The sequence below is a fragment of the Paenibacillus plantarum genome, assembly GCF_013141695.1.
GTDB lineage: Bacteria > Bacillota > Bacilli > Paenibacillales > NBRC-103111 > Paenibacillus_E > Paenibacillus_E plantarum.
Genome location: NZ_WHNY01000089.1, coordinates 1 through 47,265, shown reverse-complemented (window position 1 = coordinate 47,265; position 47,265 = coordinate 1). Strand labels below are relative to the sequence as shown.

Genomic DNA, 47,265 nt, shown 5'->3' with positions numbered 1-47,265 from the left:
AGAAGCCCGAGATGTGTTTTCCCAATTTGCAGCACATTTTCCTGCCCACGTGCAACAAGTGTCACTGAATCTCGAATCAGATGATGATAGGAATCCGTGAACAGCAGGATCCAGTAGAGCAAGATAATCGGGCTCAAAATAGCAACAGTACGAATAATGGTTCTTCGACTTATCCCTATGAAGGACATGATAACGCCCAATATCATCACTGGAGAGTAGTAGAGGGGAATCTGCTGGACATTGCGCCACATCAATTTGTCCTCGAGCGTAACTCCAAGGATCTCATAAATGCTAAATATGCATTGCATAGACATTAGGGCCATCGTGACCGTGAAGTAGATAGACTCAGGTGTTTTGCGAAAGCGGAGACCACAGACGAATAAAATCATAAAAACAATGCAGCTAAGAAGAATAGGGAATGGATATCCGCCTTGTAAAATCATAATAAAAGTCCCCTTTGTGATTCTATCTATCTGACTTTCTTTTCATCCTAGCATATCCCTAAAAAGATAGTAACAACTCTTTTTCAGAAAAGGAAAGAGACACCCTCTCGGGTGCCCCTCGCTCACATCTATTACTAACTACTATTTCTTCGCAGCCGCATACAAATCGTTCATTTCCTTCACCAAATCATCTCCACCCGATTTCTTCCAAGTTTCAAAAGCAGCCTTCAGAGCCGCTTCGTCACTTTGACCGACGATGAATTTAATACGCGCATCGTTGATGATATTATCCAGCTGTTGACCTTTTTGCGAGTACACGCTGGAGATGAATGGCTCAACTGGGTTGGCCACAATGTTTGCTTCTGCATCTTTTTGAATCTTCGTCGTTTGCAAACGAAGCGGTGTTTGCTTCACTTTCAAACCGCGATCTTCCGGAATAAATGGCAGCATTTGGTTCAATCCTTCGACTTCGGACTCGAGAAGTGCTGTATCTTTACTCACCACAAGCGCGTCTCCATCTTTCGTATAATGCTTGCCTTCGATACCGTAGCCAGCTAACGTTTGAAGATCAGGCTCATTCATTTGATCTAAGAATTTCAGTACACGTTTCAGTTCCTCTTCCGTCTTCACTGTCGATTTCGAAACAGCTAGAATACCTGCAAATCCGGAGGTAGGCAATGCTTTCAAGCCATTTTTACCTGTAACACCAATCATATTATCTACATAATGAATGTTAGGATTATCTTTGCCATCCTTGGCAAGCGCTGCATGAATTTTATCATCCATACGTGCGGCATTGTCGGTTACGTCTACGATGACCCCTGCTTGATTGTTGGCAATTGGATCGTTCCACTTCGCTGAATCAAACACAGCAAAATCCTGATTAATTAACTTCTCGTCATATAGTTTCTTCATAAATTTAAGGGCTTCCAGATATTCGGCGGTTTGATGTTCAGGTACGAGCTTACCGTCTACAACGCCCCATTTGTTCGGTGCACCGAACCAGAGTTTCATAATATCAAAGCCGCTTGCCCATTGCCCCGTCCATTTGACCAATACCATGCCGTATGTGTCGTCTTTGCCGTTTTTGTCAGGATCTTTTTCTTTAAACGCTTTGAGCATGTTGTAGAAATCATCAATCGTTTTTGGAGGTTGCATACCAACCGCTTCCAACCAATCTTTACGATAGTTAATCCCATTCCGACCCAAAGCACGTCCACGGTAAATACCGTAGTTTTTGCCATCAACCGACGAGTTGTTCATAATGACTTCGTTCGCTTTGCTGAGGTTCGGGTAATCCTTTAAATATTTCCCGATTTCCCAGAACGCCCCCGATTTGGCTGCGTTTACAAAGCTTGGATTTTTCACATCACCAACATAAATGATCTGAGGCAGCTTGCCTGAAGCCAATGTAATATTAAATTTATCTGTGTAGGAAGCGTTCGGGACCCACTCCAGATGAATATTGGTGTTCGTTTTCTTTTCAATTTCTGTTGTAACAGGACCATCGTCTTTCGGGAAATTCGTTTTGAAGATCGGAAGCATGATGCTTAGATCCAGTGGGGCAAGATTCTCTGGCGCTTTGGTCGGTGTAGCTGCTTGTGTGGTTGAGGCGGATGCTGCAGGTGTTGCTGTTCCCTCTTTGTCACTGCTGCAACCAACGATTGTTGTCATGACAGCTGTGCCTACGGTTGCTGCGGCAACCCATTTCTTCGCATTTCTCTTCATCTAAACATGCCTCCTCTAGGTTATGGACTTGCCTTTATCGTAATCCGTTACCCCTTGACCGAGCCGATCAAGACCCCTTTGGCAAAATGTTTTTGCAGGAACGGATAGACAAGCAAAATTGGAATGGTGCCCACGACGATAACGGCCATCTTGATGGATTGCTCGGGCGGTTTCACGAAATTCGGATCCATGGCATTGATATCCCCTGCTGCCGCTTGAGATAGTAAAACAATCTGTCTGAGCATGACTTGCAGCGGCCATTTGGAGGGATCGTTGATGTACAGTAATGCTGAGAAGAAGTTATTCCAATGACCTACGGCATAAAATAAAGTGAAAGTGGCCAATACGGGCATTGATAGCGGCAGCACGATCCGCCACAGAAGCCCAAGCTCTGTACAGCCATCAATCTTCGCGGCTTCCTCCAATTCGGGAGGGATCTCTTGGAAGAAATTTTTGACAATAATCAAGTTAAAAGCGCTAATCGCGCCAGGAATCATTAAAGCCCAGTAGGTGTCCAGCATGTGCAGCTGACGTACAACCAAGAAGGTTGGAATTAATCCGCCGCCAAACAGCATGGAGAAAATAATTAGATTTAGTACCGTATTTCGTCCCATTAGCCCACGCTTCGATAAGGCATAAGCCATTGTAACAGTGAAGAACAAGTTCACAAAGGTACCAAGAACCATGACGTACAGCGATACCCCAATACTTTTCAAAATCGTATCTGTTGAGAAAATAAAGCGATAAGCAGATAAAGTAAACGTCTCTGGTATGAGAAACACGGAACGTTGTGTCAATTCTGCATCCGAAGCGAACGACCCTGCTATGACATATAGAAATGGTAGAATGGCAACGATCCCTATAACGCCAAGTACAACATAATTCGTTACATCGAAGATGGTTCCGGGAACGCTCTTATATTGCTTTGCCAAAACCCCTCTCCTCCTTTACCTATCATATTCGTATTAATAAATGCCGGATTGTCCGAACCTCTTCGCTGTCCAGTTCGCGCCGAGTACCAAGATGACGCCAATGACCGCTTTAAACAATCCAACAGCTGTACTGTAACTAAATGCTCCTTGCGTAATCCCCATCATATAGACGTAGGTATCAAATACTTCAGCTACTTCCCTGTTCAATGGATTCAGCATGAGGAAAATTTGTTCAAATCCGTTGTCCAACACATCCCCCATCCGCAAAATAAGCAGAATGACGATCGTACTGCGAATCGACGGCAGTGTAATGTGCCACAGCTGTCTCCAGCGGTTAGCGCCATCCACGATGGATGCTTCGTATTGTTCCACATCGACTCCCGCAAGCGCTGCAAGGAAGATAATCGTACCAAACCCGCATTCCTTCCAAATCGTTTGCATAATAATCATCGGCCGGAACCATTCCGGACTAGCTAAGAAGTCAATTTTGTGCCCCACATATTTCTGCAAAAGCTCATTAACCAATCCGTCTTGTGTCGTTAGGAAAACATAAGTTAAGCTGGCCACGATGACTAATGATATGAAATGCGGCACATAAATTAATGTTTGAATGGTTCGTTTATACATATTGACTTTGATTTCATTTAATAGGAGTGCAAGCACAATCGGTGCCGGAAAGTAAAACACCAAATTATATAACGAAAGCAACAACGTATTGCGGAGGAGCATGACAAACTCTGGATTTTGAAAAAACACACGAAAATGTTCCAAGCCAACCCAGTCACTCTTCCAAAAACCAAGAAAAGGCTGATAATTCTTAAAGGCAAGCAGCACGCCCCACATGGGCACATATTTAAAAATAATGAAATACAATAAGCCTGGTGTTAACAATGCATAGATCCATTTATCCTTGCGCAACCTAGCCCACACCTGTGATCTGCGAAGCCCTTTCGCCTCGGTCACCTGAATCAGCTCTCTGTTGTTAGGAGCAGCTGCCTGCTTCATCCTTTTCACCTCCATGTCATGATCGCCTTGTGAGCGTTTGTAGCCCTATTATGCATCGCCTGTGATTTACCGCCTATCAGACATTCTTGTAAGCCCTTCCAAATGGTTGATTTCGTGTTGCATCAAGAAAGTGCAAACCCTTCAAAACAGTTGAAACTTCCTATTTTACCCAGCAAGAATGTGTTATTGCCCCTGAGTAAAATAGCACTTATAGTAGAAACTATCTTTCTAAAGAAAAGGATGGATGATGGTAATGGGTAAAAAGTTATATCATGGCGCGGCCTGGTATCCTGAGCTTTGGGATCAATCGGTCATTGAACAAGATATCGTTCTTATGAAGCAAGCAGGCATGAATGTTGTGCGCATCGGCGAATTCGCCTGGTCTAATATGGAGCCAACGGAGGGGAATATTGACCTTGGATTTTTTGTGCAAATGGTTAACCTTCTCCATCAAAATGGGATAGATACGGTTATGTGTACGCCGACTCCAACACCGCCAATTTGGTTCACGCACGGTCATCCGGAACGGATGTATGTGAATGAGCAACTGCAAGTGATGGGACATGGGTCGCGTCAGCATGCATGTACGAATCATCCTTATTTTCGTGAAAAAGCGTCCATTATTACCGAGCATATTGCGCGGGCTATTGGACGCTTGCCAGGTCTGATCGGTTGGCAGATCGATAATGAGTTCAAAGCGCATGTATCCGAATGTATGTGTGGAACCTGTCTTGTACAATGGCATGAATGGCTGGAAGCGCGTTACGAAACCGTTGAAAAGTTGAATGAGGCATGGGGCACACAAATTTGGAGCGAATACTATCATAGCTTCGAGCAAGTACCGCAGCCTGGTCCTGCGCCGTTCTTGCACAACTCTTCCCTCAGTACGATGTACCAACTATTTTCGATGGAGAAAATTGCGGAGTTCTCCGATGAACAAGCGGCGATGATCCGCCAATTTTCGGATGCACCGATCACACATAACAGCAGCGTCGCTTTCAGCGTAGATAATGAGCGTTTATTCCGCGAATTGGATTTTGCGTCGTTCGATACGTATGCAACCTACGATCATCCAGCGAACTACTTATTAAATAACGACCTGTGGCGCAACTTTAAGCGCGGTCGAGATTACTGGATCATGGAAACGAGTCCCTCCCATGCGGCCTCACTTGCAAGCTACGCAAAGCCGCATCCTAATGGCTATCTCAAAGCGGAAGCTGTTGCTGCTTATGCACTCGGAGCAGAAGCCTTCTGTTATTGGCTCTGGAGACAGCAGCGAGCAGGCTGCGAGCAGCCACACGGCTCTGTGATCAGCACATGGGGCAAGCCTACGGTTGGTTTCCCTAATGTGTTGGAAGTCGAACAGGCTAGACAAGAAATTGAAGCCACTATCTTAGCGACTCGACCTACGCAAGCCGAAGTTGCCATGACTTATTCGGATCGCTCCAAAGCGTTTCTGAAAACCGAACCGCATCAAAAGCTCAATCATCGCGGACTTGTAACCAGCTTCTACGAGCGGATACTCCATCTAGGACTTCACCGGGACATCGTGCCAGAGGGTGCCGAGCTAGCCGGGTACAAGCTGCTGTTTACACCATTCCTCCCTTATATCTCATCGGATCTGATGAAGCGTGCTTCTGCGTTCGTTGCCGAAGGCGGTGTTTGGGTGGTTGGCCCTCTCTCTGGCGGACGCACCGAAGAACACACCATGCATACGAATGCTGCACTCGGTGAGTTGGAGCACCTAGCCGGGGTGGAAACGGTCTACACGTTCCCCATGGACGGCAGCGGATCCATCGGCAGCGCCTTTGGCGTCGCTGCACCGCTTTCGCTTTGGAGCTCCGTCTTCGAGCCGAAGGAAGCTGTCGCCGTTGGAACCGTCGAATCGGGACTGACACCGGGGCTGGCCTTCATTACTGAGCGCGCCTATGGCAAAGGCAAGATCGTCATGCTTGGCTCTATGCCGACCGGCGAGGAAGGCGAGCAATTGTTGAACAAGCTCATCCTGCGGTATGCGGATGATGCTGGGGTGCAACTGCGAACTGATGTAACAGCAGGTACCATTGTTGCACCGAGACATGGAGATGGCCGCGATGTATGGGTCGTGGTTAATATGGACGGTGCGGGCGGCAGCGTAACTCTTCCACGTGATGGCGTCGACCCGATCACAGGAACAATCTACCTGAAGGGGCAGCTAACAATTGGCCGATATGAACACAAAGTAATTCAATTCACAGCTAGGTAACAACTTCACTTTACTGGATAAGTAAATGCAAATTCGCTAGCTCCAATGGGTATAAGCACTGACAAGCAGCGTCCACCTCACATACGCTGTCTAAAAAGAGGTGTACTCCTATGCCCACGTATAAAAGCAGTTCAATCAAGAGCAAATGGCGTAAAACCAAATGGTTGCTTCAACAACCTCAATTACGCCACTATGTCCCTCGAACGTTGCTTTTTACGAAAACTAATTTGCATATGATGCTGGATGATTATAAAACAGTCTTTTTCAAACCTACGGATGGTTCCGGCGGTTCCAATATTATCCGCATCAAGCGGAAGACGAAAGGCTTCCAAACGCAATTGAATCATACAAAAAACTTCTATACCACGCGGAAGATACTGCTTAGCAAATTGTCCAAACATGCGGGTAAGCGTTCCTATTTACTCCAGAAAGGGATTAAGCTCGCCAAGACGAAAGGCAGACCTTTCGATATTCGCGTCATGGTGCAAAAAACGAATAAAGGTGAATGGGTCAGCACTGGCCTTTTCGCCAAAATCGGCAGACAAGGAAAAGTAGCTACGAATTATAATCAAGGCGGATCCATTGGCTATTTCAAGCCCACTATGCGGGGAGCAGGCTATTCTACACCTGATATTCAAGAACGTGAAGCGCAATTGAAGCAGCTAGGCGTGGAAGTTGGGTATGCTTTTGAAGATCATAATCGAGGATTCCGAGAACTGGGTCTCGACGTCGCGATTGATTCCAAAGGGAGACCGTGGATTCTAGAAGTGAATACCCGACCTCAGTTCTATCCGCTGAAGAACATGTCTAATCGTAAGCTGTATCGACGCATGGTGGACATTGGGAAACAGTATGGACGATCCAAATAATGTGAGGACATACGCGAAAATTAAGCGGTATCGATGGACTGAAAATAGGTCCTGGATACCGCTTTTTATTTTCAAACAGCTTTCGTGATAAAATTGAATTAGGAAAGCCATGCAAACTCCCCTTTTCATCTCAATTACTGCAGGAAGAAAATATATTTTTCTTTTTTTTCAATACATGATAGAAATCATATGTCCTTTGGCATCAAACATTGTAGTGGGAGAATGAAAGGATGGCAGGTCATTGGAAAAGGTTAGATTAGATGAGCAACAGGAGCTCGTACAGCGCGCGCGTTCTGGTGATCGGGAGGCATTCGGTGAATTAGTACGTTATCATCGGAGTAAAGCTCTCGGATGGGCGAATACAATCGCGCAAGACAGCTCGATTGCCGAAGACATTGTGCAGGAGGCCCTCATTAGAGCATTCCTACACATGGGTACCTTGATGAATCCGGAGCGTTTTATTCCTTGGCTGCAACGAATCGTTCGCAACCAGGCATATATGAAAATGCGACGCGGCGGACCTTATGGCAAGGAACGGCCTTTCTCTGACTTCAGGCAAAAAGCCGGAGACACGTCGACGGTTGATACCGATTGGAGCGATATTGACGAAATTTTATTACGTCTATCCCGCTCTGCTACGGAAGAAGCACAGTTTCGTGCTGATCCAGCGGTTTCATTAGTACGAACGGATATGTTCCAGTGTTTGCGCGATTTACTTTCATGCCTTGGCAAGCGGGAAAGAGCTATATTTGAAGCTCATTTTTTCGATGAACTGACGCCAGCCGAGATTGCCTCACTGTTTCAAACAACGACTGCCAACGTTTACAACATATTGTCAAGATCCAAATCCAAAGTCTATCGAGAGCGAATCCGTGTTTCCCTTAACAGCTATGTACAGAAACGAGCAGCATTAGGTCGCCCAAAACGTGCCATTCTGGCCTCTCCCCCAATCTAACATTCTCATGAAGGTGGTATCCTAACATGATTTCTGAACGACTTATCCAGCGTGATTGGACGAAAACAATGACTTCCGCTGCAAGTGCCGTATATGGAGCGGTCAGTTACACGGATAAAAAAGCGCTCTCCCTTGTAGACGTTATGGGGTTCACTGGACACGCCTTTCGGCTTAATATCGATCCAATTGAAGTAAACGTCGCAGGTCCAACATCTTTTCCTGGAGGTTATATTCTTCGCAGGAATTTATGCAACTTGGGCTATACCAGCAATATGGGAGAAGCCTCTACACCTGTATCTCCTGACAATTTGGAGCAAACAATAGCACTTATCCAGCGATCTGTTGACAAAGGCTATCCAGCTATTGTTTTCGATCTATTTATTCCGGAATTCGGACTGATTTACGGTTACGACGACGATATGCAAATCTTTAATGCTAAGGATGTCTCCCAAGAGGGTACAATTACATACGCAGATTTCGGTCGACCTAAAATTCCTGTCTTATTTTTAGTCACAATCGAAGATAGTCTTCCTCACTCCAAATATGAGATGCTCCGTATGGCACTGGATATGATTGTGGAACACGCTCGTGGGCGCGAGTGGACATATAACTTCAAAGACCGTTATACGCAAGGACTAAAAGGGTATGATGCGTGGATCCAAGTTATGGAGAATCGAAACGCTGAGGAATTCGGTAATGCTTACAACATTGCGGTTGCAGCTGATGCTAGAGAATTTGCTGTCAAGTTCCTTCAAGAAATGTCCATCAAATGGGACGGCAGCAATGTCGTGGAACGAACAGTCCGAAGCAAAGCGGCAGAGGCTGCTGCTCATTATGAAACCGTGGCGGAAGCTTTAAGTGATTTACGCGAAATCTTCCCTTTCCCTCAAGGCGGTCAGCCAAAGAATCCAATCCTAGCAGATAGCGCTATTAAACTGTTAAATATTGCGAGAGAAGCGGAAACTAAGGGTATTGAGGTTCTCGAAAAGCTATTGCACTTTATGAAAGCCTATCACTCGGATATTTGGATTAAACCGACGTCGAGTTGATTATTTAAGAGCTATTAGAACACTACGCGAATATGAAATAAATTGAATCTCATGCTAAATGAAAAGTAACGGCCCATGCGTAGTTGCATGGGCCTCTCTAAATTTATCGATGTTGTTCATATCTATTCAATCGGGTTAACTTACGTAGTAGGGTTACCTCTTCTTCTGTTAAAGGCGGTCCCTCTGCTGCGTCGATATTGTCCAACAATTGATGCATTGAGCTGGCTCCTGGGATGGTCACAGCGACCGTTGGATGCGATAATGCATAGCGAACTGCAAGCTGGCTTAGATTGCGATCACTTGAATCGGCTAGCTCCTGTAATTGGGGATGAAGGGTGTAAAGTGATTCTACTGTGTAATCAAGATATCCTTTCTGAAGCCGCCCCTGTCCTCCGCTCGACAGAATTCCTTTCGACACTGGACCGCGAGCTATCATACTGACCGAATGTTCGGCAAGCCAAGGCAACACGGCTTCCTCCGGCCGTCGATCCAATAAGCTATATTGACTCATGACGCTAACCATCGACGAGCGGTTTGTATATTCACGAATGACATTAGGACGAATCGAGGAAATACCATAATAGCGAATGATCCCCTCATGCTTCAATTGTTCAAAGGCTTCGATCGTCTCATCAATCGGATCCTCCAGTGTACCCCCGTGCAATTGATATAGATCAATGTAATCCGTGCGCAGCCTTTTCAAACTATCTTTGACCGCGGAGAGTATGTATGCTTTGGACGCATCCCATGCCCAGCCATCTTGGCCTGGAATTCGTCGATTACCCACTTTCGTGGCTATAATAAGTTCCTCACGGCGGCGATCACGAATCGCTTGTCCGACGATTTCTTCATTGAGACCTTCTTCGTACAAATCTGCCGTATCTAAGAAATTTACCCCTAGATCCAATGCTGCATGAATCATCTCGATTGCGAGCTGTTGATCTGTGCCTAACGACATGCAGCCTAAACCAACCTCACCTACCATGAGCTCCGAAGTGCCTAATCGATTCCGTTTCATTCGTATGTTTCCCTCCGATATTGTGTTCTAACACCTATATGATATCTCAAAACGGACATTTCCGGCTATGTACGAACAAAACGATTTGAGAACCGAATACCCGTGAAGGAATAATAAAGTCTTTTTACTTGTTTATATGGCGTTTATAATTATTGTTTAAATTTATAACTAATACATAACCACTAGGAGGACATTCCATATGCTCCACGCCACAATCGAGGTAATAAATCTGTTCCTTGCCGGGTTACTTGCCGGAGAAGAATTTGTGATTTTCTACGGTGTCCGACCTCCGCTCGCTGCTCTACCAGACCAACCGCATATCCAACTCCGTCAAGCACTTATACGCAGACTACGCGTACTGGTGCCTTCTATCTACATGCCGACTTTGTTTTCAGGGGTTGCCATATTAACACTGAATACCGGCCCTGGACTCCGCTTACAAGTAGCAGGCGTGATTGCTTTACTGAGTTGGATCTTGATCACACTGTTTGGAACTGTTCCGATTAATAAGAGCATTTTGGATTGGCGCCCCGAAGCCCCACCAAGTGGTTGGCAATCGGTCATAAGCCGATGGGTTCAATTAGATCGGATTCGCTTCTGGTCTGCGGTCATTGCATTCGCATTATTCTTGATTGCAGTGGCGATGCAGTTGGCCGGAAATTAATCCGTGATGGATAACACACAAAAACCTCCAGCTTTTTTTCGAACAGTTACGGTATGAGCCGTAAAATCCGAAATGAACTGGAGGTTTGACGTCAACTATTCACTGCTTAACAACCATTTCCAAAACTATTTTTCTTCGAATTCAGCACCTCAGCAAGGAATGTCAAGGTTAACCCTTGCCCCCAACCTTGAATGCGTTTGTCCGGCACGCCTTTGTAACCTTCAGCATTTTTCATGACAGCCGTTCCTGCGGATACACCAGTTACTGTGCCATCCTCGGTAATTCGCGCTAAGATACCGTCGATCGACTTCTGTGTATATTTGTTGTACAATCTCCCGCGTGTAAGCAAAGCAGTGGCAATTCCGGCTGATCCTGACGTCTCCAGTGGAGCTGTCGGGTCATTCAGAATGGTGTGCCACAAGCCTGATTCATCTTGCAATCGAACAATTGCGCTGAGTTGATCACGCAATGAGCCATCAATAATCATGAACGAAGGATGCGTAACTTCTACGAGATGAAGTGCGCGTGCCATCGTGAGCGCAGCCCAGGAGTTCCCGCGTGCCCAGAACATAGCGGACATATTATTTTGAGCAATATTGTCCCATCCATGATAGTACAGGTTGGTTCTCGCATCTTGCAGGACGTTCTCATGTCCATGATACTGCTTCAAGCCAAGCTCGAAATAGTCATTATTATTCAGTAGTGTACCAACACGAAGCAGGAAGTAACCAGCCATAAACATCGTATCTACCCAAGCTTGTTCTGGAAAGTTATATGTTTCGGAATTAACCGTATGTTGGAGGATATCTTCTCCAAACCGCTCCGCTTTTGTCGCAAGGAATTCCGCCATTTCCTTCACCGTGTCTAGATATTTCTCTTCTTTTGTCACGTCATATAGAGTAAGAAGGGAGTGTCCGATGGACACCGCATTGACCGAAAGCTTCGGCAAGCCATCCTCCATATTTTCATCCACCCAAGCCTTCAATCTAGTTAGATACGATTCATTCCCTGTTGCTGCATAAGCTTCACAAACTCCATAAAAGGCGACACCACCTGGCCAATCCCATCCGAAGTCCATACGAAACGTGCGATCTACGACTCGGTCGATGGCTGATCTGATATCATTTTCCTCAAATACTAATTTCGGCATGTCTATAAGCTCTCCTCTCATCTTCTATCCTTTCAAGCCGCTTGTGCTAATCCCGTCAACAATGTACCGTTGGAAAATGAAGAACACGACAACAATCGGTACCAGTGACGCGGAAGCCATTGCGAACATGCCGCCCCAATTGTTCACTGACTCTCCATCCAAGAAAAGTTTCAAGGCCAGGGACACAGGGTACATACTCGGCTTATTTAAGTAAAGCAGCGGGTTTATGAAATCTTCCCAGCGCCAGTAGAAGGAGAAGATCGTTGATGTAATGAGCGCTGGCACGATAAGTGGAACCAAAATCCGGAAAAAGATGCTGTATTTACTGCAGCCGTCCATTTTAGCAGCTTCATCGAGCTCAATGGGAATCGTCCGAATGAATTGCATAATCAGGAAGATAAAGAAGGGAATTGCAAAGAACTGGGGCACGATGATCGGCTTAAAGGATCCAATCCATTCTAACTTCGCAAACAATACGTATTGCGGGATAATTGTAACATCGTGAGGCAACATCATCGTTAGCATCATACAGCCGAACCAGAAGTTTCTTCCGACAAAGGGAATACGGCCAAACGCATAAGCAACGAGGGCTGAACTGGCCACCGCTCCGATCGTAGACAGGATCACGATATAGAACGAGTTCATGAAAAAGCGACCGAATGAATTGCCTGCGAAACCTCTCCAGCCTGTTTGAAAGTTCTCCCAAGCGATCTTGCTCGGAATCAAGCTGTAAGCGGTTGAAAAAATTTCACTATTTGGCTTCAACGAGCTCGCAAGCAACCAAATGATGGGGTACATCATCACAAGTGAACATAGGACTAAAAGGAGATGATAGCCAAAGCGTCTGTAGTTATTCGAATGTGCCATGTTATTTCTCTCCTTTGTTTTCGTAGTAAACCCAGTATTTTGATGTTTGGAAAATAACGAGTGCAATGATACCCACAAGTATTAGCATGACCCATGCCATTGCGGAAGCATAACCCATTTCGTAGAATTGGAATGCTCTGCGGTATAAGTACAAAGAATAAAGTAAGGTATTGTCCAGCGGTCCACCTTCGCCGCGTGAGATGATATAGGCTGGCGTAAAAGTCATGAACGCAGAGATGGTTTGCATAATCAGGTTAAACAAGATAATTGGGCTGAGCAACGGAAGCGTAATTTTGAAGAACTGGCGAATTTTATTCGCACCGTCTACGCTAGCTGCTTCATAATAAGACGCTGGGATGTTTTTGAGACCTGCAAGGAAGATGAGCATGGAAGAACCGAACTGCCAGACGGACAAAGCAATCAGTGTCCATAACGCCGTCGACGGGTTTCCGATCCATGATGTATCTGTGTGAATCCCAATAACACCAAGTGCGGAATTGACCAAACCTTTATCTCCGAACACTTGCGTCCACATGATTGAAACTGCCACGCTGCCCCCGATCAAGGAAGGCAAGTAAAACGAGGAGCGGTAAACGCCGATACCTGAGACAGCTTTATTAAGCAGCACTGCTACCATTAACGCGAATGCGAGTCGAAGTGGCACGCTGGCGAACACGTACGTAAAGGTTACACTGACGGATTTCCAATACTTGTCGTCCGCGGTAAACATTTTTTCATAGTTGTCAAAACCGATAAAATTCGGTGCATCAAACAAGTTGTAATCCGTAAATGAATAAAAAAGCGATGAAATGATGGGATACAGTGTGAAGATGAGAAATCCCAGAATGAAAGGGGAAGCAAATATGTACCCCACCAGGTTATCGTTATAACGCAGCTTGTTCATTGGTGATCAACCCCTAACCTTGATTTATGAAGCGGAAGCCTCGCTTCCTCTCTTCTCTATCTTTATTATAAAAGAGTTGATTCGCTGCCAGAAGGCAAAAAACCGTTCTGTTTGTATAAATAACAGAGTGATAATAGCGGTTACATCGTACTATTGGAAGGTCATTTCTATCGTGGGGTGCGGCAGGCTCAGGTGTTACGTAGCCTCAACTTTTGATTGATCACTAAAGCTGACGATCCCGTCTCAACGATGAAAAGCCCCCGCACAAATTGCTATGCGGAGGCTTCGGAGCAAGCTTATTTTTTGTTTTTAGCTAAAATTGCGTTCGCGTCCTTACGGAATTTCGCTGCGCCTTCTTCAACTGTCAATTTTTTGTACATGATTTGTTCAGCCGTATCTTTAAGCAGTTTCTCTACTTCAACGGAACCAATTGGGCTTGGCGGATCCATTGGAGAAGCGTTTTTCTCTGCCCATGCTACGTACTCAAATACTTTCTTTTGTTCAGGCGTCAATAGCGGCATCAAAGCTTCTTTTACTTTGGAGGAAACGGGTACACCGCGCTCGCCCATGATAATTTTGTTCGCATCGATATCATTGATCAAGAAGTCAACGAATTTGGCTGCTTCTTCTTTGTTCTTCGAGCTTTTGGACACAGACCAGAACATACTTGGTTTCAAGAATAGTGCTTTGTTTTGACCCCAGCTTGGCGTTTTCATGATATCCAGCGAACGCTTCGCTGCTGTATTGAAGCCAATGAACTGGTTAGACCAAGCGAAAGTTGCAGCCGCATTGCCTAGCACCATTTCATCGTCTTCTGCCGTTCCTTTTTTCTGTGCTAACTTATCTAGCGGCAGCAAGTAACCGGAATCATACCATTTTTTGTACATCGTGTAGTAGTCAACAAAGGCTTTATCATCGGCATATCCGAGACTAGCGCCATCAGCCGCGTATAGCTTTTGACCAACACTTCTCAGATAGAACGGGAAGTATACGTCATGACGAAGGTCACCAGCGAGCAACTTGCCTTTGGCTTTCAGCGTCGCGCCGACAGCGTCCAAGTCACCAAATGTCCAATCATCCTTCAAGGTAATGCCATTGTCTTTCAACATTTGCGGATCGATGGTTCCACCTAGGGCATTGGATCCTGCATTCATGGCAACCAGTTTACCGTCAATTTTACCACCGGAAAGACTGTTTTCAGCAATATCTTTCACATTCAACACACCGCTTGTTGTAAATGGTGTCAAATCTTCCAATTGCCCTCTAGTTCCATATTGTGTCAGGTAGGAAACGTCCATTTGAAAGACGTCTGGCAGTCCGTTTGCAGCAGCCTGTGGTGCAAGCTTCTTCCAATAGTCGTCGAATGCGGCATACTCCGATTCGATTTTCACATTCGGGTGCTTCTGCTGGTACAATTCAATCACTTTCAATGTATAGTCATGACGTGCTTGTCCGCCCCACCATGAAACGCGCAAAGTAACTGGATCTGCTTTGGCACTTGTCGTTGGTGCTGCACTTGCTGCTGGGCTTGTGCCTGTGCTCGGTGTGCTTGTTGATCCGCTAGAACCACTTGTACCGCAACCTGCAAGTAGTAACGCGGCCGAGATTACTGTAAACATGACTTTTTTCATCTGTTATTTCCTCCCCAAAGTTGTAATCGTTTTCTTTCTACTCGTATTATGCCGCTGGAAGGAGCAAACGTTAATCCAAAATACAGACCTATTTGTTTAAAATGCAGAGGTGTCTGTCGATTTCATGTACTCCGATGGGGTTGAACCTCGGTATTTTTTGAATACTTGACTAAAATATTGTGGATTGTCACCGAAACCAAGTCGTTCAGCGAGTTCGAAAATTTTGATATCCGCATCCTCAGCGATCAACTCGGTGGCTCTATTTATTCTTGCTTTCATGACATAATTGGAAAATTTCTCACCTGTTTCCTTCTTGAATAGTTTCCCGAGATAGTCTGCATTCATATACAGCATTTCATGCGCTACCCAATTCAAACTGAGCTCGGAGTTCCCTAGCTGAGAAGTAATTACATCAATAACCTTTTGAACAATCGCACTATGCTTCACTTTGTTAAGTCCATAGAATCGTTCCGTCATCGTAATGACAACATTCTCCATAAACGTTTGAATCGTTTGCAGTGTGTTCATTTCAACAATCAAGGGAATTTGGGTGAAATAATGATTCATTTCTTCGGGTGCGCACTGTCGAACAAGCGATACAAATTGCTGAATGACGTACGATTTCGTTACATCAATATCAAGCTGAGCTTCTTTCAATCCCCCAATAAAAGCACGTAAAGCTGCTTCCGCTTCCTCACGGTGGCCGGATCTTACCGACATATTGAGACGTTCCTCATCCCAACCCAGCTCCTTCGGTGAAGCTTCTTGAGAGCCTTCGGTATCCTTACGAGTAATGAGACTGCCTTCCCCCAAATAAAAGCGATAGTTCAGCAAATGAAGGCATTGCCTATACAGCGTTCTTGCTTGAGTTATGTGGCTAGGCTCACTAAGCGCGATCGTGACATCCCTTTTATAATAACTTTGAAAAGTGTCTCGTATATGATAGATTCGCTCATGGAGCTGATCCATTTGATCTGATTCTTCCAGTAATATTAAGACATGATTCCCAATTGTCGTACTGAGGAGAGGGCTAACTAGGATTTCTTGTGCAATATTCTTGATGGCGAACAATAGCTCAAACTCGAATCCCTCTTCCAACTGAAACAAGAGAAGTCGAATTTGGTAATCAAAATCCAGCTTAAATAAGCTTCGGAAATAGTCCCAATCCACTTTGCCATAGGTCTTATTCGTCACAAATTCCTTAAGGAATTGTTCTTTCACATGCGGCATCACTTTCTCAAGCTCTGCCTTCATGTTCCGAACGAACGACTCTTTACTTGTCTCCTGTTCAAGCTCAGCCACGATTTCCTTAAGTGCTTCCCCGATCTTCCCTTCATTCGTTGGCTTGAGTAAATAATGCTTGACGCCATACTGCATCGCTCTGCTCGCATAGTCAAATTCACCAAAACCCGAAAGCAGTACAAAACGAATATGCGGATACGCCTCATGCACACGCGCCACAAGCTCAAGCCCATCCATACCAGGCATACGAATATCACTTATGATAATATCAGGCGCTTGTCTCTGTATAATTTCAAAAGCTTCAACACCATTACGCGCAGTCCCCATTAGCTCCGTTTGTAAGGAAGACCAATCCACCATACGTGAGATGCCATCTAGGATAATTCGCTCGTCATCAACTAACAATACATTATACATTCCTTATTCCTCCTGCCCTTTAGGTAAACTTAAAATGATAGTAGCCCCCTGCTTGGCTGACTCATCTACTCGAATTCCGTACGCTTCGCCAAAAGCAAGCTTAATCCGATCATCAATATTCAGGAGTCCGATCCCTTTCCCCTTCGTCGTCACTTCACCACTACGCAGTCTTTCAAAAAGGCCACCGGGAATCCCTGGTCCCGTATCATCAACAGCAAGGAAAATGCCATCTTCTGTACTCCAACCTCGAATTGTAATTTCACAAGGCTCAATGATTGACTCTAGCGCATAATGAATGGCATTCTCCATCAGAGGCTGGAGGGTCAGCTTGGGAATAGCCCGACTCATTAATTCTTCAGGTACATCCAACCGGAACACCAATCGCTCTTCGAAGCGAATTTTCTGAATCGTCACATAGCTTCGCACGATATCGATTTCCTCACCGAGTGTAATGATGGGCTCTTTTAAATCCACAGAGTGACGAAGTAAATAAGCCAGAGCTTCCACCATCTCGGATATTTTGGATTGTCGATTTACTTTGGCCATCCAATTAATCGATTCCAACGTGTTATACAGAAAATGCGGGTTAATTTGGGACTGTAACGCTTTAAATTCCGTTTCTTTAATGAGAAGTCGATTCGCATAATTCTCCTGAATTAATGTATTAATCCGCTCGATCATGAATCGGAAGCTTCGCTGCAAGAGACCGATTTCATTCATGGCTACTTGCCCGCCTGGCGGAAATAAATTCGCCTCTTCGAAATTCCCTTTCTCCGCCAGCTTCATCCGCACCATCAACTCATCGATGGGCCTAGTTAAGCTGTACGAGAAACGTATGCCTAACAAAATCACGACTACGAATATCGCAATAAAGACAAAAACGACCATTTCCTTGATGAAGATGATGCGGTCAAATATTTGATTAAATGGGGTAATGTTCAAGTAAGTCCAACCTGTATTCAACGACTGGATTTGGGCAATGAAATATTCTTCGCCGTTAATTTTCTGGATTTCATAACCTTTACCAGCGTCCATAGTCTTCGTAATACGACTCCAATCGAAGGATGGTTCTTTAGGAAAGATCACATGTTCATCCGAAACAATCAGAACATCGCCCTCTTCGGGTGCGATATCGCGTACAAGCTTCTCAATATTGATTCGAATAACAAGCGTTCCTAAATAATCCAAATCAAAGTTCGTTTTGTGAAAGGAGCGAATTTCCCGCGTTGCAATCAAGGCAGAATCATTGCTGTCCGGGTATATCCAACGATTTTCCCCATTGCCTTCCGCAGCTACATTCAAAATGTGCCTTTTCCGTTCAGCGTCCATTCTTAAAATGTTGCCGCCCTCATGCTCATTTCCTTTGGCATCCATAATTTGAATGGAAAATAAATAAGGTTCCTCTCCGGAATAGCTGATTAGTCGATCTACCAAGTATTGACTAATGATGAGTCGATCATAATCAGATGGATTCTTTTTGAGAGAAGTCAACCATTCCTGAACTTGTTCTTCTGCTAAAATACGGTAAGAGAGCTGTTGCAATCGCTTGAGCTCCGTTTCAATCGCGGTAGACGATAAATTGAGCACGCGTGAAGACTTATCATAAATTTGTCCATCGTAGATCGAAAACACATATTGCTGGATCAGAATGGTAAATGCCAAGGAAACCGCGATAATCATCGTTATCAAAATCGACAACTTATTTTTGATCTTCATATGCCGATATGTATCAAGGACTGAACGTAATCCCATAGTTGGCCGACTCCCTATTTCGTTTTATCATCGATTATGGCATTCTGAAGGACAATGGTCAACGTTCAACTGTCAAAAATGAAATAGACCGCTTCCCTTAAATTCCAAGGGAACACGGTCTTCATATCCCCCCAACATCTGCTGACATCCCAAATTCCTGCAATCATGCAAGAACACTGTTGGGGTGGGTTTACCCAATCAGCTGAATAAATGGAAAAAGTGCAGTTAAATCCCCGATATTTCATCTTAATAATGAAATAACTGGAAAATATGTAGTTATTCCTACCTATTTTCAGTTTAACTGACGGATAATCGAAAAATAACAACACTTTTTCCATCTAATCTCGATTCATAGCTTTAAATTATGGAAATAGATGTATATTTTACAGTTAAGTTATTAATAGGTTGGAAGACTCCAGTTTCTTTAAGGGGCCTTGGAGTTTCAAAAGGATTACTGGTGTATCGGCTGCCGGATATTGGTAGCTTATTGAAGATTACCCCCGATAACTTCGTGGTGAGACCCCCATATACGTCGTAAATGCCCGTGTGAAGGCATATAACTCGGAATAACCCAACGAGTAGGCGATTTCTGTTACCGATAACGACGTGGTTTTGAGCAGTTCGGCGCCCTTCTCCAAACGCTTGGTGGCTAAGTACCGCTGCGGTGATGTGCCATACTTCTTCAGAAAGGCCGCATACACATGGGACCGATGGTAGCCAAAATGGTGGGCGGCATCCTCGACCCGTATATGCTCCGTATAGTGCAAATCAAAGAAATCCTTCACCTGAGCGAGCCAGTTCTCTTTCTCTTGGGAGGCTGAGCGATTCGCTTGCAGGTTCATTTTATAAAAAAGATCACTAATTGTCCGCTGTTCGAGATACATATTTTTCTTCGTCCCCGAAATGGCCCCTATCACGCTTCGCAGTGCTTCTCCAACTTCGTTATTCACCATGCCATGTAACCAATACTTCTGTGGCGTTAGGCCAAACTCGGCTGTTAATAACGGTAATTGATTGCCTTCCATAGCTAGCCAAATCATTTTCAACGGCGAGGTACTGTCTTCCGTTTGCATCGTTTCGTATACATAAGGCCGTCCGGGAAATAAGCAAAATAAATCCCCTTCGCTTAATTCAACGGTATGGTCAAGTGAAGTCACCCTTACCTTGCCTTGCACAATCCAATGAAAGCTCGTCTGCTCAATCACTTTGGGCCCTATGTGATACGTGGACTTGGCAATATTCTGACCTGCGCGTACAATCCAACAGCCGCTGGCTGTTTGAAAAGGGTGGGGAATAGCGAACCAAACATCGGCAAATTCCATCTCATACTCTTGCATCTCGGAACTCCTCTCTCCCTCTATTTCTCCTTATCTAATTTTACGAAAAAGTAGACATAATGACAACTTTCTAACATTCTATCATGTTATTTTCTCCCTCGTATTTCTATACTGAACCTAGCATGTAAGAAGAACAAAGAAAGGCGGAAATCCCCCTTGAAAAAACCAAATATTCTACTCATCACAAGTGATCAGCAGCATTGGAACACGATTGGCGCTTTTAATCCAGAGCTATCTACGCCTAGCTTGGATCGACTCGTTCAAGAAGGAACGACATTTACAAGGGCTTATTGCCCCAATCCGACTTGTACACCGACTAGATCTTCCATTATAACCGGACAATATCCTAGCCAACATGGTGCATGGACGCTCGGCACGAAGCTATTGGAAGATCGACATACCGTTGGTGAAGATTTCAAGAAAGCGGATTATCGCACAGCACTGATCGGTAAAGCACATTTCCAACCGCTCAAAAGTACAGAGGATTATCCCTCACTAGAAGCTTATCCAATTCTGCAGGACTTGGATTATTGGAAAGCATTTGACCAACCTTTCTATGGCTTTGACCATGTTGAACTAGCACGGAATCATACGAATGAAGCTCATGTGGGACAACATTATGCGCTATGGATGGAGGAGAAAGGGCTCACGAATTGGCGGGATTATTTCTTAGCTCCGACTGGCACTATGGACCCTAATCAGCTGCATCATTGGGCTATTCCGGAGGAGTTCCACTATAATACGTGGATTGCTGAAAGAACGAATGCACTGCTAGAACAATACAAGGAGTCCGATGATGCCTTCTTCCTATGGTCGAGCTTCTTCGATCCGCATCCCGACTACTTAGTTCCTTCACCATGGGACACGATGTATGATCCAGAGAAGTTGACCATCCCAACCGTCACACCAGGCGAGCACGAGAAGAATCCACCTCACTTTCAGCTCACGCAAGAAGAGAAACCCGACTTTTCCTATTTAAAAGAAAGCGGCTATGGCATCCATGGTTATCACTCACATTCTCATCTGCCAGAAAGTGAGCGCAAGCAACTCGTGGCCACCTATTACGGCATGATCAGCTGCATGGACGCACACATTGGCCGCATTTTGGATCGGTTGGACGAGCTTGGGCTTGCCGAGAATACGATCGTTGTATTCACTACGGATCATGGTCACTTCTTCGGGCAGCATGGCCTCCAATACAAAGGCGGCTTCCATTATGAAGATTTGATTAAACTCCCTTTCATCGTCCGTTATCCGGGTCACGTTCCAGCGGGTAAAACGTCGAATGCGATCCAATCTCTCGTCGATCTCGCGCCTACTTTTCTATCCATGGCTGGCATCCCTGTTCCTTGCTTCATGACAGGCGTCGACCAAAGCAGCGTGTGGACGGGTCAAGCCGAACGCGCGCGCGACCATGCGATTTGCGAGTTCCGCCACGAGAAGACGACTATTCATCAGAAAACATATGTAGATGATCGATATAAGCTAACGGTCTACTATAATCAAACGTATGGCGAACTCTTTGACCTCCAAGAGGATCCGGGTGAAATTCGCAATCTATGGGATGATCCTGATTCTAAAGATTTGAAATCCCGTCTGATGCTTTCCTATATTTGGGCGGAGCTGGGGAAAGAACCGATAGCCATGCCACGGATTTGGCATGCTTAGTTAGTCCTCTCCTAAGACCAATTGAAAAAAGCTCCCGCGAAAAAATCGCTGGGAGCTTCTATGTATTACAAAACCGTTTGAAAACCTGACTTATCGGCATGCTTATATTTAATACCTGAGTCACGCGTCGATATGACCATCATATCACGCCAAATCAGTAGATCCGTCACCTCGGCTTGCGCATTTAACGCGTGCAGGATAATGTTGCCTCTGATCTCGCTCAACTTATACAGCCCCGTATTGGCACACACGTAGACTTCGCCGCGATGCGTGACTAAGCGATTCAAGAACATCCCATCGAACCGATGTTGATTGAATCCGCCATTCTTATTGCCCACGATCAAGCCCCCGCGTTCCGTCGTCCCGACCAGCATCGTGTTGAATACGGCTAAACTAGTCACCGCTTGATGGAGAGGCATACTGCACCAATCTCCCGTAAATAAATCATAGAAGGCAACGCCATCCTCATAGCCCAGGAATATAAAATGAGGCGTCACTAGCAAATCATAAGTTTTCTTCCCTCGGTAGGCCAGCGGCAGCCATTCATCATCATTTCCACAGAGCAACCCGTTCTCCGTGAGAACGAATCGATCACCCCAGCCAATCGCCGCATAACAGGGATCGGTGATGCTCGTTTGCTGCCATATTTCATCCTCTAAATGATATAATCCGTGGCTCGTAGAAGCGAATAACTGCGTCTCCACCCAATCTAATCGGTATACATGAACCTGCGCTGGCAACCCTTCAGATGCGCTTTCCCAGGAACGTAACGGCGAGAACTGGACCACACCATGTCCTTCCGTTCCCGCATACAATACCCCTTCTCGGGATGCGGTCAACGTAGTAAACTTTAGGGACAGCAAGTCATTGGTGGATTGCCAAGTCGAATTTGTTTCCATGAAGTCCGTCCTCTCTGCAGCAGGTACATCTGCGACTTTCCAAATACACATCTTTCACAAGCCTGAGATAATCGAGCGATTGTTCCATTGTGAAATGGTTCGTCTCGATGCGTTGCTGCTTGCCGCTCATCAGATTGACGACGTGAAGCTGCACATGCTTCTCTCCGAAAGCCTTATTACAAAAAACAACCGACATATGTGTAAACAGAGCAAGCGAAGCCGCGCTGTCTTCCATGACAAATTTATGAATTACAACGGATTGTTGTGAAGATTCCATCACTTGAACGATCATGGATAATCCCAAGTCTAACTCATCAATCCATACATCCATGCTTTCAAATAAAAGGATCGGCCACTCGATCCGACTTGTATTCGTCAGAATATGATACAACTGATCAATGACGCGATGTTTAACCTCACTATAAAAGGTATCCGTCCCGAATTTCTGCACTTTATTCGTCCACTTTTTCTCGAATTCATTCTTTAACACATGTTGTGTCCGAGCAGCAGGTGGTAATGTATACCATGCGTTGATCGCGTGATATGCTGCGAATTGGGTAAGCTGCTGCCAATTCAAATCCTGCGTATCTGTCCCACGATCTTCATGAGTAAGGGTATGCAGCCAGCGTTCTAATTGAAAATCCGCAATAACCTGCAAGTTCCCGACGCCAATACCATTCTCGCTATGTTCCATATCGACTAGCCCCCTCATGATGCCGTTCACTCTCGTCACCTATTGATAATCATTTTCATTTAGTCTTCTACAACGAATGATAATGGTTCTCACTATTAATGTCAAGATAAAGGAAAACATTTAGGAGCCTTTTGACAATATGTCAGAAAACGACACCGACTTTCGAGCGACATCGCATCCGAAATGCGTTAATCTATGAAAAATGATTCATAGGAGGCGTACTAGGATGCAAAACTTACAAATCTGCGGATTGGGTTTTATCGTGCTATGTATTATGTACTATCTCGTCATTGATGTTTTCGAGAAGAGTAAGCGCCTCAGACAGACGGCATCCAACTTGCAGGAGCCTCTGACCGCAGTGATGCCTCCTGTTACCATGAAAGTCGCTCCTTCCATTCAGGAAGGTGTGTATCCCATGTATATCGACTGTAGCCGCAACGAACAATTTATCCCGCCACACTCGAATAACGCCTTAACCCCTGCGACCATATAAAATATGCCCCCATTACGACCACCATCGTTACGGCTGGAACGCCCCAAACGGCCCAGCCGTATTGCTCTGGTCGCAATAGATACGCCGCTGGATAGAAGCTGGCCAATGAATAGGGAATGATGTAAGTTAACAACCCACGTAGAATCGGATGAAAGATTTGCATGGGATACCTTGTAAAATCATATAGCCAAGTGACTGGATAAATGAGAGATCGTATCTCCTGAAACCAGAACGTTAATACACTAATCGTTAGTAGAATCGAGAATTGAATAAGAGCACTACATAATAAAGCGATCACGACATATAGCACGCTTAAGAACGTCCAACTCATGTCCAAATGAGACGCCGCATAGCCCATAATTGCAATGCCAGTAATCAATTGGCCGACGCCATTCAATTCTTGCGAGTAGCCTATAGTTTGAAAAAGTACACCGACAGGCCGCACCATCATCATATCCATTCGTCCATTCCGAATGTTGCCTGTTAGCATGAAAGGCGCATTGAAAAAGGTTTGATTCAGTGCTCGACCCGTGGCCGCAAGTCCGAACATAAAGACTAACTCGTTGTAGTCCCAGCCTGCCAACATCGGAATGCGTTTGAAAATGACCGTCAAAAAAATCAGCGTACTTCCCTGCGCAACGATCCCTGCAATGACCGCAATGATCGTATCCGCACGATATGCGACTAACGTTTTGACATACACTTTTAGAAAATGGCCATACATACCTATCAGATACGCTACCTGCTGCATGAAACTTCTCTTTGGTGCCAACATCCTCTCACCCCCCGTTAATCGCTAGTCGCTTCGCCGCTTTCATCCACAACAATCGACTAATAATAATCATAACAAGCGCCCACGCAAGCTGTTCCAATAGCGCATACCCCATATGTACTCCTGTCAGCTTACCTGTATAAATCGATAAAGGAATATAGGCCATTGCTTGAAAAGGTAAATAAGTTAGAATCGTTTGTAAGCTGCTAGGAAAGAAATCGAATGGGATCAACGTTCCTGCGAAAATATCCATCATCGCTCGCTTCGCCAATTGCACCCCGAACGTATTCGTGGTCATGAACGAAATCATCATAATAATCGAGTTAATACTGAACGCCACCAAGAAACCGATGATAAGACTTAATAGAAATGCCGCTCCAGCAGCCAAACTTGGTGGTGATTGAATACCAAGCCCGAAGATCAGCAGCAGAAGCGCGGGAATATTCACCCACAGCATTTCCACTGCAAAAAAGCCTGCGGCTTCTACAAATCGTTGGACTTGGAAGTCCACCGGTCGGATTAGATCCAGCGCAATGTCCCCGGAACGGACGCGTAGCGCCATGGCATAAGTGGGAGCACGTTCTGCGGGTGACCAGCGTGCAAAGTTTATCGTTTGGCCTACCATGACATAGGTAATTAATTGCTCCCAAGGCAACACCTGCCCGCTGCCATACAGATAGATCGCTTTCCACAGCATGTAATAAAGGACACAGAACATGAGCGTTGACACGAGTGTCATGATAAAATCAAATCGAAACTGCATGCGCTGGCGAACCGCAATTCGGGACATACCGCCTAGTCGTTGAAGGGTATTCATGAGCTGACGACCACACCTTCCAACTCACGATTAGGCTCCTGTGGCGAGCTTGCAATGCCTTCCCGATAGATCCGGGAAATTAAGGCGTCAATGTTCTCGTCTTGCATGGTCAGATCACGCGGCTGTGCATTCTCTAACAGATGCTTAAGTAATGTGGACGTATCAATATGATGCTGATCATAGGAAATTTTGAGCACCCGCTCTTCAACGCATGTAATCACATCAAAGCCAATGAATAGCGAAGCAGCCACTTCGGCCAGACTTGCATCTTCGAAGGTAGCTTTAATTTGACGCTCTGTCGCATAATGGTCACGAATATGCTGCAAGCTGCCATCATAAATGAGACGCCCCTTATCAATAATCATCGTCCGGTGACACAACCGTTCAATATCATGCATGTCATGTGTTGTCAGTAGCAGCGTGACGCCTTTTTCCCGATTGATCTTCTCGATAAAAGCACGAATTCGCTCCTTCGCCACAACATCGAGTCCAATCGTAGGCTCATCCAGAAAGAGGATATCCGGCTCGTGCAGCAAGGAAGCCAGGATTTCACAACGCATCCGCTGACCAAGCGAAAGCGTTCTCACCGGTCGATTAAGTAGATGCTCCACTTCGAGAACTTCTGCAAATTCACGTAAATTTCTATGGTATTGCTCCCAAGAAATGCTATACATATACCGTAATAAATCATAAGAATCCTTCACAGGCAAATCAAACAGCAGCTGACTCCGTTGTCCAAATACGACACCAATTTGATAGGAGCTCATCTTCCTGCTCTTATGCGGGATCAAGCCCGCAACCTCAATACTTCCACCACTCGGTTCCAGAATGCCTGTCAACATTTTGATCGTTGTCGATTTACCCGCGCCATTAGGTCCCAGATAGGCAACGCTCTCTCCTTTTTCAATGGAAAAAGAAATATCTTCCACCGCGACCATCTCTCGCTTCTCGGGCTTAATTAAGCTCCGAATCGTGGCAAATCGCCCCGTTCGTCTCACATCGGTTTCAAATGTTTTTCGTAAATGTTTAACCTCAATAAACGACAATGCGCTCTCCCCCTTAGTTGCGATAGTCCGACCTGAATCTCATCCATTATATCAGCGTTTTCCAAATGGAGGTAACTACTTTTTCGCAGTAAGAGAGAAAAGAAGCCCATCATCCGAAGATGACAGGCTACGTAGACTGGTTTAGTAAAGCGGATATTTGACACGCAAATCTTCACGAAACAAGACGCTGGAATCATTGCGGATATAGTGGCACACAAAAGAGCGGCGCCAGCGATCTTTACTGCGATTTTTGTAGGAGGAATGAATAAGCAGCTCATGGAAAAATAAAATGTCCCCTTTTTCCATAACAACTGGAATCTCTTGTGCAAGATCGACACCCTCGGTTTCATCGGTCCAGCTTTCATGTTCTTCGAGATTCGTTACTTTCCCATGTGGCAGCAAGCCTAGCTTGTGTGTGCCAGGAATAACCCATAAACAGCCGTTTTCTTCGTCTACCAGTTCCTCCAAAGCAATCCAAGCCGCAATCATCGATTTCGGGTCATCCTTGATATAATAATAATCCTGATGCGGCGCTTGGCCTGGGGAGCCTGGTTCCTTATAGAAGTACATACTTTGCACACAAACAGCCTCGTCACCCATCATTTGAGCAAGTGCACCACGCACAACAGGGAGCTTCATGATTTGGCGCGAGAAGCCGTCATGTTTATGCGGATTAAATAATCGCACCGAGAACCGGTCCTTATCGTTTACTTCCTGACCGCCCTTTTTGGGAAGTGCCCATTCGGCTATCTCATCTGCTGAGCGGATCGAGTGAATGTGTCCATTAAAGGCATCGACAAGATCTTCACTGCACCCTTTTTTCAACAAGTAATACCCATGCTCATGAAAAAAAGCCAATTCTTTTTCCCCCAACGGTGCCAAACGATCCTTAACTTGACTTTGCATAGCCAATTCCCCTTTCAAATTGTAAGATCGAGCTATATACTTAGCATACAGTCGCGCTCCCATTTCGAACATGGCTGTGATTGACGATTATATATCTGTAATTGATATTCAAACATTTGTGACGAATACCCCTCTCTTTCATTCCATTATTGAAAAGGATCTCGCTCATGACTTCAGAATCCACAATTGACATCCCTAAAGTACGTACTGCAGTAGGCGGAACTGTTGTATACCCACCTGGCAGTCGGTTTGGTCCCCGTGTACAGGCGGATCTGCAACTAGTCTTACTGCACACTGGCGCAATGACCGTGTATATTGATGAGGTTCCACATACGATTCAGCCTGGGCAAGTGATCCTCTTAAAGCCTGGTCATCAGGAACAGTTCTTATTCGCGAAGGAGCAAGAAACTTGGCATCGTTGGATCGCCGTTCATGTTGGTGAGCTTACGGGTCAGCAACGCGACCAATTGGAGCAATTGCCATATACACAAGCTATAAGTGAAGAGATGAATCGCTTAACAGACATCTTGATTTCCTTAAGATTGCGCTACAGTGCGACTTCGGAGCCCCTTTGCAGCCTCGGACTGGCAGCTATTCAGTTATTTATTGCGGAATCGACTAGCACTCATATGCAGCAGTCACACCCTTCGATTCTACATGCGAAGCAATATATCGAGCATCACTTCCATGATCATCTCTCACTGGAAGACATTGCCGATGAAGTCGGGTTGTCCCCTGAACATCTAGTTCGACTGTTTCGTAAACACGAGGGCATCACACCGATTAAATTCGTGTGGCATTATCGCATTCTGCGAGCCAACGAATTACTGATCCAAACCGGCTTAGCCATTGGCGAAATCGCCATGCGCTGCGGTTTCAAGAACTCGTTTCATTTTGCGCGTGTATTCAAAAGCACAACTGGTACTACGCCTTCCGATTACCGACACGGCAATTGGCGGGGAAATGACAAAGAAGCTGATCTGTGATCAGCTTCTTGTCTGTCTGCAACGATCACGGCGTTCGCCGGTAACCGCCGGGCACGTTTAACTGTAAAAACTACAGCTAATTCTCCCTGTTTTCGCATATCCGATCATTTAGATGGATTCTGTACAGTTAATTTCGCCTGATTTTGCTGAAACAGGCGATCATGGGTATATTAGCTGTACTTTTTCCATCTAATCGGCAAAATCCGGCTTTTCTAATGAAAATAGATGGAGGTTTTCCAGTTAAACACCGAGTAACGTGTCCAACATCTTTTATGGCAAATTCATTCCCCCTACTACACCCTTATCCCTTGACCGCACCCATCGTAATGCCTTGTGTAAACGCTTTTTGGAACACGAGAAAGATCGTAATCATAGGAACAGACGCGAGTGCCGCTCCTGCCATCATGATTCCGTAGTTGGTCGTAAATTCACCTTGCATCGTCGCTACGCCAAGCGGCAGTGTCATCATCGAGGTAGACCTCGTCATAATGAGCTGGCTGAAATAGTCGTTCCACGATGCAATGAAAGTAAAGATCGCTAGCGCTCCTAACGCTGGTTTAAGTAATGGTAAGATAATCGTGGAGAATAGTCGGATTTCGGAGCAGCCATCGATCTTCGCCGCTTCAATTAACTCCCCAGGTACAGTCTGAGCGAATTGTTTCATCAAGAACACACCAAATGGCCATCCAATCGCTGGTAAAATAAGTCCATGATACGTATTGACCCAGCCAAAGTCGGCCAACATCGTAAAGAGCGGAACGAGAATCACTTGTTTCGGTAAAGCCATTGCAGCGATGAACATCGTAAAAATGATTTTCCGGCCTGGGAACAGCTTCTTCGCCAGGACATAGCCTGCAGAAGCTGAAACCAGACAGACAGCGAACATTTCAACCAAAGCAATGATGAAACTATTTAACGTCCAGCGCCATACCGGATTCTTAAACAAATCCGCCCAGTTCTGTAAGGTCGGTTTGAGCGGAAACCATTCTGGCGGAATTTGTGTTGCCACCGTTTGGAATTTAAAGGCACCTGTCACAATCCAATAAAACGGAAATATAAAAAACAACGTAGAAAGGATCAATAATAGTGTAGAAAATCCGTTAAATACCCTTTGCCCAGCGTTTACTTTCATGATGTCCCCTCCTAGTACTCAACATCGCTGCCAAAGAATTTAAATTGAATCAACGAGATAACCCCGATAATAATCGCAAGGAATACGCCCATAGCCGAGGCGCTGCCGAAATGACCAAGCACGAAGGCTTGCTCGTACACGCCATACATGACGGTCGAGGTACTATAAACAGGGCCGCCAGAAGTAAGCAATTGAATTAAGGCAAAACACTGAAATGTATTGATCGTCGTGATGACGATAATATAGAGATTGGTCGGCATGAGCATAGGCCAAATAATTTTCAAAAAGATTTGCCACGGGTTCGCTCGGTCGATTTCAGCCGCTTCGATATACGAAGTGGGGATATTTCCTAAGGAGGCCACGTAAAGAATGATAGGCTGACCTACTGACGTTGTGATCAAAACCGCAATAATCGCTAGCAGTGCTGTGCGCTGGTCGCCAAGCCACGAAATCGGTTCAAGCCCAATTAATCCCCCTAAATAGTTGAGAATCCCGTAATTCGGATGATAGATCCATCCCCATACAACCGTAATACTGACGACAGAAGAAACAGCTGGCAAATAAAATACGCCTCGAAAGAATGAACGAGCAAACTCTTTTTTCTTGTAAATGGAAACAGCCACGAATAAAGAGAAAATGATTACGATTGGAACCGTTATAACGACTAACAACAGTGTATTGCGCATCGATTTCAGAAACGTTTCGTTCTGAATCAAATCGACATAATTATCGAATCCTATAAAGTTAAACGTTCGCAAGGAGTAATCGAAGAAGCTAATATAGATCCCTTTTACCATGGGATAGGCAACAAAAAGCAGAAAGAATCCGAGTGCAGGCAATAAAAAGACATAGCTCATAAGCCAATCTCGACGTATGTAACCTTTGGTTTTACGAACCGTTACCTCCATGTTTCTTCCCTCCCTTTCTTTTTTGAGATGAAAAGAGTAGAGTACAATCGCACTCTACTCCCAGTGGACATTCCTCGTGCTTATTTAGAAGCTGCTTGCTCTTTCTTCGCTTTCGCAATGGCCTCGTTCGCTTTGGTTGCAAAGCTATCCAAGGCTTCCTTGCCGGTTGCTGTGCCTGTTAACACACGTTGCAATTCCGGGAACCAGAATGTACGAATTTCCGCATAACCATCAGCAATTGTCGGTGCATCCGTGATGAATTGACGAGCTGTTTCTGCATATTTATATTCGGCATCGCTATAAAGACCGGTAATCGACGTACGTGCTGATAATCCACCAGTTTGAATCAAATTCTTCTTCGCATATTCGGGATCATTCGCGATAAAATCAACTAGCTTCTTAGCTGCCGTAATCTTGTCTACGTTTCCATTGTTAAACACGGCCATACCGCCCAAATACGGCTCAAGCTTAGGCTTAGATCCATCTAATGTCGGGAATGGCAGCAGAATATCTTCGAATTGCACCTTTTTGAGCGGAACGTTCTGAGCTTTAAGTACAGCTGAATAGTTGAGTGTAAAGGCTAATTTACCTTGCAAGAATAAATCGTTAACATCCGCTGCTGCCAAGGAAGCAGAACCGGACACACTGATTTTATCCTTCGTGGCCTTAGCTACCCAATCCAATGCTTTCGCAGCATTGTCCGTATTAATAGCTACTTTGGAGTTATCTTCACTCAAGAATCTTGATACCCCTAAGTTGGCAATATAGGCGCGAGTCCCTTGATCACCAGCTGTACTTTTCGCGAAGAAGCCCGTTGGAATAATCTCCGGTGCTTTCTCTTTCACAGCTTGAAGCGCTTTCTCATATTCAGCTACTGTCCACGTCCGATCAGGGCGACTTAGCGGTAGCAAATCAAGAGCACCAATTTTCTCGAATACCGTCTTATTCACGGCCATCATGAAAGGCGCCGTATTAATCGGATACATATAAATCTGATCGCCAACCATGGATTGCTTCCATAGCGCAGGCGTAATATCTTTCTTTACTTCTTCGGTAACGATGTCATTCAGCGGAGCGAGTAACTTCTTCTTCCCCCAGTCGATAATACGTCCCGGAGCATCATAAATCACATCTGGCGCCGAGTTCGAAGCGATGGCAACGTTCAGCTTTTGCGGACCACCTTCAAAGGTAATCATCTCTAGATTGACTTTAATTTCTGGATGCTTCTTGTTAAAAGCTGCAATAATCTGCTTCTCATATTTCCCAACTTCCCCATCCAGCGGTTGAAAGTTCGGGAAGTTCCACCACGTAATTTCGACTGGCTTCGCAGCCACCGGACTTGGTGATACTGTTTTACTCTCGGCAGTACTCGTGGCTGTGTTCGCTGGTGTATTCGTAGATGAATTGGTACATGCAACTAACTGCGACCCGACAAGAGCAACGCCGATCAATGTCATTAATCCTTTTTTCATAGCCCTCATTTGAGCACCCCCGTTATTGTTTGTGGAATAAACGTGCTTCGTTTCATTCCGTGCACTAAGCATACGTGATATTGAAATCGGGGAGAATCCCCGTATCTTTACATTCATAGTCGTATTCTGACCTGTTCGTTTTCTAGCAAATGAGAGCCTCATTTCCGATAATTTTAATGTTATACTTGAATTACCGCACGGTTTCAAGTCCTAACAAGCTGGGGGAACTTCATGTATAAACTACTAATTGTCGAGGATGAACCTCTAATCAGAGCTGGCTTGCAGCACTATTTTGACTGGACAGCGCTTGGTGTCACTATGATTGTTGAAGCTGAGAATGGCAAGGAAGGCTGGCTCACAGCGATACATGAGCAACCTGATCTGATCATTACCGATATACGCATGCCCGAAATGGACGGACTTCAGATGATTGAACACATTCGAGCGACACTCCCGGATACCCTCTTTATTATTTTGACTGGTTTCAATGATTTTGAATATGCCCAAAAGGCGATTCGTCTTGGCGGCGTTCATGCCTTTCTGTTAAAGCCACTGGAATATGAAGAAAGCTTTGCAACTATTCTTAGCTGTATGGCGACACTTAAACAAAGGCGAAATGAACGGACCCAACGTATCGATTTAGAACAACAAGCCAACGAAAACAAAAGCTATAAAAGCAACCAGCTAGTCAAATTTTTACTCGAGGACGAGCATGCAGCTTGGGAGGAAGGCGTACGCCAACAACTCAATGATTTCGATCATTTGTCGATTTGGTATCAACCTTTTGTGGTAACCTGGTTACCTTCAAATCCCTCTCAAACTATCGAAAGAAAAGAGTTCCAACAACACGCTGAACGCATCATTCGGACGACTTTAGACACGATGTCTAGCTCCAGTATTCCCATACAACTATTCTTATATATAGATAAAACCAAATGCCATGCTGTAGCGGTATTGGATGATCAACTAAGTTCGTACGATACCGATCATGTCTCACTTCGAGCTTGCGATTCCAACGTTTTCATGGCTATTGGCAAAAGGACGACAGATAGCTCGCAATTAACACAGTTGCTTCGTCTAACGGATCAAGCGCTATATCAACGCTACTATCAGGACAAGCGACAGATCTTCTTTCCGATCGCAGCCAATGAGTCACCGACTCGTGCCAAAGATTCACGTTTACTTCTTGAAGAAGCGGATAAGAACCGTATCATTGCCTCTCTTGAAAGCGCTAATCCTACGGATATCGAGCAGCTGATGCAACGACTCGCACATGACTTGCGCATACATCTGCCCCACACTTCAATGGATCGTGGATTCGCTTTCATTCAAGAAATCATCTCCACCACCGTTCGATTCGCCCACCGGAATGGCATTCCTGTCGAAGGCGTCTACAGTGAAAAACTGCTAAAGCTTACGTGTGTCGATGATTTCCCAACGATTGATGCCCTATTCAACTGGCTAGCAGCTTGGATGGTGCAAGTCAGCGCAGTATACCGAGATGAGTTCTCTTCAACGAATCACCAGGATGTGCTTATTTTTGAACATATTGAAGCTTATATTAAAGAGCATATCGACCAAGATATTACGCTGCAAATGGTAGCAGATCGTTTCTTCTATAATCCATCGTATTTAAGCCGTATTTTCAAAAGAAAACTAGATAAGAACTACATGAGGTTTGTAACCGAAATTCGCATCCACTATGCGCAAGAATGCTTGAAGAAGCCAGAGTACTTGGTGACGGATGTGTGCACGATGTGCGGGTATAAAAGCTACAAGCATTTCGTCAAAACCTTCCGAAGCATTACCAATATGACGCCATCCGACTATCGGAAGAAATGGGGGTGGTAGACGTTTGAATGCATGGCAGCGGCTTTCGCAGCAATACCGGATGAAGCATGTGAACCATCAAATATTCGTACTTATGATCCTAATTATCACCGTTCCCTTATTGATTATCTCGGTCATTATCTATTTCTTTTCTATCCAAGCCGTCAAAAATGAGTACCAGAGCTCCTCGAACCTGATTCTCACGAATCTGTCCTTCAACATCGACCAATATTTACAGAGTATCGAGAAAGGAACGCTTAACGCGCAAATGGATGGGCAACTGCAGAATGCCTTGGAGCACTGGGTTGCGGATGGCGATGAGAACAGTAATGATCAACGTATCCAATATGGGAACACCATTGAACACTTTGTCAGTTCCATCGAAATGACGATTAAAAATGTGGACAGCGTGCAAATTTACGCAGGTTCTCGTGTCTTTTACTCGGCTAATTTCAATCGCTCGGATTACGATGTCGAGGATTTCACCCATGAGGATTGGTACTTGCAGACACAGCAAAGTAAAGGTGGCATCGTCCTGTTCGGAACGCACCTCCCCTTCCATCGTGTGAATGCCAAGGATCCCGTTATTTCGATAGCAAGAGTCATTAATAAGGTAGGAAGTAAGCAGCCACTCGGGGTTATGCTCATCGATATTCGATTGGATTCTTTGCGCGAAATATTGAAATTGTCCGAGACGAGTAAACGCAACTTCACCATTATAGATAGTCAGGGTGCAAGTATTTATAATTCCGAAAGGTCGACTGCGAATGCCAATGTGCCGATCACGTTAGAGAGTCAGAAGCTTCAGACCGTTTTGCATGCTGAAAATGGGAGCTTTTACGCGTATTTTGCCGGGGCCAATTCGTACATTAACTTCGTGACCTCGCCTTATTCGGGCTGGAAGGTCATTCAATCCATCGATGAGAAAGAAATGACGAAGCAAGCCGAGATTTTGATCAAAATCATATTAGCACTAGCCTTCCTATCCCTAGGAACTGCGGTATTATTCATGTTCATTTTATCCGCGCGCGTGACGAAACCTATTATTCTCCTGAGCCGTAAGGTGAAAATGGTTGGCTTAGGCAATTTCGATGTCGATCTTAACTCGAATCGGCAGGATGAGTTCGGCGTGTTGTATCAAGGTATCCGCAAAATGCTAGAAGACTTGCAGAACTATATTGAACGTTCCTCCATGGCCAAAGCACAGCAAAAAGTCGCACAATATGGCGCTTTGAAAAGTCAGATCAATCCGCATTTTCTGGCCAATGTGCTGGAAACGATTCAGATGAAGGCGATCATCAGCGGACAACGAGATGTCGGTGAAATGGTCGGTATCCTAGGCCGCTTGTTCCGTATTCATATCCAAACGGGGAAAGAAACGGTTACCTTGCAAGAAGAATTGATCCACATTCGCCTGTACGTAAAAATTCAACAGCTGCGCTTCGGGGATAAAATTCAGTATCGCGAGGAACTCTCGGTGAATAGTGAGACTCTGCAGGTTTTGCATTTTTCATTGCAGCCGCTAATCGAGAATGCCTTTGTGCATGGACTGGAACGGAGCAGTCAAGCAGGATTATTGGAAGTATCTTCCGAGATATCAGGGGATGACTTATTGATCCAGATCAAGGATAATGGAGTTGGTATGGATCAAATCCAGCTTGGCCAGCTGCGAAATCGGCTTGCGCAACCTTCAGATACACTCGATGAAACACATATTGGCATCAAAAATGTACATGATCGTATCGTCTTCTACTTCGGAGATCCGTATGGGATTGACATAGAAAGTCAACCGGGTGAAGGGACGATCGTGCGGATACGCATGCCTGCGCGGTAGAGTATTCCCCAACCACTTCAGAAAACAGACGAAGACGACAGACAGGAGGTCCTTATGCTAGGACTCGCGATTTTACTTGCTTTTAACCTCATTGGCATTTGGCTTCAAACGAGCTTTCACATCCCGCTTCCCGGCAACGTGATTGGGCTTATTCTTTTTACCATCGCGCTATTTGCCAAACTCATTAAGTTAGAATGGGTGGAAACGACGGCGAATTGGTTCACAGGCCATATGATGCTATTTTTTCTGCCCTTTGTTGTGGGAACCATGGCATTCTTCCCTCTGATTGGGGCAAATTGGTTATCGATCGGGGTTGGCGTTATGGGGAGTTCTGTGTTCGTGCTTGTTATCACAGGCTTTGTGACTTCGAAACTACAGCGTCGCGAAGATAAAGAGCATCGGATGCCTACTGGTGCAAATGGGCAAAAGACAGTTGAAGGTGGGATGAAATGAACACCTCCGATTGGTTAATGAACCCGATGTTTGGTATCGCGCTTAGTGTTGTAACCTACACGGCTGCGCAGCATATTCACAAGCGTTGGCGGTGGCTGCATCCGCTTTTTGTCTGCTCAGGTTTCATCATCTTGGTGCTGCTGAGCTTCCACATCCCTTATGCCGCCTACAAAGTAGGCGGTGATGTACTCACGCTGCTCTTAGGTCCAGCTACTGTGGCTCTCGGCGTTCCGTTGTACAAGAACGCCGGCTTGATCAAAAAGTACATCGCCGGCATTCTGACAGCCGTGGCTTTAGGGTCATTGACCGCCATTGCCAGCGCCGCCGCTCTTGTTGGCTTGCTCGGCGGAAGCCGCGAGATTCTGCTCAGCATGCTGCCGAAATCCGTCAGCTCGCCGATTGCCTTGGAAATCTCGCGCCATCTGGGCGGCTTGCCGGAACTAACCGCCGTACTGACGGTGCTCACGGGCTTGTTCGGGAGCATGATCGGCAAAAGGCTGTTGACTTGGCTTGGTTTCCATGATGCCATATCCATCGGCATCGCGGTGGGTACCGCTGCGCATGGCATCGGAACAGCACGACTGCTGAAGGATTCGGAGCTTGAAGGCAGCATGAGCGGCTTTGCCATGGGCGCTGCGGGGATTATAACATCGGTATTGTTTGTGCCGATTTATTGGTGGTTTCGTTAGAAAAAGCCCCTAACTCGAAGTAATTGCTTCAGGTTGGGGGCTTTATTGGTTCCGGAAGTAGCTGGTTGTGCTGTAGCAAATTACCTGTAAAAACTACAGCTAATCTGCTACATTTGCGCCAAATTTGAACAATAGATGGAGAACCTGCAGCTAATTTTAAGCAATTTCGCGATTCCGAGTGAATATGGAGTAATTTGCTGTACAATTTCCAGTTAATCCATCTCGAGCACTGAATCGGACAAATTTAGATGGCTATTTTACATTTAATTGGAAATAGAGACCTAACCATGGCTCGTCTTCCCCTTTTTACACTTACCAAAGTAGATCTATTCGACCTGTTATTCCCTCTAGATAAATGCGATCCCCTTGGCAAGCATCCGTAAGATCGAGAAACTCTTTCTCGTTTACTCTGACTACTACGATCCCAGCAGCAATAGCTTCAACCGGTGGAAACAACGTGAGATTGGCATCTTTCAAATGCCATACGGTCAGATTGCGCCTAGGCTGACGATTCAGCATCGGGAAAACCGAATTTTCTCGGCAAAGCACACTTGATTGCTGCTTTTGCGAAACCACGATACGGCATTCCTCATGGAAAGTACGGTCTAATGCGTACACTCCAGTGTCGCTTCCTAGCAGAACCGATTGTCCTGGAAATAACGGAACACCTTCTGGAAGGCCGATTTGCAATTGAACTGTCGTATTCTGCTTACAACCCGTGAACCAGAACGCGTTCTCATGACGCGAGATGAAAGTTAACGCCGATTGCGATTCGGTTGTTTGCTTCTTCTGTACCAAATGATAACCATATGGCTGCAGCATATAACGCAATAATACCGAAGAATCATACCATTCTGCCTCTTGCCGAATCGGCAGATGCGTGACTCCAGCAGGCTGGAATGGTAAAGATCCGTGCAACCAACCGATTCTTCCGCCCTTCCAATCCGCGTCGCATCGTGTTACAGCAAAGGCGCGTTCCTCTCCATTTTGCACAGCTACGGCATGTACAGTTGTACTCGAATCTGCGTTATCCTGGAGCGTTAAGCTCAACCCGCCATCTCCAATATCAGCACGGTGTCTAAGCTTATGCGAAGATACCTGCTCTCCATTCTCATCCTGCGCAAGTGAAATGCTCAGATCAAAATCACCTTCTAAAGGCTGCACCCTCTGCAATTGAAGTATTTCCAATAATAATGGCTCCAACACGTCCCCATAAAGCAAAACCTGAGCACCATCGGTTACAAGTGCTTCAATCTCCTCGATCAAATTCCTCGTTAATCCCGCTGTAGAACTCAATAACACGGTGCCTTTTAACTTGTCCTTGGCCTTGGCAGTCATTGACCGAAAGGTATCGGTCCCCAACACGGTGTTCAGTGGCATTCCTTCATTGATCGCATTGCGAATAAACCAATCGTGAAAGAACACGCGGCCCGTCGTATTCCGATCTGCTTGCAGCATTTCATGAAGCTCACGAAATGGATATAGCCAGGTGACTACACCGACCTGATCAGGTGCATCTTTGAGCGCTTTACGAATGTGGGGAATAATTTCAGATGCGCTTTCCGCTTGCAGTTCCCCGTATTCGGTATCAATCGTTAGAATTTGCACGACGCCAGGCGGCTCTACACCTCCCTCTGCATTCACCCTTGCCGCTGCTAGCGGGCAATAAATATCGTGTGGCTCCCGATCATAGTAGTCGAACCATGGATTTTGCCAGAACCATGGATCATTCGCATAAAAACGGTACATATAGGTATCCTTCGGAAGCTCCGCAATCCGTGACAAGTAACCTGTGATTTCGAGTCCAAAATCGTAATTCAACGCTCCCCACGGGGAGTTCGGAGGTGGATACGTCAGATAACCCTTGTCGTACAGGTTTTGCATCGGCACGTAATCTTTGGCCAAATCCATTCCAGTCCCGTAGTTCGTTCCTCTTATTTCTGTTCGAATATCTGGACATTCCAGCTTGAAAGCATCCCAAAATGAAAGTATCTTGGTTGTAACTTCCTCGTAATCTGCAATCGCTAATTGTGTCCCATTATAGTTAGCTCCTAGATAGGTCCAAGGAAAATATGAAAGCGCAAACCCATTCGAAAACCAAATATAATCAAAGCCGAGTGAAGGCAAATAACTAGCACACTGTTTTCCTAGAAATTCACCGAAGGGTAAATCCTCCGGAATGCCATTGGGATACGCCGCATAACTCACGGAATCCCCCTTCAACTTCGACCAACTGCACACGACGGTATAGTGTGTTCTGAGCGAAACGTACTTACCGCCGATCTCAGCCCGATTAATTTCCGGGTGATCCTTATATTTAAAATCGGAATAAGCAAATTCCGGCCCCGCATCGAAAGTAGCACCAACCTCCAGCCTGACACCAAACTTCTCCGCAGCGATCCGTTTGAATGACTCAATTACTCGTTTGAGATCACCATAAGTGAAGGCAACAGGCTCACTGGTGTAGGGACGAGCAATATGAGGGTCCTTGTTATCCGTGACATGACCGAACATTTCCTCATTCGCAAACCCAATGTATCTCGCCCATTCAAAACGAACATCCATCTCCCCCTTCCAAGTCAGGATTTCACTGCCATCTGATACCCATAGCAGCATGGATGCCACCTCGGCCATTTCCAACAGCGGCTGCCATTGGCGCAGCGCCTCTGTACAAACCTCGTCAATCGCGGAAGGATCCAGGCTTTTGAACGGTTTGAGACTCATTTCCAAGGAGGCTCGTTGAAGTGTTTTTTTCGTAACATGATCTATCGCCATCTCTGTCATCTCCTCACAATCGAATTACTCAATTACCAACTTTCTATATATTGGCTATTCCTTCACACTGCCAAGAATAATTCCTTTTGTGAAATACCTTTGTAGAAACGGGTAAATGATGAGAATCGGCAGCGCTCCAAGAAAGATTTGTGCAGCACGTGCTGTACGATCCGATATGAGTGCCAGCACCTCAAGATCCGTGTTGCTTTTGATCAGCGTATCCAGACCTACAACCACCGTATATAAATAGCTTTGGAGTGGATAATGGGAAGGCGTGTTCATGAATAGAATGCCGTCAAACCACGAATTCCAATGGGAAACCGTCGCGAACAGCGTAAGTGTGGCCAATGATGGCGTTGACAAAGGCAAGTAAATGTTCCACAGGATACGCCACTGGCCTGCGCCATCCATGAGAGCTGCTTCTTCTAATTCTTTCGGCAATGCCCGGAAAAAGTTCAGCAAAATAACGACATTATACACTGGCACAGCATGCGTTAAAATTAAGGCCCAAATCGTGTCTAACAACCCGAGTGACCGCATTGTCATATATAGTGGGATAATCCCCCCGCTGAACAACATGGTGAATACGAATATCCAAACGTAAACCGTTCTGCCTTTGAAGCTTCCTGCTTCCTTGGACAGCGGATAGGCGACTAGAATGGTTAGCACCATATTCACAATGACGCCTAACACGACTCTTTTGATCGAAATGATGAAAGAGGCCATAAACTCTGGTTTATCAATGATGAATTGATACGATTTCCAAGTGAATTCGACGGGCCAGAAGGTGACTGAGCCTGTGGCAACTGCATTGTTGGAGCTGAGCGACATCGCCAGCAAATGTATTAATGGCAAGATACAAAGGACAGATAAGCTAATAAGAAACACATAGTTCGCAATTGTGAACCCTCGATATGCCCAAGAAGTTGTCTTGATCATGTTGAATATCCTCCTTCCCCTTAGAAAATGCGGTAATTGGCGAACCGATACGCCATCGTATACGAAAGTGCGATAAGGATAAGTGAAACAAGTGACTTAAAGAGTCCGACTGCAGTCGCCACGCCATATTGCGCATCGATCATCCCAATCCGATACACGAAGGTGTCGATGATATCTCCACTTTCATACACAATAGGGCTGTACAAATTGAATACTTGCTCAAACCCTGCGTTCAGTACATTCCCGATACTGAGTGTCGCCAGCAGGACAATGATGGGTGTCATGCCAGGAAGTGTAATGTGCAGCGTTTGCTTCCACCGATTTGCACCATCCATCGTCGCCGCCTCATACAGCGCTGGGTTAATGCCCAGAATCGCCGCCAAATACACAATTGTACTGAAACCGAATTCCTTCCACTCATTCGTCAGTACCAATGTGAACGGAAACCAATGATTGTCTCCCAAGAAGAAAATCGACTGCATCCCCAAGGCACGAAGCCCCGCATTGACGATCCCTTCTTTTGGCGAGAGGACATCTAATAAGATCCCACTTAGAATGACCCAAGAAAGGAAATGCGGCAGATACACCAGCGTCTGTACAATACGTTTCACCGCATTCTTTCGAATCTCATTCAACAAGATGGCAATAACAATCGGCACGATCAAACCTACAATAATTTTCATAAGAGCAATATAGATCGTATTCCACAGCACGCGATAGAAATCTGGCAACTCCATCACATATCGAAAGTTATCCAGCCCGATCCATTTGGAATGAAAAAGCCCCTGTGTTGGTATGTACTTCTGGAACGCAATGACAATGCCGGCCATCGGATAATACTGAAAAATAAGGATGGCAATTAATCCGGGAATGAGCATCAAATGCAGGGGCATTTGTGCTTTCCATTTCATTCTGTTCATTTCTTCTCCCCCTTACCGGATGAAAAAAAAGAAGCTGGATTATCGCCAACCTCTTCCATGTCTTTATTATAAAATTAACGAACATGCCACCGATACGGGACATTATTGCGGCTCTTGCCTTATATTAACCAGTTAAACGAGAGTCGCGATACACCTGTGGCGTTAGACCCGTTATCTTCTTAAATAGTCTTGTAAAATAAGGCGCAGACTCCAATCCGACCATCGTGGCGATCTCATGGATTTTGTGCTCCGTCGTCATTAATAGGGTCTTCGCCCGCTGAATGCGCACATCCGTAATATAATCAAGCAAGCCTTGCCCTGTTGTTTGTTTATACATGCGAGAGAGGTATGGCGGGCTCAAATACACCAGTTCCGCTAAGCGCGTTAACGAGAGCTCCTCCTGTAGAAAAGCATTCACATAATGATGGATCTGACCGATCATATCCGTCGTTCTCTCAGCCTTCTTCAGCCCGTTATAGTCCGCCAGCGACAACGCGATGCCTGCCAGAAATTGAACGGCTCCTACCGTGCTGTTGTGCTGAAAAGGATTCAGAAGCTCCTCGATCCGGAACGCTTCGCCGAGCTGTGAGATCAAATGACGCTTATTGATATAGGTTAAGAGAAAAGCGGCAAGATGCGAGAACGCCTCATAGGCCAGCGCCTCACCCGAATCGTTGTGCGATAATAACTTGATCGCTTTAACGACCTCACCAAACAGGTGCTCACAGCCTTCTTTTTCTCCGTTATCCAAATAAGTCTCCAACAGATCCATCTTGTGCAAATGAATACGCAAATCCTGCTCTTCATAGAATTGCTTGCTAGAGCGTAATTCTTCCTTGTCTTCCCTGCGCTGCTCGGTCAGCAGCATCTCATGGCCTTTCCCGATGCCATAGGCCAACTGCAGCTTCATGCCCTCAATCCGCTGCATCATCGCTTCCCATGTGCAGAAGCTAGAGGCCAACATGAAGGAAACCGGCACCTTCAGATGCCGCCGACAGGCCGCCTGAACAAGCTCAACGCTGCCGGAAAGCGTACGAATCGCTTGTTCTTCTTGCCCTTCATCGGTTGGCTCGGTTGGTTGAACGAGCCAAATAAACCGATTGCGATCATACGGAAGCGCTATCATGTTTAGCGAGCTCTTCAAATATTCTTCCGCTATGTTATGAACGGAATAGAATAAGAGCGATTGATCCGAGGGGGCAGCGAAGGACCCCCATTCATCTAATCGCCCGATGACGAGGAGCACAGGACTCCTCGCGTGCAGCCCGATGGCCAGCTCCTCGAACCGCCTCGCCCTGATGACGAGCGATTCTGACTCGCCTTGCACGAGCTGCCGCAAGTAATCACGGCGAATCGTTGGCAATGCGGCGTGCAGCTGCTCTCGCGAGCGCTTCAGAATCTCTTCGCGGTTGATCTCGAGCGCGATATCCTGCGTCGCCTTCTGCACGGCTTGAATGATGGCCTCATCACCCTCTGTTTTGAGGACGAAGTCGATGCCCCCATTGCGAATCGCAGTCTGCGCGTACGCAAAATCATCAAAGCCCGTCAAGAAAATGATGCGGCAGCGCGGCCATCTTTTACGCGTATAATCGGCAAGCTCCATCCCGCTCATCCCCGGCATCCGAATGTCCGTGAGCAGAATGTCCACTTTCCCCGCTTCCATCTTCTCTATTGCTTCCTTACCGGAGTGAGCTTTCACCATCTCGAAATCCATGTCCTCCAGCTCAAGCAAAGTTTCTGTCAAATAGTGAACGGCCAGCGGCTCATCATCCACGATCATCATTGTCAGCATGACATCACGTCCTCTTTTTGCAAATTGAATTCCCCTATACGACGAATGGAATGACGACCGAAACGACCAGACCGCCTTCCTCTCGTCTGAGAATCCGCACACCGGCCTTCTCACCAAACCTTAATTGTAAGCGTCGATGCACATTCAACATCCCTGTTACTTCTTCGGTTGCTTGCCCCTCTTGCGTCTTAGCCTGGAAATCTCGCAGTTCCTCGTCGGTCATCCCTTTGCCATTGTCCTCAACTTCGATGACAACAAGCATCTCACCGTCATCCTCTTCATGGCATGTGGTCGAAATCTGAAGATGACGATCTTCATGATCCTGATCAAACCCATGATGATACGCATTCTCCACGATTGGCTGTAAGATAAGCCGTGGAACAACAAGTTGCTTGCATACCTCCGGCAAAGGCTCCATTTCAAATGAAATCCGGTTCATATACCGGATTGTTTGAATTTCAGCAAAAGCACGAATATGGCTCAACTCCCGCTCCAACGGGACTTCTTCACTGCCATTTCGGGTCATGTACTGGAAATAATCGCCGAGATATCTGGTGAATCGGGTCGAGTTCTCGAAATCATGCGCCTTCGTCATACGATACAATAGGTAGAAGCTGTTATATAAAAAGTGCGGATTGATCTGCGACTGCAGTTGCTTCAGTTCGGACTGTTGTGTCCGGATTTTTTGCTCGTAAATTTCGAAAATTAGTTTCTTCAAATGCGCGACCATATTATTGAATTGGGCATACAAATAATGAAATTCATCGCTGCTTTTATATGTTAGCTCGACTTGCAGATCACCGGATTCCACTTTACGGAAGGCTCGAACAAGCCTGCTGAGCGGGCGATGAATGATGCGATACACATAGATAGAGAACAAGATAATGACAATAAGCGCGCATAAGGAGATAAGATATAAATAAACCTGATAATGATCCAGTGGCCCCATAACAGCCTTCTCTGGGACGAAAGCAACTAACGTTAGATCCAAAGCCGGTGAATAGGTGGAAACCGTAAGCAGTCGCTGATTCCCGATTTTGATAAGCTCGTTGACTGTTTGAACGACTTGTACAGACTTGTCCTGCAATGCGGACATTTGCCCTCGAACGGTCTGACTAATCAGGGCGTAAGCTTCTTTATTTTGCGTATGGACGATATCCCAATCTCCTTTAACGATCGCTGCGCCGCCCTGGTCATAATTAGAAATCTGTGCTAAATACGATTGCATAGCTGGCATGGAAAGCTCCAGTTCCAGAACAAACATCGGATCGCGCCCTTCCACCAACTGGTTGCTGGGATAATATTCACGTAAATAAAGATGATCGCCATCGCGATAAAACAATCCTTTATGCGAGAACGAATCTCGTTTCAATTGATCCAGTCGCTCTCTTGGCAAGCTGTCGGCTAACTCCGTAGATGAAATAATTTTATTAATAGGCGGAATGTACACACTTGCCCGCTGGATATACATACTCGATTCCTTTAATAGGACGAGACGTTGCTGAAATCTTTTCAAAATAACAAGCTTCTGATATTCCGTTAAACTTTCAGCCGTCACACTCAGCGCTTCCAAATCTTCATCATTCATGTATTGCCGTTGAATACGTCCCATTCTGTCGATTTCATTTTCGAGTGATGAGCGATAGAACTGAATTTGCGACTCAAGTGATTTGGAAATTTCCTTGCGGACAAGCCCCGCACCCCATTCATTAATCTGTGTCCCAATCACATACATAGGTGAAAGGACAATGAGAAAAGTTACTATTAATTTGCCAAGTATTGAGAACCGTCGCTGTCTCCCTGCCATCCGCATAACTCCCCACTCAAACGCCCTTTTTCTCACTATACCTAAGATTGAGCCCCTTGGATATATGAGAGCCACCATAAGATAATAAAAAGCAAGTAAGATAAAATTGTCCCATCCTAAGGCAAAATACCCCGCTAGTAGATTCCTCTACTAGCAGGGCAGCTCATCATCAACTTATTTGTTCTTCGCGTACCAATCGTTCACTTCTTGCTCGATTTTATCTCCGCCAAGCTTTTGGAACTCTTCAGCGAACTTGTCGAACTCATCGATGGAAGCATCACCCATGATGATTTTGGTGTACGTTTCAGCGATTTTCTTCTTAAGCGTCGGCAGTTTCTCGGACATCGCCGGCGTTGCTGGAGCTAGGAACAGATTATATTGTCCGAGCTTCGCTTTGTTATATTGATCGATAACACTAAAGCTTCCACCTTCGCCCATCACGATATTGCTAAACCACATGGAATCATCACCAGCTTTAAACTTCGTCATACGTTCAAAATGAATACTCGCTGGGAATCCAAGTTTACTGCCATCTCCCGTCTTAAGCGCTTCTGTCACGAGATGGAAAGCTTCTAAATTTGTATTCATGGAATCCATCGTAACTGGCGCATATTTCGCTGCCATAATCCCCGTTTTCGAATCCGTAATGAATGGGTTCGGATCCGGTGCATACGATTTTTCGTAAAAACGATTGATATAAATATTCGCTAACTTAATAGCCGCTTCCGGATGCTTCGATCCTTTTTTCACTACATAAAATGTACCAGCTGTATCGTAAAGCTGCGGTACAGCAGGCTGACTATCCGCAGAAACAATTGGGAACACTTTCCATTGCGCTTTCGGATCCTTCGTGTGATTCTCCTTCTGGATATACCCGCCATCTGACACTAATCCGTAGGCAAGCCCGACACGTCCTGCTGCTACATCTTCTTGGATTTTAGCTGGCGGTTTCACGCCGAATTCCTTATCAAGCACGCCATCCTTATAGAGCTCTTGGAGCTTCTTTAAAGGCGCTTTTAGTTCTTTTTGAACAAAACCATAGACCAATTTACCTGATGGATTCTTAATGAAAATATCGGTATACCCATGATAGCCGTTAAAGAAGCCACGCAATGAACCGTGTCCGTAATCCCAGAAATCTTTATTTACCGCAAGCCCGATCGTGTCTGCTTTCCCGTTACCGTCTGGGTCTTGTTTGGCAAATGCCGTTGCAATTTTGATCACATCATCCATCGTTTTGGGTTCAGGCAAATTCAGCTTTTGTAACCAATCTGTTCGCACGTAGATCATTTCTGCTGTGCTAATACCGCCGTTACTGAACGTGTGTGGAATGCCAAGCAATTTGCCGTCAATCGTAGCCGCTTTAAGTCCAATGCCACCATCTTGATTCTGCATACTTTTCAGAAGAGGAGAGCTGTATTGTTCCCATACTTTCGTTAAATCCTCTAATTGACCTGCATCAGCCAAACGCTTCAATTCCTCTTTATTCACCTCAAGGAAATCTGGAATATCGCCCGATGCAATGGATACATTCAGCTTCTGACGGTACTGCGTTGAATCAACAGTCCACGTATTTTTCACTTTAATCCCGTAGTCTTGCTCAAAAATTTTGCTCCAAATATTGCTGTCAATCGAATCGCCAGCTGCATATTTGTAAGTTGCGTCAACTGATCGCACCGTCGTCACTTCAATTGGCGGATCATATTTCGCCAACGGGTCTACTTTCGCTGCTGCCGTTTGTGCTGCCGCCGGAGTAGCTGATGCTGCTGCTGTTGCGGACTTGGACGCCTCTGGTTGATCTGTCGAATTGCTGCATGCACTTGCGACCACTGATAATAACAACATGGAGCCTATTGAAACCGCCCCGTATTTTCTCCCTTGCTTCATGGCCATTTCCCCCTCGTTCGCCTATTAATTCAACTGGATACGTTTTCATTATAGAATCACTCGAGCTTAGCTCGAAACGGGACATTCTTGCGAACCTTGCTTTTTATTACGCTCTTTGTATCTCTTTAGGATAAATGATGGCCCAGGGGGATGGCAAGGTGAGGTGAGGTGAGGTGAGGTGAGGTGAGGTGAGGTGAGGTGAGGTGGGGTGATGCCAAGACAAGACAAGACAAGGATAACTCCATCCATGATGTCTACTTTACTTACAATTTTGCATTAACTGGAAAACATACAGCTATTTCAGATGAAATTCATCGAAAACTTCATTTAACTGTAAA

The 47,265-nt window shown here is 45.5% G+C and carries 39 protein-coding genes; 12 read left to right on the top strand and 27 right to left on the bottom strand.

Translation table 11 applies throughout. The features are described 5' to 3' along the window. The 4 genes from GC096_RS35270 to GC096_RS35255 form a co-directional block, all read right to left on the bottom strand. Nucleotides 1-443 (bottom strand): histidine kinase N-terminal 7TM domain-containing protein (locus GC096_RS35270; protein WP_171637397.1); only part of this gene is annotated, 443 nt, incomplete at its 3' end. Between the two features lie 141 nt (nucleotides 444-584). Then, nucleotides 585-2,171, bottom strand: coding sequence for an extracellular solute-binding protein (locus GC096_RS35265; protein ID WP_171637395.1), 1,587 nt, complete (start codon nucleotides 2,169-2,171; stop codon nucleotides 585-587). Nucleotides 2,172-2,218: 47 nt separating this feature from the next. Then, nucleotides 2,219-3,103 carry a carbohydrate ABC transporter permease gene (locus tag GC096_RS35260; protein ID WP_171637394.1) on the bottom strand — a complete coding sequence of 295 codons (885 nt, stop codon included), beginning with the start codon at nucleotides 3,101-3,103 and terminating at the stop codon, nucleotides 2,219-2,221. Between the two features lie 33 nt (nucleotides 3,104-3,136). Beyond that, complete coding sequence (locus GC096_RS35255; protein WP_171637392.1) at nucleotides 3,137-4,108, bottom strand: ABC transporter permease; 972 nt, start codon at nucleotides 4,106-4,108, stop codon at nucleotides 3,137-3,139. Between the two features lie 253 nt (nucleotides 4,109-4,361). Between GC096_RS35255 and GC096_RS35250 the strand changes: the two genes are divergently transcribed. The 4 genes from GC096_RS35250 (at nucleotide 4,362) to GC096_RS35235 (ending at nucleotide 9,226) form a co-directional block, all read left to right on the top strand. Continuing rightward, nucleotides 4,362-6,353 (top strand): beta-galactosidase YesZ, encoded by a 1,992-nt coding sequence (locus tag GC096_RS35250; RefSeq protein ID WP_171637389.1) that lies wholly within the window; start codon nucleotides 4,362-4,364, stop codon nucleotides 6,351-6,353. Between the two features lie 110 nt (nucleotides 6,354-6,463). Beyond that, a complete protein-coding gene (locus tag GC096_RS35245) occupies nucleotides 6,464-7,222 on the top strand; it encodes a YheC/YheD family protein (protein WP_171637387.1) in 759 nt (252 codons plus the stop codon). A gap of 241 nt (nucleotides 7,223-7,463) precedes the next feature. After that, the gene (locus GC096_RS35240; RefSeq protein ID WP_171637385.1) at nucleotides 7,464-8,177 is read left to right on the top strand and encodes an RNA polymerase sigma factor; all 714 of its coding nucleotides are present in this window, start codon (nucleotides 7,464-7,466) and stop codon (nucleotides 8,175-8,177) included. Between the two features lie 26 nt (nucleotides 8,178-8,203). After that, nucleotides 8,204-9,226 carry a hypothetical protein gene (locus GC096_RS35235; protein ID WP_171637383.1) on the top strand — a complete coding sequence of 341 codons (1,023 nt, stop codon included), beginning with the start codon at nucleotides 8,204-8,206 and terminating at the stop codon, nucleotides 9,224-9,226. A 103-nt stretch (nucleotides 9,227-9,329) separates the two neighbouring features. Here the strand turns inward: GC096_RS35235 and GC096_RS35230 are convergent, their stop codons facing one another. Then, on the bottom strand, nucleotides 9,330-10,244 hold the full coding sequence (locus GC096_RS35230; protein ID WP_171637381.1) for an aldo/keto reductase: 915 nt from the start codon (nucleotides 10,242-10,244) through the stop codon (nucleotides 9,330-9,332). A 199-nt stretch (nucleotides 10,245-10,443) separates the two neighbouring features. On the opposite strand from GC096_RS35230, the gene GC096_RS35225 reads away from it, so the two are divergent. Beyond that, entirely contained in the window at nucleotides 10,444-10,908 is a 465-nt protein-coding gene (locus GC096_RS35225) for an anthrone oxygenase family protein (RefSeq protein ID WP_171637379.1), read from the top strand. A gap of 106 nt (nucleotides 10,909-11,014) precedes the next feature. Here the strand turns inward: GC096_RS35225 and GC096_RS35220 are convergent, their stop codons facing one another. The 7 genes from GC096_RS35220 to GC096_RS35190 all read right to left on the bottom strand — a co-directional run bounded on the left by GC096_RS35220 (nucleotide 11,015) and on the right by GC096_RS35190 (nucleotide 20,208). Continuing rightward, on the bottom strand, nucleotides 11,015-12,058 hold the full coding sequence (locus GC096_RS35220; protein WP_171637377.1) for a glycoside hydrolase family 88/105 protein: 1,044 nt from the start codon (nucleotides 12,056-12,058) through the stop codon (nucleotides 11,015-11,017). A gap of 24 nt (nucleotides 12,059-12,082) precedes the next feature. After that, nucleotides 12,083-12,859 carry a carbohydrate ABC transporter permease gene (locus tag GC096_RS35215; RefSeq protein WP_376769549.1) on the bottom strand — a complete coding sequence of 259 codons (777 nt, stop codon included), beginning with the start codon at nucleotides 12,857-12,859 and terminating at the stop codon, nucleotides 12,083-12,085. Nucleotides 12,860-12,926: 67 nt separating this feature from the next. Further along, nucleotides 12,927-13,829: a carbohydrate ABC transporter permease gene (locus GC096_RS35210; protein ID WP_056613083.1), complete on the bottom strand. Its 903-nt coding sequence runs from the start codon at nucleotides 13,827-13,829 to the stop codon at nucleotides 12,927-12,929. Between the two features lie 296 nt (nucleotides 13,830-14,125). Beyond that, entirely contained in the window at nucleotides 14,126-15,460 is a 1,335-nt protein-coding gene (locus tag GC096_RS35205; RefSeq protein ID WP_171637373.1) for an ABC transporter substrate-binding protein, read from the bottom strand. A 96-nt stretch (nucleotides 15,461-15,556) separates the two neighbouring features. Further along, nucleotides 15,557-17,119, bottom strand: a complete 1,563-nt coding sequence (locus GC096_RS35200) for a response regulator transcription factor (RefSeq protein WP_171637371.1) — start codon at nucleotides 17,117-17,119, stop codon at nucleotides 15,557-15,559. 3 nt (nucleotides 17,120-17,122) lie between these two features. Further along, entirely contained in the window at nucleotides 17,123-18,871 is a 1,749-nt protein-coding gene (locus GC096_RS35195) for a sensor histidine kinase (RefSeq protein WP_171637369.1), read from the bottom strand. A gap of 494 nt (nucleotides 18,872-19,365) precedes the next feature. Beyond that, nucleotides 19,366-20,208 (bottom strand): AraC family transcriptional regulator, encoded by an 843-nt coding sequence (locus tag GC096_RS35190; protein WP_171637367.1) that lies wholly within the window; start codon nucleotides 20,206-20,208, stop codon nucleotides 19,366-19,368. A 156-nt stretch (nucleotides 20,209-20,364) separates the two neighbouring features. Here GC096_RS35190 and GC096_RS35185 point away from each other — a divergent pair, with 156 nt between their 5' ends. Continuing rightward, nucleotides 20,365-21,876 (top strand): sulfatase family protein, encoded by a 1,512-nt coding sequence (locus tag GC096_RS35185; protein WP_171637365.1) that lies wholly within the window; start codon nucleotides 20,365-20,367, stop codon nucleotides 21,874-21,876. 65 nt (nucleotides 21,877-21,941) lie between these two features. Here GC096_RS35185 and GC096_RS35180 read toward each other — a convergent pair whose 3' ends face one another. Further along, nucleotides 21,942-22,775, bottom strand: a complete 834-nt coding sequence (locus GC096_RS35180; protein ID WP_171637363.1) for a hypothetical protein — start codon at nucleotides 22,773-22,775, stop codon at nucleotides 21,942-21,944. Then, a complete protein-coding gene (locus GC096_RS35175) occupies nucleotides 22,741-23,469 on the bottom strand; it encodes a hypothetical protein (RefSeq protein WP_171637361.1) in 729 nt (242 codons plus the stop codon). The genes GC096_RS35180 and GC096_RS35175 overlap by 35 nt, the downstream gene beginning before the upstream one ends. 226 nt (nucleotides 23,470-23,695) lie before the next feature. Here GC096_RS35175 and GC096_RS35170 point away from each other — a divergent pair, with 226 nt between their 5' ends. After that, entirely contained in the window at nucleotides 23,696-23,962 is a 267-nt protein-coding gene (locus GC096_RS35170; protein ID WP_171637359.1) for a hypothetical protein, read from the top strand. Here GC096_RS35170 and GC096_RS35165 read toward each other — a convergent pair. From GC096_RS35165 to GC096_RS35150, 4 genes are all read right to left on the bottom strand, one after another. Beyond that, the gene (locus tag GC096_RS35165) at nucleotides 23,916-24,737 is read right to left on the bottom strand and encodes an ABC transporter permease (protein ID WP_171637357.1); all 822 of its coding nucleotides are present in this window, start codon (nucleotides 24,735-24,737) and stop codon (nucleotides 23,916-23,918) included. The genes GC096_RS35170 and GC096_RS35165 overlap by 47 nt on opposite strands. 4 nt (nucleotides 24,738-24,741) lie before the next feature. After that, entirely contained in the window at nucleotides 24,742-25,551 is an 810-nt protein-coding gene (locus GC096_RS35160; protein ID WP_171637354.1) for an ABC transporter permease, read from the bottom strand. After that, a complete protein-coding gene (locus GC096_RS35155; protein WP_171637352.1) occupies nucleotides 25,548-26,597 on the bottom strand; it encodes an ABC transporter ATP-binding protein in 1,050 nt (349 codons plus the stop codon). The genes GC096_RS35160 and GC096_RS35155 overlap by 4 nt, the downstream gene beginning before the upstream one ends. Before the next feature lie 141 nt (nucleotides 26,598-26,738). Then, nucleotides 26,739-27,503, bottom strand: coding sequence for a phytanoyl-CoA dioxygenase family protein (locus GC096_RS35150; protein WP_171637342.1), 765 nt, complete (start codon nucleotides 27,501-27,503; stop codon nucleotides 26,739-26,741). A gap of 167 nt (nucleotides 27,504-27,670) precedes the next feature. Here GC096_RS35150 and GC096_RS35145 point away from each other — a divergent pair, with 167 nt between their 5' ends. Continuing rightward, nucleotides 27,671-28,489, top strand: coding sequence for a helix-turn-helix transcriptional regulator (locus GC096_RS35145; RefSeq protein WP_171637340.1), 819 nt, complete (start codon nucleotides 27,671-27,673; stop codon nucleotides 28,487-28,489). A gap of 301 nt (nucleotides 28,490-28,790) precedes the next feature. Here GC096_RS35145 and GC096_RS35140 read toward each other — a convergent pair whose 3' ends face one another. The 3 genes from GC096_RS35140 to GC096_RS35130 all read right to left on the bottom strand — a co-directional run bounded on the left by GC096_RS35140 (nucleotide 28,791) and on the right by GC096_RS35130 (nucleotide 32,010). Beyond that, a complete protein-coding gene (locus GC096_RS35140) occupies nucleotides 28,791-29,621 on the bottom strand; it encodes a carbohydrate ABC transporter permease (protein ID WP_171637338.1) in 831 nt (276 codons plus the stop codon). Between the two features lie 11 nt (nucleotides 29,622-29,632). Then, a complete protein-coding gene (locus GC096_RS35135; protein ID WP_171637337.1) occupies nucleotides 29,633-30,529 on the bottom strand; it encodes a carbohydrate ABC transporter permease in 897 nt (298 codons plus the stop codon). An 80-nt stretch (nucleotides 30,530-30,609) separates the two neighbouring features. Continuing rightward, entirely contained in the window at nucleotides 30,610-32,010 is a 1,401-nt protein-coding gene (locus GC096_RS35130; RefSeq protein ID WP_171637335.1) for an ABC transporter substrate-binding protein, read from the bottom strand. Nucleotides 32,011-32,232: 222 nt separating this feature from the next. Here GC096_RS35130 and GC096_RS35125 point away from each other — a divergent pair, with 222 nt between their 5' ends. Genes GC096_RS35125 through GC096_RS35110 form a run of 4 tightly spaced genes read left to right on the top strand, consistent with a single transcriptional unit; the run spans nucleotide 32,233 to nucleotide 36,807 of the window. Beyond that, nucleotides 32,233-33,852, top strand: coding sequence for a response regulator (locus GC096_RS35125; RefSeq protein ID WP_171637324.1), 1,620 nt, complete (start codon nucleotides 32,233-32,235; stop codon nucleotides 33,850-33,852). A 4-nt stretch (nucleotides 33,853-33,856) separates the two neighbouring features. Beyond that, nucleotides 33,857-35,665: a cache domain-containing sensor histidine kinase gene (locus GC096_RS35120; protein WP_171637322.1), complete on the top strand. Its 1,809-nt coding sequence runs from the start codon at nucleotides 33,857-33,859 to the stop codon at nucleotides 35,663-35,665. 54 nt (nucleotides 35,666-35,719) lie between these two features. After that, on the top strand, nucleotides 35,720-36,118 hold the full coding sequence (locus tag GC096_RS35115) for a CidA/LrgA family protein (RefSeq protein WP_171637320.1): 399 nt from the start codon (nucleotides 35,720-35,722) through the stop codon (nucleotides 36,116-36,118). Next, nucleotides 36,115-36,807 carry an LrgB family protein gene (locus GC096_RS35110; protein WP_171637319.1) on the top strand — a complete coding sequence of 231 codons (693 nt, stop codon included), beginning with the start codon at nucleotides 36,115-36,117 and terminating at the stop codon, nucleotides 36,805-36,807. The genes GC096_RS35115 and GC096_RS35110 overlap by 4 nt, the downstream gene beginning before the upstream one ends. A 312-nt stretch (nucleotides 36,808-37,119) precedes the next feature. On the opposite strand, the gene GC096_RS35105 is transcribed toward GC096_RS35110, so the two are convergent. The 6 genes from GC096_RS35105 to GC096_RS35080 form a co-directional block, all read right to left on the bottom strand. After that, nucleotides 37,120-39,582 (bottom strand): hypothetical protein, encoded by a 2,463-nt coding sequence (locus GC096_RS35105; RefSeq protein ID WP_171637317.1) that lies wholly within the window; start codon nucleotides 39,580-39,582, stop codon nucleotides 37,120-37,122. Between the two features lie 54 nt (nucleotides 39,583-39,636). Beyond that, the gene (locus GC096_RS35100; protein WP_171637315.1) at nucleotides 39,637-40,521 is read right to left on the bottom strand and encodes a carbohydrate ABC transporter permease; all 885 of its coding nucleotides are present in this window, start codon (nucleotides 40,519-40,521) and stop codon (nucleotides 39,637-39,639) included. A 20-nt stretch (nucleotides 40,522-40,541) separates the two neighbouring features. Beyond that, on the bottom strand, nucleotides 40,542-41,441 hold the full coding sequence (locus tag GC096_RS35095) for an ABC transporter permease (protein WP_171637313.1): 900 nt from the start codon (nucleotides 41,439-41,441) through the stop codon (nucleotides 40,542-40,544). A 124-nt stretch (nucleotides 41,442-41,565) separates the two neighbouring features. Continuing rightward, nucleotides 41,566-43,233 carry a response regulator gene (locus tag GC096_RS35090; RefSeq protein WP_171637311.1) on the bottom strand — a complete coding sequence of 556 codons (1,668 nt, stop codon included), beginning with the start codon at nucleotides 43,231-43,233 and terminating at the stop codon, nucleotides 41,566-41,568. 34 nt (nucleotides 43,234-43,267) lie between these two features. Next, nucleotides 43,268-45,040, bottom strand: coding sequence for a sensor histidine kinase (locus GC096_RS35085; RefSeq protein WP_171637309.1), 1,773 nt, complete (start codon nucleotides 45,038-45,040; stop codon nucleotides 43,268-43,270). A 174-nt stretch (nucleotides 45,041-45,214) separates the two neighbouring features. Then, nucleotides 45,215-46,927, bottom strand: coding sequence for a type 2 periplasmic-binding domain-containing protein (locus GC096_RS35080; RefSeq protein WP_171637307.1), 1,713 nt, complete (start codon nucleotides 46,925-46,927; stop codon nucleotides 45,215-45,217). Nucleotides 46,928-47,265: the final 338 nt, after the last annotated feature.

Bases quoted from the DNA above. Each gene is read 5' to 3' on its own strand.
- GC096_RS35265 (WP_171637395.1), bottom strand. From the start codon at position 2,171: ATGAAGAGAAATGCGAAGAAATGGGTTGCCGCAGCAACCGTAGGCACA.
- GC096_RS35255 (WP_171637392.1), bottom strand. From the start codon at position 4,108: ATGAAGCAGGCAGCTGCTCCTAACAACAGAGAGCTGATTCAGGTGACC.
- GC096_RS35250 (WP_171637389.1), top strand. From the start codon at position 4,362: ATGGGTAAAAAGTTATATCATGGCGCGGCCTGGTATCCTGAGCTTTGG.
- GC096_RS35245 (WP_171637387.1), top strand. From the start codon at position 6,464: ATGCCCACGTATAAAAGCAGTTCAATCAAGAGCAAATGGCGTAAAACC.
- GC096_RS35235 (WP_171637383.1), top strand. From the start codon at position 8,204: ATGATTTCTGAACGACTTATCCAGCGTGATTGGACGAAAACAATGACT.
- GC096_RS35230 (WP_171637381.1), bottom strand. From the start codon at position 10,244: ATGAAACGGAATCGATTAGGCACTTCGGAGCTCATGGTAGGTGAGGTT.
- GC096_RS35225 (WP_171637379.1), top strand. From the start codon at position 10,444: ATGCTCCACGCCACAATCGAGGTAATAAATCTGTTCCTTGCCGGGTTA.
- GC096_RS35220 (WP_171637377.1), bottom strand. From the start codon at position 12,058: ATGCCGAAATTAGTATTTGAGGAAAATGATATCAGATCAGCCATCGAC.
- GC096_RS35215 (WP_376769549.1), bottom strand. From the start codon at position 12,859: ATGATGTACCCCATCATTTGGTTGCTTGCGAGCTCGTTGAAGCCAAAT.
- GC096_RS35210 (WP_056613083.1), bottom strand. From the start codon at position 13,829: ATGAACAAGCTGCGTTATAACGATAACCTGGTGGGGTACATATTTGCT.
- GC096_RS35205 (WP_171637373.1), bottom strand. From the start codon at position 15,460: ATGAAAAAAGTCATGTTTACAGTAATCTCGGCCGCGTTACTACTTGCA.
- GC096_RS35200 (WP_171637371.1), bottom strand. From the start codon at position 17,119: ATGTATAATGTATTGTTAGTTGATGACGAGCGAATTATCCTAGATGGC.
- GC096_RS35195 (WP_171637369.1), bottom strand. From the start codon at position 18,871: ATGGGATTACGTTCAGTCCTTGATACATATCGGCATATGAAGATCAAA.
- GC096_RS35190 (WP_171637367.1), bottom strand. From the start codon at position 20,208: ATGCAAGAGTATGAGATGGAATTTGCCGATGTTTGGTTCGCTATTCCC.
- GC096_RS35180 (WP_171637363.1), bottom strand. From the start codon at position 22,775: ATGGAAACAAATTCGACTTGGCAATCCACCAATGACTTGCTGTCCCTA.
- GC096_RS35175 (WP_171637361.1), bottom strand. From the start codon at position 23,469: ATGGAACATAGCGAGAATGGTATTGGCGTCGGGAACTTGCAGGTTATT.
- GC096_RS35170 (WP_171637359.1), top strand. From the start codon at position 23,696: ATGCAAAACTTACAAATCTGCGGATTGGGTTTTATCGTGCTATGTATT.
- GC096_RS35165 (WP_171637357.1), bottom strand. From the start codon at position 24,737: ATGTTGGCACCAAAGAGAAGTTTCATGCAGCAGGTAGCGTATCTGATA.
- GC096_RS35160 (WP_171637354.1), bottom strand. From the start codon at position 25,551: ATGAATACCCTTCAACGACTAGGCGGTATGTCCCGAATTGCGGTTCGC.
- GC096_RS35150 (WP_171637342.1), bottom strand. From the start codon at position 27,503: ATGCAAAGTCAAGTTAAGGATCGTTTGGCACCGTTGGGGGAAAAAGAA.
- GC096_RS35145 (WP_171637340.1), top strand. From the start codon at position 27,671: ATGACTTCAGAATCCACAATTGACATCCCTAAAGTACGTACTGCAGTA.
- GC096_RS35140 (WP_171637338.1), bottom strand. From the start codon at position 29,621: ATGAAAGTAAACGCTGGGCAAAGGGTATTTAACGGATTTTCTACACTA.
- GC096_RS35135 (WP_171637337.1), bottom strand. From the start codon at position 30,529: ATGGAGGTAACGGTTCGTAAAACCAAAGGTTACATACGTCGAGATTGG.
- GC096_RS35130 (WP_171637335.1), bottom strand. From the start codon at position 32,010: ATGAGGGCTATGAAAAAAGGATTAATGACATTGATCGGCGTTGCTCTT.
- GC096_RS35125 (WP_171637324.1), top strand. From the start codon at position 32,233: ATGTATAAACTACTAATTGTCGAGGATGAACCTCTAATCAGAGCTGGC.
- GC096_RS35115 (WP_171637320.1), top strand. From the start codon at position 35,720: ATGCTAGGACTCGCGATTTTACTTGCTTTTAACCTCATTGGCATTTGG.
- GC096_RS35110 (WP_171637319.1), top strand. From the start codon at position 36,115: ATGAACACCTCCGATTGGTTAATGAACCCGATGTTTGGTATCGCGCTT.
- GC096_RS35105 (WP_171637317.1), bottom strand. From the start codon at position 39,582: ATGGCGATAGATCATGTTACGAAAAAAACACTTCAACGAGCCTCCTTG.
- GC096_RS35100 (WP_171637315.1), bottom strand. From the start codon at position 40,521: ATGATCAAGACAACTTCTTGGGCATATCGAGGGTTCACAATTGCGAAC.
- GC096_RS35095 (WP_171637313.1), bottom strand. From the start codon at position 41,441: ATGAACAGAATGAAATGGAAAGCACAAATGCCCCTGCATTTGATGCTC.
- GC096_RS35090 (WP_171637311.1), bottom strand. From the start codon at position 43,233: ATGCTGACAATGATGATCGTGGATGATGAGCCGCTGGCCGTTCACTAT.
- GC096_RS35085 (WP_171637309.1), bottom strand. From the start codon at position 45,040: ATGGCAGGGAGACAGCGACGGTTCTCAATACTTGGCAAATTAATAGTA.
- GC096_RS35080 (WP_171637307.1), bottom strand. From the start codon at position 46,927: ATGAAGCAAGGGAGAAAATACGGGGCGGTTTCAATAGGCTCCATGTTG.